This window comes from Rhodospirillaceae bacterium (assembly GCA_002728255.1).
Classification (GTDB): domain Bacteria; phylum Pseudomonadota; class Alphaproteobacteria; order UBA7887; family UBA7887.
The window spans coordinates 1-57,671 of the sequence record PBWV01000028.1 but is presented as its reverse complement, the minus strand read 5'-3'; the positions used below and the strand labels follow the sequence as shown (position 1 = coordinate 57,671).

The following is a 57,671-nucleotide window of genomic DNA, read 5'->3' as shown; positions in this document are numbered from 1 at the left end:
TGAAAAGCGTCTTCATGCTCATACACGCCTATACAGTTGTGCCAACTATTAGGATCAAAAATCCCTGGGCATTNGGAANGACCNGCTGCATTCGCTGGCATAATAAGAGCAAGGATACATGAAAAATAGAATATAACTGCGACGTTTTGCACGTTAGAACCCATGCTGTTCATAAGTTCCAGTGGGCTTCGGGTGTGCCCAGAACTGTATACTCACTTTAATGGCATGGTCTACCACTTCTCTTTCCAGGGACGGAGTGCAATTTCAAAAGCCCAGGTTGANCTATGCTGTCTATGTAAGTGGAGATATGTCTCCGCAATTTGATCTGGATCAGCCAGACTATCATCTACATCCGCACCGACCCTACGATGAGCTCGACTACCATCTTTCTGACGCCAACCAATGGCCGCATCGATTGGGACTTGGGCTATATGAATTCCCTGCGGCATTAGTTCACGAGCCAAGCTTTGGGCAAGACCTGTTTTGGCGTGGCACGTCATGGCGAAAGCACCACTCCGGGGATACCCTTTCATCCCTGCACTCGCGTTTGTAAAAATAATGGTTCCAAGAGCCCCCTCCTCATTGGGCTCGCTTTCCAACATACCCATGGCAGCTTTTTGAGCTACCAGAAAGGCGCTAAGTGCACCATTGGCCACGGTTTGCACAACTATATTGGGGTCCGCTTCGGTCACTCCTTTGCCAAAAATCTCTGGAACACGCCCATCAATGTTATGCACCACAAGACGAGGATGGCCGTGATCCTTTCCAACAGATTCAAATAAATTAGCTACAGAATCAGGCTGCGAAGCATCACACTGATATCGACTAATTCCAATTTCATTTTCCAGCTCTTTTAACACGGTTTTGTCTGGCGTTCGGGCTGCTACGGCCACAGTCATTCCCTCACGACGAAATAATCGTGCACAGCTCGCACTAATACCGGGACCACCCCCCACTATTANTGCAACTTCACTCTTTTTCGCTCCACCCCCCGAACTCGCCATTTTTAACTCCANTTTTAAATCAGTCAGAAAAACCAAGATTGTCACTAAGTTAAGTACCGGAACAAGAACCAACCATCAAGTTAAGCAGCATACGGAAAAAATTATACCCAGAACATCCGGTATTGCAGGTTCTCCTCTATTCTGTTCCACTTGTACTACTAGATNTTTGAACAAGAAATTGCGCTCATGACAAAGATCAGAGGATTATCAAGGCGAAGGTTCAATCAAACGGCGGCTGGCGCTGCTGCTCTAATGGGCTTCCCATACATAAAGAGTGCATCATCTGCGGGAAAACTTTCTATCGGAACAATTGATCATTGGATTCCCGGAAACAACGCTGTTCTGAGGGAAATTTGTGAGCAGTGGGGCGCAGATAACGGTGTAGAGGTAACTGTCGACTTCATCACCGTCATTGGCGGAAAATTAGTGCTAACTGCACAGGCTGAGTCCCGTGCACAAATTGGCCACGATATACTCCTGATGGGAGGCTGGAGCCTTTCTATGTTTTTAAATAAACTAGAACCTATTAATGACGTCGTGGAAGATATCGTTGCCGAATATGGCCCCTTTGCTGACTATGCTCATGCCGCAGGATACCTAGATGGAAAATGGCTTGGATCTCCCTCTCCCACCAGTTCGGTAAGTTGGCCCCTATTATCTCGACTGGATTATTTCCAGGACTACGCGGGTATTGATTTACAAAAAATTTTTCCAGGACACAGCGAACGAGAAGCATCTCTAGTGGAGTCCTGGGATTACGAACTTTTTCTTACCGCGGCTCAAAAACTTCACGCGGCAGGACATTCCTTTGGCGCCGCTTTATCAGGCGGGGGAAATGATTCGAACCAATTTCTGGCCGCCCTATTTGCCGCCTACGGAGCTTCCATGATCAATGAGTCCGGTGACATTTCTGTAGACTCCGATGCAACCCGTGAAGTACTCGAATATATGTCACGTTTAGCGCAATATATGCCGGACGNGGTCTACGCGTGGGACGATGGTTCTAATAATCGGCACATGATTTCTGGCGTGGGCTCAACTACATGCAATCCTCCTAGTCCGTGGGCAGTCGCAAAGCGCGATGCCCCGCACGTCGCTGAGAAAATGTGGGCTCATGATAACCCCAGAGGGCCCGCAGGTAGGTTTCGAACTGTAAGTCCAGCCTTCTGGGCCTTATGGAATTTTTCAAACAACATTCCCGCCGCTAAGGCTTTACTGAGATACGTATCGACAAAGGACGTGTCTGACAAAATGGTCCTAGCTTCACAAGGATATGATATCCCTACGGTAATCTCCCACTATCAAAACAACGATTATTGGACAAATGCCGCCCCCCCCACAGGGGTTCTTTATAATTATCCAGGTCGTGGTGATGAGAAACAAATAATTGCGGGTTACCCGGCTCCACCTCAAGCGGCTGCTCTAGTTTATGCCCAAACCCTTCTCCCAAACTTGGTCGCCCGGGTCACTCAAGGGGGAGAGTCCTTTGATGATGCCATTAATTGGGCGGCAAATGAAGCAGAGGTTGTTTTGCGGGGATAGATTGCCCTCAAGACACCCATTCCAGGTACAAGCGCAACTTTGATAAGTAAAACTTCTAAGACTTCTTTTAATAACTATCACAATTACTACGTACAGGTACGCACAAATATTTGAACCAACACTGGGGAATAAATCAATGGGAAAATCTGCGGCTATCGCGGCAATTGGTGTTTTAGCGGGGCTCATACTTGGTGTTTTTGTACTTTCACCTGGCGCAGTTTCAAACAAGTCTTCTGAAATAGCTACGGTACAAGATGGTTCAGAAGTNGCGAAACCGATACGCTGGAAAATGGCCAGCAGCTATTCTGGAAACCTAATTGTGCTTGGCACTCAAGGACATGCCGTCGAAGACCGGATTCGAACCCTATCGAATGGGACCATGGAACTCAAATATTTTGACGCTGGCGCACTTGTTCCAGCTCTGGAAGTTTTCGATGCCGTATCAACAGGAGCAGTGAACGCCGGCTGGACTGGGTCCGGTTATTGGGCCGGAAAAATTCCCGCACTACAATTTTTTACGGCGGTTCCATTCGGTCCTAGCGCGGGCGAGGTTATGGCCTGGATGTACTATGGCGGGGGCCTAGAATTAATGCAGGAATTATATGCCCGACACAATATTTTCTCACAACCTTGCACTCTTCTTTCCCCAGAGGGATCTGGGTGGTTTACCAAGGAAATTAAAACCGTTGAAGATCTTAAAGGGCTTAAGATGCGCTTCTTTGGCCTCGGTGCCAAAGTGCTTGAAAAATTAGGTGTCTCAACCCAATTGCTAGCCGCTGGAGATATATTTCCAGCTCTTGAGCTTGGCACAATTGATGCGGCAGAATTTTCTATGCCGGCTATCGACCTTGACCTAGGATTTTATCAAGTTGCAAAACATTACTATTTTCCTGGATGGCACCAGCCCACCAGCATGATTGAATTAATGATTAATTTAGATGATTGGAATAGTTTAAATTCTACCCAACAGCAAATAATTACCTCGGTATGCAAAGAAAGCATCCTCCAGACTTTCGCACAAGGTGAGGCTATTCAATTTCCCGCCCTCCAGGCACTTGAATCTAAAGGTGTGACCGTTCATCGTTGGAGTCCAGATATCCTAGACGCGCTGGAAAGTGCTTGGATGGAAGTTGTAGAGGAGGAATCCGAAAAAGACGCTGATTTTGCCCGCGTATGGGCGGCACTCAGTGACTTTCGGGCTAATTACAAGATTTGGGGTGACTTGGGATATCTTGACTAGAAGGGCATTGTGAAGATCAATAATTTGACAACATTATGAATAAATCATACGAAGCAAAACACCGTAAGATGAAAGGACCTGCGTATGCCCAGTTTTGATATTGTTTCCCGCACTGATCTTGTTGAGGTCGGCAATGCAGTTCAAAGTGCGACCCGAGAGATTGGAACACGGTATGACTTTAAAGGGAGTAAGTGTTCCATTGACCATTCTGATACAATTTTGACGCTTAATGCAGACGATGACTTTAAACTGAAACAAGTCTCGGAATTACTAAAAGGGCATATGGGAAAACGTAAGGTAAATATTTCTGCCTTTGACTTTGGAGAACCCGAAAAAGCCTCAGGAAATAGTGTAAGGCAGTCTGTCACTATTAAACAGGGAATTGACAGAGACCTAGCTCAACAGATCGTCAAGGCTGTAAAGGGCTCTAAGCTAAAGGTTCAAACCGCTATACAAGGGGATGAACTTCGCGTTACCGGGAAAAAACGGGATGATCTTCAAGATGTGATAACTCTTATCAAAGAGCTTAAAATCAGGCATCCCCTGCAGTATATCAATTTCCGAGACTAGCCCTCACAAAATTGTTGGGTTGAAATTTCGGGTAAGATCAATGTCAATTACCTCTCACCTCACCTCTTCAAACCGAAACCCAGAGGGTCGACATCTGGGGAGCGCCCAGCCACTAAGTTAGCAATCATGTGGCCCGACGCACAGGACAAACTCCATCCGAGGCTCCCATGACCTGTGTTTACAAAAAGGTTGCTGTACTTCGTACCACTTATTATCGGTGCACCGTCTGGGGTCATCGGTCGCAAGCCCGCCCACGGCTCTGCCGAATCTAAATGGCCAGCATTTGGAAACACTTTTCTAGTATGGTTTAGTAAGGCCCTGATACGAGCTGGACTGGTTACATTATCTCTCGCACCTATTTCAGCTGTTCCGGCAACACGCAATCGTTCACCGAGCCGTGTAAAACCGAGTTTTCTCTCGTGATCATGCACGCTAAGGCTTGGCGCACCGTTATACCCGCCAGTTGGCACAGTTATGGAATAACCTTTTACCGGATAAACTGGAATATTTAGCGAGGCGGTTTTCAACAACCGAACACTATCATTTGCAGCACTTACAACTATTACATCCGCTTTCTGGACTCCAGAGCTTGTCATCACGCCAAGCACCTTGTCGCCATTAATTAACAAATTTTTTACAGAAACCCCATAGAGAAATTCTACGCCTTCCTGCTCCAAGAACTTGGAAAGAGCCAGAGTAAATTTATGGGCATCCCCTGTGTGCTCATGATTATGAATAATACCACCAGCATATTTTACCCGACTCTGCGTTAAGGCAGGCTCTGCCACAAGGCAATCCGAATAATTAAGGATTTCTCCCTGTTGTTTTTCATCTGGTATTTTCTGTTCTGCTTTCACAGCCTCTGCAAAAGATTTTTCACCGCCATATAGATGGAGAATCCCCTTGCTTTCAAAGTCAAATTTTATGTTCGTGCTCTTAACCACATCTTTCATGAGCCTAGTACTATGCTTTGCCAGCTCGAGTAGAGCAGCCTTAGTTGCCGAATATCTTTTTGGACTGCAATTAAGCAAAAACTGGATCAGCCACGACCACATTGTGGGATCCGCACGAAGGTGAAGCAGATAAGGAGCTGTCGATTTTCCAAATTCGCGGATAATCATAGATGGGACACCAGGGGCAGCCCATGGTTTTGCCGTTAAATGACATAATTGGCCCGCATTAGCGAAGCTTGTTTCACTACCTGCAACAGCATTTTGTTCGATAACAGTTACTTCGTGACCATCGGCTTTTAAGTAAAAAGCGGTGGTAACGCCAACAACTCCAGCTCCAACTACTATAACTTTCATAAACAAACACTACCTGGGATATAGTGCGCTTCGGTAGACAGGACGCGCACCGATTAGATTGGCTCTTGCACAATTCTCACCATATAATTTTTTCTGGATCACCGATATACAAGGAACGAATAAAAGCCACCAGTTCCCAAATTTGCCTTGGAGTTAGATCCTTGGACCACCCGACCATATTTGTACCGGATCGACCTCTCGCTATGGCGTTGTATACCATTTTATCCGTCGGCTTATAGATCCAAATATCATCACTCAAACTAGGCCCTACTCCGCCTTCGGCTTTACGACCGTGACACGCATAACAACCAATATTCTTCCAGTGCGCCTTTCCTGCAGCTATGGCGGCCACATCCCCGTTTAGTTTATTTTTCTCCCAATTTTCCGGGAGTTCCTCTTCCTCGGCGAGAGACAGACCTTGGGCCATGCTCACTGCTAACACAATGGCTACACCGTACCTCAACAGGCGCCCCCAAGCTGATATTAATGTTTTAACCAACATATACCTCTTACGCTCCATTAACGAAAACCAAGTGCGAAAAGGCCCCGAGAGATACAATCTCTCCGGGCCCGTTCGCCACTAATCAGTTTTGGTCGACTTTTGGCCGACCTCTAGTGCAAAGCAAAGCCGATAATTACTCCGCCCTTACGGCTATCTTTAAGCCAAGGAGCACCGCCTTCACCAAAATGTGCCCATCCCGTCCAGCCACCAAAGCCAGATGGAACGGCTATGAATTGCTCGCCATCAATTGTATATGTTGACGGGCTTCCAAAGATTCCGGAACCAGTCTGGAACGACCAAAGCTCTTCACCAGTTTCCTGATTATAAGCCCGGAATTCCCCCTCCGGGGTACCTGCAAATAACAGTCCACCACGCGTCGAGAGTAAACCACTGGTAAATGGAGAACGATCCTTAACTACCCATTTTTTCTCCCCGGTCTTCCCGTCAAAAGCTACCAGTTGCCCGTATCCGGTATTCCAACCAATGGTCCCAATCCCCCAATACGGTGCACCAACGGTGACCTCATCAGGATTAAGGCCTTCTCCAAGCGGAGCACTCTTTATATCCACACAGATTTCGCGACTAGGAACAAATACCCAACCCGTTTCAGGGTTTACGGTCATAGGGTTCCACCATTTTCCACCCTCCGACGCCGGGCAAATATCTTTAGCCTCGTAGTCATACCTAGGAACCTTTTCCTCGTTCCAGATAGGCCTTCCAGAAGGGGTGAATCCAGTAGTCCAATTCACTTTCGAAATTGGAACACCATACCGAAACTTACCATTAGTCCGATCGATTTTATACAAAAAGCCGTTGCGATCCCCATGCAACCAGACCTTCTCCCGGCCATAATCAACGAGGACAGGTTCATTATTCCCGTCGTAATCCCAAACATCAGCCGGTGTGTATTGGAAATAATAAAGTATTTTCCCTGTATCAGGATTGAGGGCTAATGTTGAGTTAGAATAGAGATTATCTCCCGGCCTATTTGTGCCGTCCCAATCCGGGTTAGGATTTCCAACACCCCAATATAAAACGTCCAACTCAGGATCATAAGATCCGGTTATCCAAGCTGAGGCCCCACCATACTTGGCGGCGTCCGCATTCCCCCACGAGTCATGCCCTGGTTCACCAGGTCCGGGAATCGTATAGGTTCGCCACACCTGCTCCCCCGTATCAACATCCAGAGCATCAATATGCAATCGAGTAGGATACTCGGCTCCAGACATACCAACTATTACTTTTCCCTTAACAACTAAGGGAGCAACAGTCATGGTGTAAGCATCTTCCCAATTTCCAAGAGTTTTATCCCAAACAACTTCGCCAGTTGTCTTATTCAGCGCAACAACATGCGCATCTGGTGTGGCAACAAACACTTTATCTCCATGAAGGGCCACGCCCCTATTGCCGATATCACAACACATTTTCCCCGCAACACCCTCAGGAAGTTGGTGGGCATACCGCCAAATTTCTGTACCATTAGAGGCATCCAGAGCATATGTCCGTCCGTGGGAAGCCGTTGCATACATTACCCCATCTTGGATTACTGGGGTCGTGTTCTGGGCATCCAGTGTACCAAGCGAAAAAATCCACTTAGGAACCAAGTTTCGCACATTATTAATGTTGATCTGCCCCAATTTACTGAATCGGTTCCCGGTATAGTTTCCCGTGACCATCAACCAATTGTTCGGGTCCTCCTGAGCCGTTCTCAGCATTTCATCTGTGACGTGTTGCTGGGCGCTTGCTGTCTGGACGGCAATAAGCCCCAAAGCTCCCAGCAGGCCACTCACAAAAGTGCCATATTTCATCATTAAAACTCCCTCTTTAAGAAATAACCACAGTTAGTGTTCCTTTGGTGATCTATTTTGCACAAATAAAATTAAAAATCACTCCTAAATTGTTCTATGGTACGTTAAACAAAATTCCTTAGAAGATTAACTATTCTATATAACTATATGATATAGGTAGAATTTATATGAATACTGAATTGGAAATAAAGGCCCCTCTTCTTATACATACCGAAATTGTTCGACCACAATGGATCGATCATAACGGCCACATGAACTCCGCCTACTACGTACTGGCATTTGACGAAGCTGGCGGCTCCCTCTTTAGATATTTTGGTCTTTCCGATGAGTATCGCCAAAGAGAACACAAAGGCATTTTTGTTGGTGACTACCATATCCACTACTCACGTGAAGTCGTGGCTGGCGATCCTCTCAAGTTTACCCATCTCATTATCGACTACGACGATAAAAAGGTGCACTACTGGCAGGAAATGTTTCATGCCAAAGAAGGATACCTGGCAGCTCAATGCGAAGCGATAATGCTACATGTAGATTTGAATACTCGAAAAGTAGCTCCGTTTCCTGAAAACATTTTAGACAAAATTAGGAAAACCCATGAAGTCCACTCAGTGCTGCCAAATCCTGATAACCTAGGGCGCACCATAAAAATTAAACGCCCAACAAGGCGATAACCTACTCTTGCACAAAAAGGCCTGTGAGACTTTATCTCATTACTTAAATCATCCCGACGAATTCTTTACCTTCTCCCAAAGATACATCTTAATTAATGTGGGATTCTCTAAAAAGCAAAGACCGCGGAAAAATCCTTTCTTTCCACCATTTACGGTATGCTTCAAAATACTTATCTCCATGGCATGAAGGTATGTTCCGGATTGCCACCGAATTATGTTTGAATCTGCGAAGTCATAAGGGAGCTCATTATTCCCAGTGACCGGATCAATATAATCTCCACCAAAATCGTGTCTTTCAAAAGCTAAGGTCTTAACCTTCCCATCGTCAAAAATTATACCGTAAAACAAGTCTTCACCTGAACCCTGTACCCCTACACAGAGAAAACCTTTTCCCTCCATATCACTGGCAGCTAGAGATAGGTCTATAAAAAAGAGAAAGAACAAAGCTGTTAACCATGCCGTGTTGAAGCACTCTCCCATAGGAACACTCCTAATTAAGCGGGCAATGGGAGAATAGAGTTTAAAACTTTTTAAACTCGTGCGATTTGCCATTTATAATTCCGTCACAGAAAGAGGTCCCAGTACATTTAAGTCCAATGTAACATCAAGAGTTACTAACCTCGTTTTGGGCATTCTGTATAGAAACATCCCTCTTTGCAGCCCAAATCTTTTTTATAATTTATCCTGCTGACGCTTACTCTGATCGCCCTATTCGAACACTACAGCAGCTGTTTCCCACGCATTAATCTTATCCCAATCGTAAGTTACCCCAAGACCGGGGCCAGTCGGCACTGGCACACAGCCATCACCACCAACGTCGCCCACACTATCTCCATAATCATCCGCATATATCGGAGGCTGTAGGCCATTCCAGACCCGATCTGGATTAACCAAGCCTAGTTCATAAAAATGTGTATTAGGGATTGCGGACATGCAATGACGGTGCATCGGTCCAGCTGTATGAAGCTGTACTTCCATTCCTACAGCATCACAAAAATGCGCCAACTTCATTGTCCCGGTAATTCCTCCATCGAGCTCTGGATCAATGTGCAAAATATCGGTTCCTCCCATTAGCACAAAATCGGCTTTTTGTTCGAAGCCTCGAATATGCTCAGCAATTAGCATGGGAGTTCTGATGAAATCCCGCAAGCGTTTATGGGCGCTGGCACTAGAGGAGGCATCTCGATAGGGATCTTCGTACCAGAAAAATCCCAAATCATCACAGGCTCGACCCACCTCTACGGCCGCCATAAAGGAAGGTAAGGATGACGCTGGATCAGTCATTAGTTTCATTTTATCGCCAACCCTGTCTCGAACTGCTGTCATTATCCCGATCTCATTTCTGGGATCACCGTCAAAAAAGCTATGTATTTTGAACGCAGAAATTCCTTTGGCATTACACCCTTCGGCAAAATCCGCATACCTTTCTATACTGTCCAATCCTCCGGGGGTTTTCTGTCCAGGGGTTGTGCTGGCGTACACAGGAAGACGCTCACGATACCCACCCAAGAGAGCGGAAATTGGCGCATTATATTTCTTGCCGGCCAGATCCCAGAGNGCCACATCCAATGCCGCAATACCAGTCTTATCAAAGTGTCGTAGGACAGATTTCAAACGTTCAAAAATCAGTTCCCGCTTCTCGGCATCTTGCCCTATCAGTGAGGGAGCCACCTGGTTAACCTGTGCCAGGGCATGCTGTGTAGCACCAAAATGTGGTGCGTAACTTCCCCGCAAGCCATCGTCTGTCTCGATTGTGACAACAAATTTAGGGATTTCAATACTAACACCTTGAGTATAAGTACTAATATTCGGTCCAAAATCATCTAATGTGTACGTATAGGACTGCACACTAATACGCTTGATTATACTCATAACTTAATCCCCTTGGTTGTCGTTAAGCTTTACCTAGCTNTCCTTAGACATCTGAACAAACGGTATTGGCCGTACTCGCGATACCTACCAATCAAACGATTATCCGTTACATCATTCAACTCAGTTGCAAAAAANTGCATACCTCATTGCACATTGTCTTTAGGGTAAGTGAAACTTCGTTCAGCATCCAATGTCCCATCTTGCGTGTAAACCCGCCAAGGGCCGTTTTTCTTTCCGTCTTTGTACTCCCCTTGGGCACTCATTGTTCCATTCTCGTAATAAGATGTCCAAAGACCATTTTTCTTTCCATTGTCGAAATTACCCTTGCTCCGTTCCTGACCATTATAATGATAAGATATCCAAAAACCCTCTTCTTCTCCCTTGTTGTAGTCCCCCTTTACTCTAAGTTGGCGAAAGTAATGGTAAGCCTCCCAGGAACCTTCCTTCTCGCCGTCCTTGTATGCCCCTTTTTCTAATAACTCACCATCATACGTATAGAACTGCCACAATCCCTCTTTACGGTCATTTTTGTAGGCCCCTTTATATTTTAGCAAACCGTTATCATGATAAAATTCCCATGGACCTTGCCTCTGGCCATTAATATATTCCCCCTTCAGACCTAGCTCCCCGTTAGCGTGGTGAAAGACCCAATGCCCATCGAATATTCCGTTTTTAAATCGCCCCTCCATCTGCCCATCCACGTATCCAGTAAAAGGTTCTTCCACCCCCTTTTTATAGTAGATCCCATCCCGCTGAACCAATTCGCGCCAGTCAAGCACCGTTTCAGAAAAACCAATCGTACTTAGACTGCCAATAAGAAATACCGCCGAAAAACCTTTCACATAATACTTAAAGAGCACCTATATCCCCTCCAGATTCCGCAACAATGAATGGGATGACCCAAATCAATATATAACGGCATATTATTTAGTTGAGTGGTAGTCATATGGTATTCAACAAAATCACCAACTTCACCTATATTCTGTCCGTAATTACTACTCTGCCTATTTGCATATAAAATTGTTGTCGTTTTAAGTCAGTTTTGTAACATCTCCATAATGTTAACAGGATTAGACTCCTATTAGGATAAGCCTGTATACTTTAAAATCTGGCTCGCACTCGATATTTTACAAGGCTAATAAGAAATATCATGAAACTTTTAGCGATATTTTATCTGCTAGCCATTTTGCTAAGCTGCCACGTCATAGCTTTTGATGATTCCGAGAAGAGCCTATCGCAAATGCGGTCTTATACTGCCTGCCTCAACTGCGATCTTAGTGGAGCTGATCTGAGTCGAAGTTTTCTTCACCATAGTAGCTTACGTGGATCAAAATTAATTGGAGCAGATCTAAGGTGGTCTTATTTTGATGGAGTGAATCTCCGCCGAGCAAATTTAAACGGAGCAGATTTACGGCACACTGTACTGAACAAGGTAGATATGAGGGATGCAAATCTTAGCAATGCGGATTTAGACAACGCCCAATTTATTGAAGTAGATCTGGCAGGATCCACCATGCGAAATGCATATGCATCTAACGCGGACTTAAGCAATTCAATCTTCGACAATACCAATCTAAGCGACACTGACTTCAGCGATAGCAAACTTTCTGGAGTGAAAATGCGTTCTGTCTATATGAACGGAGCAATATTCGCTAGATCCGACTTAAGCAATGCAGTTTTGGCCAGCGCTAAAATGCGTGATGTGGATCTGAGTGGAGCAAATCTAAAAGGGGCTATTTTACGTAACGCTGACCTAACCAGCGCAGATCTAACAGACGCCGATCTTTCAACTTCGGACCTATCTCGCACTACCAAATTGGAAGGTGCGATTTTTTGCAGAACCCTCACCCCTTGGGGTGAAGATAATACTAACTGCTAAGATGGCGGGCAAGGAACACCAAGCGTAAATCTTCAGCACCTATCACTTAACCGCCTACTTGCAACGAAACCTTTCCCAAGCTCTCAGTTTCTACGGAAAATGTATCAAGCTTCTTAAGCCAAATACTTTCGGTTACACACCCAGTCAGTATGAGTGTCCCGGCCAAAAGGTTATAACCCCGTTTAGACAAGTTATTAATAAGCCAAACAGCAGCATTAATTGGATTTCCCATCACCTGTTTGCCAACCCCGCATCCTATATTTGTTCCATTCAAAAACACTCTTAACACCTCTTTTCTCAAGTCAATCCTCGACCAGTCCTGGATGGGGCTGCCAATCACACAGCCTACATTGTGAACAAAATTAGCTACATTCAGTCCTCCCCCTTTATAAACAGCGTTGCCTGAATCTCTGTCATCAGCGATTTCTATAGCCACCATTGCTGATTCAATTCTGGAAGCGATAGTTTTGGTATTCCATGGCTCTCTCCTAGGTTCTATCTCACGCCCTACAACAAAACCAATCTCTGCCTCCACGCAAAGAGTCAAATAATCATTTGCGGAAATATTTACCTCATTCTCCCCAATCAGAGATTTTAGTATTGGTCCTTCGATCGGATGGGAAATACCAACAAGCTCTTGCATTGTGGTGCTGGTTAGCCCGACCTTCCAACCACCAACCTCATAGCCTTCACCAACATAAGTCTTTATTAACTCATCTTGAACTAGATAACCCTCAGCTATGCTAACCGGTGTTAAGCACGCTGGAAAGGCGTCGAATCTGACATTATCCTCCCTATCCTTGAAAAGCCGGCCCGCCGCCTTTCTTACCTTAGTAGACACAGGTCAATGCACCATCATTAAATGATTATTCAGAGAACTATATAGGGGAACACTAAAATTTAATCCACAAGATGTAACTAACCAGCACATAAACCCACACCAACTAGTAGCCCATTAGCAGTAGTGTTAACCGACTATTAAAGGTGCCCCCTTATAATATATCTCCAAGGTGAAAAAAAAATTACTTGATTATTTCCCAAGTACCATCTTCGCGACGGCACGCTGTCCCATAAGCACTTTGTTTCTCCCCACCGACAATTACGTCAGTCTGATATTCTCGACAGTACTGATTCTCGGCAACTTCATAGGTATTTAATGGAGTCACACTCCCTGAATTTCCGCTATCAGGGTTGCTCCAGGAAGTCGTGGTCCCAGTTTTAGAGTATTCAAGTGACTCATGGGTTGTATCTAGTAAATATTGTTGGTCAATTTTATCCAACGTTGCTCCGACTTCATTTCCAATGAGAGCCCCCAGAAGAACGCCCACACCAGTAGCTATTAATTGGCCGTTTCCTTTGCCAACCTGAGATCCGGCAACCCCACCCGCAACTGCACCAATTACCGTTCCAACACCCTGCTTCTCTCCTGTAGTCGCAATACAACCACCAAGTACTAATATTAATCCGCATCCACAAATTAGTATAATTTTCCTCATTGGTTACCCCATTCGTGTGTGATCATAATTACCGGTCCGGCAGAGCTACAGACACCAGAATACCAAAATTGCAGCCAACATCTACCCTGAAATTACCGCTTAATTATGGCAACAAAATGCCTGGACAGGGATCTACGATCTATAACTTTTCTGCTCGCAACCACCAAGCGAGAAACAACGCAACCAAAGCTGCCCTCCAGCCTGAAATGGCGCCCCTCTATTGAGTATTATTCGTACCCCGTACTGCAGATTATTCCGGCGACACAGGTCATGAAAGCGTTCTTCCAAAGAATTTTAGCAGGCCTTCGATAATTGCATATGTCTAAATATTATAAAAACTTATATTTTGTCATTTCTTATATTATTTCCTATTAGTTATCCTCCTTTAAGTTTTGGCTAGCTATACTTTCCTCACAACGATATACCTCGTTCTCCCCACCAATCCTGGCAGACCGCCACCCAATGATGAAAAGGATAAGTTTATGAAACGCGTCCAAGACGAAGTAGCTGTAATAACAGGTGCAGCGAATGGCCTAGGGCAGGCAATTGCCTTCCGCTTAGCACAAGATGGAGCCAACGTCGTCCTGGGAGATATCGACGGAAGTGGATTATCCACTACTGCATCGGAGATCCGGAAGACTGGCTCCCAGGTTGTCACTGTTGTGGGCGACATTACGGAAGAGGAACAATCTCAAGAGCTAATTGATGCGGCCCTAAATCATTTTGGAAAGCTCGATATACTAGTAAACAATGTCGGTGGTAGCCGGAATTCAAAAATTTGGGAAATGGAAGTTGAGGACTGGGATTTCACGATACGGCTCAATTTGCGAGGAACATTTCTCTGCACTAAAGCCGCTGTCCGTCACATGATAAAGCAGAAAAAAGGATCAATTATATGTCTTTCCTCCGGAGCCCGCGAAGGGACTCCATGGACAGCGTACTATCAGGGTGGTTCCGCCTATTCAACATGCAAAGCGGGCGTCCATGGTTTTATGCGTGATGTTGCTATGGAGTTAGCAGAATTTAACATTCGCGTTAACTGCGTTGCACCCGGCCCCATCGAAACAGACCGAGAGGGGGAGAATCTGAGGAAATTAAACGACACCGTTGATCTGAGTCCTCAACGGATGACACCGCTTGGCCGCCTTGGGCAACCATTCGAAGTGGCAAACGCAGTTTTATTCTTAGCTTCTGGTGAAGCATCTTATGTTACAGGTCATACTTTGGCTGTAGCTGGAGGGCGGTGAGTACAATAGCTTGCAAGTGACCATTAAAAGAACCGATCAAAGCCTCAATTAACTTGATCAACCCCGGCAATTGCCGTCCTGTGCATCACTCTCCTTTGGGAACCGGAATCGTAGGGCATAACCATATGCATAGTCCATGTATTATCCCACATAAGGACATCATGCTGCTCCCACGAGTGTTCATAAACATAACATTCCTGCGTCGCCCATTTCGTTAACTCATCTATGAAATCCCTCGTAGATTCCTCACTCCAACCAATAATTCGTTGCATATAGATTGGGCTTATATACAAGGATTCACTTCCATCTGAGTGTTTCCGTATCAATTCGTGCTGAACGGGGGGCACCTTGGCTGCCTCTTCAAGATTCATTTCTGGCAAATCACGATGCGAACGCATCCACGCCCAGCTATGTTGAGCCGAAAGACCTTCCACTCGATCTCGAAGTGCATCCGGCATTTCCTCAAGAGCTCTCCGTAAATTGGCAAACCTTGTCTCGCCCCCCCTCCTTGAACGACCTCAATCCCATGCAAAATAGCCCCCTTGCTAGGCACCATTCGATAACAGCTATCTGTATGCCATGCCCAGGTTAGGCTATTAAATACGACGGCATCATTCGTCTCAGGTAGAATTTCTCCGGTTGATCCTACATTACTCAAAATAAAAATTTCTGGTAAGGAGCTATCTGTTCGCTCAGTCTCTGGCAAAACCTCCAGTTCCCCGAAACAACGACTAAATCTGACGTGTTCCACATCAGTTATGTCTTGATTGCGAAAAACCAAAACTCCATGCTGTCTCCAAGCTGCATCAATTTCTTGTTTTACGCCTGGAACAAGAGGCATTGAGAGGTCCACCCCACCAACCTCTGCTCCTAGCGAACTGTGTAACTGCTTAATTGATATCATCATAGGGCCTCCTTTTTACATAGTCATCCACAAGTTTGTCCGGTGAAGAACATTGGGAAATTTGTTTAACAAAAAAGTCCCTAGACAGGCTTATAAAATCAGGAATATCAATTAAAAACTCATCCAATAAATCTAGAGTTACTAGAGTAACCTCACAACCATAATCTCTCCTACTTCCATTTGGATTATCCAACTTCCATTGCTGGTAATCTTGTTCTTCAAAATAGGCTCCCATTCCTACTCCCGCAAATGGCATCATGACTATAACTCTTCTTAATCTTGCCTTTGCTAATACCTTAGAAATCTCCTTACGATGTTTAACCCCATTCATCGCTAGCTGGGTAGTCAAAGCAGCAACATTTGCAGTGAGTTGGATAGACCACAATGTTAAACCGATTGAGAGGGATGCTAACACTCCACAAAGCCAACCCCAAAAAATTATATTCTTAGATAGAGAGGGCATATTTTCTGCTTGATGGAAAGTCCAACAGGGAGATACCTGTAAGTATATCTATTCACATAATTCAACGCCCCATAACAACACGATATTTCAATAATAAAATGTCTGAAGATTGTCTAAATCAAGGCTAAGGGCATTTTGGGGAGACTTGACTTCTGAATACCAAAAACCTACAGAGCGTTTATCCGACAACTGAAATCAAAAGTCATAAGAAATGCCATTAAATGACAAAACGCTAACGGATTTAGCTATTAAAATGTTAGCCGATTATGATGCCCACAATCCGGGAACCCAGTTTGGCGACGGACTAAGGCTTTCAGTTCCGGACGCATGGCTCCTGCAAACTGCGGTATCAAAACTACGAGAACAACGGGGAGAGAAGATCGTTGGGTTCAAAATTGGAGCTGTTTTTGAAGGCAATCAAAAACTTATCGGACTTGATCATCCCGCTTGGGGGCGCTTGTGGAACAATGAGCAACACAAAGATAAAGCGACATTATTTAAGAAGGATTTTGCCAACCCATCCATGGAAGCTGAATTCGGGATAATTTTGAATCGCGATATAGAAACAGATAAGACCTCACTAGACGACATTTTGAGATCGATAAAATCCGTCCACCCCGTAATTGAGATTCACAACTTTGTATTCAGAGGAGAAAGCCCAAATGGGGCGGAATTGCTTGCCAATAACGCCATCCACGCCGGAGTTGTACGGGGACTAGGGAAAATGGATCCGAAAAAGACTATAACTACTGATCTAGAGCTTATATACGATGGTGAAATTGTAGACTCTTGGTATGGAACGAAATGGCCTGATGACTATCTCTCGGCTATCGACTGGCTTGTCCAAGAACAAGCTAAGCTAGGGAACAAATTACGTAAAAACCATTTAATTTTAACTGGTGCACTTGGACCTCCAATCCCAATTAAAAACAGGCAACTTGTAGAAGCAAATTCCCCTCAAATTGGCCGTGTGAGCGCTCGTTTTGTATAATCCCCTATTGGAGAAATATAACGAAAACATGTAACTTTCGGCTACTCTATCACCCCAAAAATAGCCCATTGTTGAGGGTTATTTTCCCCAACGTAAAGCTACCAAGTCCAGTTTTAAGGCATGCCGCAATAACTCTAATCTTGTCTCGGGGTCCACTTCCTCCAAAGGGTGGCGGACTGTTTCATGTTTAATCACACCGCCTTCCACCATCGCAATTTTCGCGGCTCGCAAACCACACTGCCTATTTTCAAAGTTAATAAGCGGCAGTATGGCATTATAGAGATTGGTAGCTCCCTCCTCATCCCCATCGAGATACCTCATAACCACTGGCCTAATTAAATCCGGTAATAAGGCACTGGGCATTGTTCCTGTTGCTCCAGCATTCAGATCCGCCATCAGCGTAATCGATTCCTCACCATCAAACGGACCTTGAATCGATTCCCCTCCAGCAGCAATAAGATCTCGTAATTTTTTAGCTGCACCTGACGTTTCAATCTTAAAGTAGCAAATTTGGGGAAAAAGATTGGCTAATTTAGCTAGGAAATTGACGGATAAAGAAACCCCGCTTAACGGCGCATCTTGGACCATTATTGGAATAGAAATTCCCTTTGCCAAAGATTCAAAATAAGTAAAATTACCTGCTTTGGACGCTTTTAGCCCTACCCCATGGTAGGGCGGCATAACCATAATCATCTCCGCGCCAATAGCCTCAGCCTTTTTGGCTCTTTCGACCGAAACTCGTGTGCTAAAATGACTACAAGTAACAATCACAGGAACTCTTCCGGCTATGTGCTCGATACAAGTTACAGCTAATTGATCGCGTTCCTCATCGGTTAACAAAAACTGCTCTGAATAGTTGGCCAAAATGCAAATGCCATCGACCTTCTGATCAATCATGCAATCCAATACTCTTTTCTGGCCCTCTAGGTCTATCGTTTCATCCTCATGGAACGGGGTTGGGGCTATGGGATAGACCCCAGTGTATGGCTGGACTCGTTTAGGCAAGGTCATAGTTTCTCCAGGTGGCCGCATGACAAATTGTAAGAAGTTTATATTTAATAGCTTAATACTGAAATGCTATGCTTGAAAATCTCGGTTTTCAATAGCGGTGATATTAAGAGCTATTGCAAGGGGGTGACCCCATTCTCCCAATGAGGTAATACTGAGGCTTATTGATTTTCTCTTATGGCTAACCGGTCCTGTTACAAGCCATTTTTTGCCCTGCATAATACTAAGGATATGCCCATGACCCCACCCGACCGTCTTCGATTACTATTGTCCAAACCTGAATTCATTGTCATGCCAGCAGTTTGGGACGGGCTAACCGCCAAGTTAGCGGCCAATGCTGGCTTTCAGACGGCATTCTTGTCTGGCTCCTGCGTATCAGCTGGACGTTTAGGGGGGCCAGACCTTGATCTTTTCTCCTTCGGCGAAGTATTCAATTCCTTCAATATGGTGCGTGAGGTGGCACCCGAAACACTCGTATTAGCCGACGGAGACCATGGCCATGGCAACGCCATGAACGTACAGCGAACTGTAAGAAACTATGGCCGAGCAGGAGCTGCTGCAATTCTCATAGAGGACAAAATCACACCCCGCCCCCTGACAGCCGCTGGCAAGCCCTGCTTACCCCGAGAAGAAGCGCGCATGAAAATCCGAGCTGCAGTGGAAGCTGCCAAAGATAGTAGAATTCTTATCTTGGCACGAACGGATTGCCGGCCCACTCAGGGAATTGATGAAGCCGCAACCCGCATCGAGATGTTTGTAGAAGAAGGCGCTGATATACTACTTCTCGACTCTCCGGCGGATGACAAAGAAGTGGGTCGCGCCATAGAAGCCGCCGGAGGCCGCCCTTCTCTTGTTGTTCTAAATCCAGGAATGCCGCGCGCGACCCCTACTCAGGTAGAAGCAGCAAAACTGGGATTCAAAATTGGAGCTTACCCAACAGCTCTACTTTCACCTGCCATTGCTGGAATAAAAGCCGGCCTGGAAGCTTTAGTCAATGGCGATCTACAGTCCAAAGACGCGCTTGACCCAACTGATTTGCGGCAAGTACTTGGTTACTCTGACTACGAATCTGAAGCAAAAAGGTTTAGGCAAAGTACTGAATAATTATATTGTTTTCTATAAGGAACTATGCCCAGAACAAGAGTTGACAGCCGCCTGTGGAATGGCTTTGATTTAACTTATTACTTGGATACCCTATGAGTGCCGTTCATTGAAAATTGCTACCGAAAGCTCAAAATATGATGCCTGAAGCCGTTGAAGCCAAATGGATTGATTGTTTTCGCAAAAGCTTTGAAATGAGCGGGGTTTCGGCGACTAACATAGTAGCCATTCTATCAGAATCTCAATCTCGACAAGTTTTGGTTGATCTTTCGGAACTGGCTCTACTGGCACTGGGTGCCCGGCCTGTACACATCCGAGTTCCTTCTCCAAAAATAAAGGACCCCGTACCGGTACGATCTACTGGATCAAGTTATGCGATGCAGGGATACGACACTATAATACCAGCCCTTAGCGCCTGTGATTTAATTATCGACTGTACAGTAGAAGGAATGCTCCACTCCAGAGAGTTACAAACAATTTTAGCCTCTGGAGGACGGGTTTATATGATATCGAATGAACACCCAGAAATACTCGAACGATGCATGCCAAATGTTGACCTAAGGTGGAAAGTTGAGGAGAGCTTGAAACTTCTAGATAGATCAAAGAGAATGGAGGTTTCCTCCAAACAAGGCACTCACCTTCTTGTAGAAATTAATGACGCTCCCTGTAGAGCTGGCGCCGGATATTTACTACCGGAGGAAAAAGTGGCCTACTGGCCTGCCGGTTTGGCACTATTCTTCCCTCTCCCCAATTCCGTCAATGGACAGGTTGTTTTAGCGCCGGGGGATGTAAACCTCACCTTCAAACGATATTTTGAAAACGCAGTAACTCTTATTTTCGAGAATGATTTCATCACTGATATCAAAGGAGATGGGTTAGATGCCGATCTAATGAGATCGTATTACGAAGCCTGGGGTGATCAAAACGCTTATGCTATTTCACATGTTGGATGGGGGTTGAACAAGGATGCTCGCTGGGATTCTCTCGTCATGTACGACAAACAACAGATTAATGGTACTGAATTAAGGGCATTCGCTGGAAACTTTTTGATTTCAACCGGAGCAAATGAATATGCAAAGCGCCACACAAGCTGCCACTTTGATTTACCTATGCGGGGATGTTCCATCCGATTGGATGGTGAAGCGATCGTAAAAGACGGAAAACTTTGTGGACCTCTTTCCTGATGGAAAATGCAGCCTTCACTGATCATCTGGTAGATGGTAACCCACGAATCCACTTTTCAAAACTGGGGAATGGGCCGCCTATAGTTTTTCTTCATGGAATAGGTGGAAATCGAACAAATTGGACCGCACAACAACTACGAATGTCCTCTACATATACCACGATCGCCTGGGATGCTCGGGGTTATGGAAAATCTGATGATTACGAGGGCCCACTCTGTTTCCATGATTTTGCGGAAGACCTCGAACGCCTCTTAGATTTCAACAAAATTGAAAAGGCTCATATGGTTGGCCTTTCCATGGGTGCTCGCATTTTAATGGATTTTTATCCAACGAATAAGGAGCGCGTCGCGACATTGACGCTATGTGACTGTTTTTTTAGTTACAAGAAGGCCCTATCCCCAGAGAAACAGAAGGAATTTATAGAGCTTAGACAACGACCCTTGCTTGCTGGTAAACCACTATCGGAACTAGCCCCTACGCTAATCCAATCGTTGGTTGGGCCAAACTGTTCGGACCAAGCCCAGAAACAACTATACCAAAGTATTCTAGACATCCATGTATCCTCATACCTAAAAACTATTGAAGCAACCACCAAGTTCAATGCCACGGGGAGCCTTTCCGATATTTCTGTGCCTGTGCAGCTTATTTTTGGGGAACACGATAAGCTAACCCCACCCTCGGTAGGTGCGTTTATGCACTCCCAGTTACCCAATTCAAATCTTAACATCATCTCGGACTCAGGGCATCTCAGCAATATTGAACAGCCAGGCGATTTTAACTTGGTTATGGAAAAATTTATTGAATCCCATCGTGTACAAGCGACGTTCAAGTAGATTGTGAGCAGACCAGCCATTGCAACTCCTTCCCTATATTCAAGATTCCTATACTTTGCTAACTTTAGTTTCTTACAAGTTCTCACTATGCCTACTCAATTAGCTAAACCCTCCCATCCAACAAAAACCGATCCCGGTGCATAATGCGTGATATACCAGTTCTCATATCGGGAGGTGGCTCTGTCGGACTTTCCCTAGCCGCTGAACTTGGTTGGCGAGGTGTTCGCTGTATAGCAGTAGAACAAGAAGAGAATCTGAATCCCCACCCAAGAGCGAACGCCGTCGCAAACCGAACAATGGAATATTATCGGCGATGGAAGATAGACGAAGCGATAAGTAATGCAGGGATACCACCCGAACATCCTGCTAATTATTATTGGGTCTCTACCCTACATGGTCGAAAAATACATGGCATATCACTTCCTCCCTTTAAGAAAATTCGTGAGATACAAAACCCCGGGGGATACGCCAAAGAAGAACATATGTGGTCTCCTTATTTAAAAACTATCACGGGTCAGAATGAAGTCGAAACCACCATTCTGAATTTTATTCGGGACCTTAAATGTGTAGATTTTAGGTTCCACTCACAATTAATTGACTTTCAGCAGGATCATTATGGCGTCACCTGCCTGATAAAAGATACAAAAACCGGAAAGGAAGATAAGATAAGAACCCAGTATCTTCTCGCCTGCGATGGCGGCCGCTCCATGATTCGAGAAAAACTTGGCATAAATCTTTCTGGTCAAGCTAACATGGCGGACTTTATATCAATTTACTTTAAGGCGCCTGACTTTATGACTAGTCACAATTTTGGAAATGCTAATATTTATTTCCCACTACACCGGAAATATGCTGGTTATATCTTGAACTGGGATGGCGGCACAACATTCACCTATCATCTAAAGCTTAAGGCAGGACAACATTGGAAGGATATTAATCCAATTGAAGCCATAAGTTCCGTTTTAGGGAAATCTCTCACTATAAAAGTTTTATCAACACAGCCCTGGAGCGCCCACGCCCTAACCGCTGAAATTTATGACAAAGGGCGGACTTTTCTCGTGGGTGATGCGGCCCATTTGTTTACTCCCACTGGGGGTTTTGGAATGAACACTGGCGTATCTGATGCCATAGACATCGCGTGGAAAATTCAAGCAATGTTGCAGGGTTGGGGTGGACCAAATTTACTAAGCAGCTATAGTACTGAACGACAACCCATTGGGGTACGAAACACACTAGAGGCTGCAGACTGCTTTAATCAACTCAATGAAGTGATGAAGTACGGTGATGAATTAGATTTGGAAAACGACGAAGGTGAGAAACTTCGAAACGTTTTAGCCGCAAGGCTGCGGGAACAAGAAAAATTGATTTCTTCCTCCGGAACTCTCTTAGGTTACCGCTACAATGACTCCCCCATTATAATAAAAGACGGGTCCCTTGAACCAAAGGATGATCCAAGAATATATACTCCTACCGCTAGACCAGGCCATCGGGCCCCCCACATCTGGCTTGAAGAAGGAATATCAATTTTAGACTTACTAGGACCTAATTTCAGCCTCCTTTGCTTTAACAAATTAAATAAACGTGTCTCTAATTTTAAAAAGATCGCAAAGGAACTAGGATTACCAGTTAAAATACTCTTTCTAGACGATGGAGAAGCCGCCAAGCTATACGGGTCCAATTTTGTATTAGTCCGACCAGACTTAATGGTTGCTTGGCGGGCAAATGAGATCCCGGAAAGGCCCAAAAACATCTTAGACGTCGTCAGGGGAGCAACCCTCCATAGCTAAACTTAACTCAACTAGTTATAGGTAGCTAGGATAAGATTTTTGGACTCTAGCCAGCCAAATAACCACCCTACAAATGGTTAATCGCAAAAATTTGGTACACAAAAGTAGTGCAGTGAGTTTTCGGTTAGCCTTAGTTACTCATATTCATTAATGTCAGGTTGCCCGCGGCGCGCTCGTTGAAACAAAAATCTGATGACCCCAACAAACGCTACCGAGAGAACGGAAAACCAAATAATTATCTGCCTCCACGACTCAAAAAGAACCAAGTCCCCAAACCAAAGATTCTCCTGAGAAAGAAGGAGACCCGCCATCAAAATAGCTGCTAGACCAATTGGCAATAAGAAAAGAGCAGCTCCGATGGTAAAATCTACTATAACAAGAAGAATGCCCACTATGAGCCAAAACTCTGGTACAAGCATCCAGTAAATCAACGTGTTCATTTGCTTTTATCCCACGGCCCAGTCAACGGCTTTTCTCCGCCATCGCTCGGATTATTAATTGATTCCAAAAGAACTTCGAGAGAGCCTATCGCTTTAACGATATCGGTAGGCATGATGATGGTTTTCGAATTCCTGGACGCGGCCACCTCAGCCATCGCATCAACCTGACGTTTCATAACCTCAAAGTTAATCGCCGGTTGTCCATTATCTGCTATTGCTGCCGCAAGTAATCTAGTTTGTTCTGCATCCGCTTTAGCCTTTACCTGCACCGAATATGCTGTAGCGTCGGCATTAACTTTAATTGCCTCCGCTTCTTTCTCCGCCTCAAAAAGCTTTGCCTCTGCTGCCAACTCCACCGACCTTTTTTCCCCCTCTGCCCTGGCAATTACAGCCCGTCGCTCCCGTTCTGCATTTAATTGTTGGCGCTGCGCTTCTCTCGTAGCTTCGTCAATTATTACATCAGTTATCTCAGTACGAGTGATTTTAATACCCCAGTCGTCTGCAGGCTTCTGCAAATTGGTTTGAATTTCACTATTCATAGAGTCTCTTGAAGACTGCAACTCATCCAGCTCGAGCCTTCCCGCCGCCGACCTAACAACAGATGTAGCATTCGTGTTCAGACCCAAATCAACATCCCTTATCCTATAAACTGACTTAGCCGGATCCTCTATGCGATAAAAAACCGTCGCCTCTAGCTGAACCTCTACATTATCCCGAGTAATAACCGAAATCCTAAATTCAGGAAGTTGTCGTTCTAAGATACTAATTCTGTGAGCAACAGAATCCAAATAAGGAACGATAAAGTTCAGGCCTGCATTAAGAGTACCCTTGAATTTCCCAAATCGTTCTACTACGTATTGTTCACTTTGGGGCACTACTTTTGCACCCTTATAAATAGTTAACAAAGCAAAAATTAAGATAAGAATGGCTATAGTTTCATTCGGCCCTAACATTAAATTCTCCTGACCCATAAAATAATTTCTAAAGTAGTATACGGGCTGGCCTTTGGCCCGAAAAATCCCTCACAAAGCCCCGATAAAAGTTGACGCCATATTATAACAACACATTTTGGATAGAAATAATACGGGGAAGCTAAAACTTCACTGAAGAACAATAATATTCAAATTTATAGACACAACAAAGAGACCCGGAACTAGCGCTCTTTTTATCTGACCACAGTCAAAATCGTTTAATATCCGTAACAGCTTGCATAATCCCCAAAAAGTTCCCGTGATGCTAGGAGGGCCGAGAGCCCTCCCCATAAGCTGATTCCCCGCCCACCCAATTTTAGCGGGAAAATGTGCTGAATTAGTCATAAATTATCCATTAGCACCTTTTATAGAACAATAAATTATACTAGTTTCTTGGGCTACCCTGTTAGGGTGTTGTTTGTTGCCCAATGATCTGGGTGCTAAAATTAAAAGCTCGGGAGGAGCTAAAAAGAATGAAAACTATTTTAAGTATTTTATCTGCGGGAATCGCTCTTGCACTATTCACAAGTGCCTCATGGGCCGATGGTCCTTTGGCAAAATCTGGAACCATCAGCTACCATACCGGCTGGGCCTGTCCTAACAATTTTGTAGCCCAACCTGCCGATGGAGCCATGATCGGAACAGGAACCTGTCGTGGTACTACATATAACGATAATGGCAGCGGCCCACTACACATGGGAGCCGCCCAATGTCATTACAGTTTTCTGGTGAACGGTGGAGATACGCGCAATAAAGGGTATTGCTTTTGGTCAGACCCAGACGGCGACCGCATATTCACAGATTTTCATGGTGACCCATCAGCAAACAATGGTGGCGGAGAAGGCGTCAATGTCATCGCTGGAGGTACTGGGAAATATGAAGGTATCACCGGAAGTGGGCCATGGAAGTGTACATGGACTGGCACCGATGGAGAATTGCACTGCAACCAAAGCTTTAATTACGAGTTGCCGTAAATTGAAGTGCTGAAACAACAGGCCCCCAACTATTGATGGGGGCCTGTTGTTATTAGATTGATCTTGAATTAAAAGAATGCGTGGTGCTTTTAATTAATAATAGTGCCAATAGTAGATTCATTTGGCACCCTCTACCTCACTATACTTTTCAATTACTCCATATCGGCTAACTGTCTTGAAAGCTCTAATATAGCCCGTGCCTGTTTCAAATGAGGCATGTCCAACATTTTCCCATCCATTCCTAATGTTCCAACTCCAGGATTCGCTTCGAAAAGCTCTATGACCCGGACTGCATGGGAAACCTCGTCTTCGCTCGGAGTAAACGCCTTATTAATAATTGGTGGTTGGGAGGGGTGAATTGCAATTTTTCCAATAAAACCCGCCTTACGGTCACGCAAACAATCATTCTCTAAAGCTTTATCATCCCGAAAATTGGTCACCAAAGCACCAATGGGTTGCACACCAATCGCACGACAAGTCGCTAAACAGAGTCCCTTAACCTGTTTATATACTTCGTCATACTCCCCATCTGGATCACGGTTATTGCTTGCCCCAAGGGCGGCAGCTAAATCTTCTGCTCCCCAAGTCATCCCAATCAGACGCTCACTTACTCCATCCAAATAGGTATGAAAGGTTAGAACAGAAGCAGCTGTTTCAGTTGCAACGGGAAAAATCTTAGTAGACATCTGTTCAATATTTTCACTTGCTTCTAACGCCGACAAGTAATTACACAGGGTATTAATATCCTTAGCGGAATAAACCTTTGGTAAGCAAATTCCGTCTGGTCGACCTGGCATTACCGCAGCTAAATCTGGTAAAGCAAACCCCGTATCTAGTGGATTGCAGCGCACGTAAAGTTTTTGCCTAGATCGGTCCATATTTTTTTTTAAGAAATCACAAACCATAGAACGTGCTATTTCCTGACGATCATCAGAAACGGCGTCTTCCAAGTCTAAAATAAGTGCGTCAGCCTCATTCTCTCGCGCCCTTTTTAGTTTTTTCTCACTATCTCCGGGCACGAATAACCAAGATCTCATAATCATAATGTTACTTCATCATACATAAATTTGCTCAAACACCAGCCAATTCTTATTTTGGATTCTTTCTTCTCCACTCTTCTATTGTTTCCTGGGTGGGTGGATAGTACTTCCCAGGTATAGCCTTTTCTTCTTTTATCTTTTCTTTGACCAAATTTTCTGCCCCCTCATGCTCGACAGCCCACTCTAAAACCTTTCCCGCCAACCATGAGGGAACAACGAGAACTCCGTCATTATCCCCAACCATTACGTCACCCGGACGCACTAAGGCTCCTCCGCACTGAATTTGAACATTTTCTTCCGCCGGGAGACTACTTGGATTACCGTGAAAACTACGTGCCTTAGCATAAATTGTTAGTCCATAATTCTCATCCAGAAGCACATCTAGGTCTCGGATAGCGCCATCTATCACCGCCCCATCCGCATTATTTATCGCGAGCTGCAACAATTTTACGTCCCCAGCCACGACGTCCTGAACCCGTCCGCCTATGTCTGCAACCAGCACATCTCCCGCACCACAGCGTCCCATGGCACGATATTCTGGGGAATTAACATCTCCCGTATTCTCGCTCGCAATATCTGGCCGAAAGGGCATAAATTTCAAAGTACGTGCCCTCGCTGCAAATCGTTCTTTACCAGGCACAAATGGCGTCAGATTTTGAATACCCTCACACACACAAAACGAGGATCCAAAAGTCCTGAGTCCATTGTATACTGTTGCCGTGGGAATGCCCTTGAATCCATCAAGAACTTCCTGTGCAACCTCTACAGGACTCATGTCAATTTTTGAACCATTCGACATACCTAGCTCCTCCAAAACACTTATTTAATGGGCTACCCGGCACAACTTGCATATGGCTGGCGCCTATCTCCGACTTTATGTTAGTTATACGTAGCTCTTACTTAAAACAAGTTTATCTCTCATAAGATAAAAACAATAGAGAAATCTACAAATGGATAAAAATCCAAAGACCAAATCTATGACCAGTGGGGAAGTCGTCGTTGATGGTTTGATCCGTAATGGGATCGATACATTATTCTGTCTACCAGGCGTTCAAAACGATTTATTCTTTGACGCACTGCATGCACGTACAGACGAACTGCGTCCAATTCACACCCGACATGAGCAAGCTTCGGCCTATATGGCTCTCGGCTCCGCATTAGCAACCGGGAAACCATCCGCCTTTTGCGTGGTGCCGGGCCCTGGTTTCCTCAACGCTTCGGCAGCATTAGCAACGGCCTACAGCACAAACTCAAAAGTTTTAGCGTTGCTAGGCCAAATCAACTTAGCTTCAATTGACCGGGGTTACGGGCTCTTGCACGAAGTGCGTGACCAAATAGGTATTTTGCGCACCATGACAAAATGGGCGGAGCGCATTGAAAGCCCAAGCGATGCAGCACGTCTCACTCAGGAAGCCTTCCGCCAGTTAGGTGCAGGCCGTCCACGGCCTGTCGGGCTTGAATGCCCAATAGACGTCTGGGGTCGCAGAGCTCCCGTTGCAATCCCAAACCATCCGGCTGATATCGAGACTCCGCCTGTCGATATCGATAAAGTGGAAGATGCAGCAAAACTTTTAGGGGCCGCGAAGAATCCAATGATAATAGTTGGTGGCGGCGCACAAGACGCAAGCGCTGAAGTCCAGCATGTTGCGGAAATGTTGGAAGCACCAGTTTGTGCATATTTTATGGGCCGTGGAGTGCTGGATTCGCGCCACCACCTCTCCATCACTATGCCAACGGGTGAGGAGCTCTGGAAGAACACAGACGTGGTACTTGGCGTTGGAACCCGTATGCAACCGCATCAACAACGTTGGGGGGTAGATAAAGAACTCAAAATCATCCGCATTGACCTATCACAAGAGGAAATGAGCCGCATTAGCAGGCCTGAGATAGGAATAGTGGGCGATGCAGCATCGGTTCTTAGCGCCCTTGCAGTGGCCCTACCTAAACACAATTCTATCCGCAGTTCTCGCAGAGAAGAACTTGATGAAGCTCGTGCCAGAACAACCAAAAAGCTTGCCCCACTGGCCCCCCAGCTAGCCTACGTCAAAGCCATTAGAAACGGCCTACCTGAGAACGGCATCTTCATTGATGAGTTAACACAGGTCAGCTACATCAGCCGCTACGCCATGCCAGTTTATAGCCCAAGAAGTTTTATCGGCTCCGGTTATCAAGGGACTCTGGGCTGGGGATATGCTACGGGATTGGGCGTAAAAGTAGCCCGTCCAAACGTACCTGTACTTTCCATAAATGGTGATGGTGGCTTTATGTATAACGTGCAGGAGATGTCGACAGCTGTTCGTCATGGAATTAATTTAGTTGCCGTTGTTTTTAATGACGGCGCTTTTGGCAACGTCCAACGCATACAAAAATTACGTTACGGAAACCGGACCATTGCTAGTGATCTAACAAACCCAAACTTCACGAAACTTGCCGAGTCTTTTGGTGTGGTGGGGCTCCGTGCCACTTCTCCCCAAGCTTTGCAAGACCGTCTAGAGGAAGCCTTTAAAATGGAGGCTCCAGTACTTATCGACACTCCGATAGGCGAAATGCCCGATCCCTGGAGCTCTGTTCTTAAGCTCTCAAAAGTGCGCGGTTAACCATCTCAAAACCTGCAGGGATTTATTTCGCATATAGAATAATACTGTGAACAATTATGAAAACAGCCTCTATTTTTGTTGACGTTCAAAATATTTATTACACTACGAAACAAAGCTATGGTCAGAACTTTGATTATAATAAATTCTGGGCGCTAGTTACTCGAGAAAGAGAGGTAGTGACGGCTATAGCGTATGCCACCTTTCGCGGAGACAAAAAACAAACAGAATTCCAAAATATTCTTAGGGGTATAGGATTCAAGGTAAAACTAAAACCCTTCATCAAAAGAGGTGATGGCTCCACCAAAGGTGATTGGGATGTAGGGATAGCGATCGACGTAATGAAATATGCCCAAAACTCCGACGTCGTTATTCTGGCATCTGGCGACGGCGATTTTGATCTATTACTGAAGGAGATTAAAACTTCATACAACACGCAAAGTGAAGTTTTTGGTGTACCGGGCCTAACGGCCAATTCTCTAATCAACGCGGCCACAACCTTTATTCCTATTGAAAAGAGCCTGCTTCTTAAGTGACGAACATAAGGCCCAGCCAACCTCCCCCTCATATCAAAAAAGAAAGACTTTTACTGGCCTATATTCTCCTTTTCGAACACCAATAGCTCACTATTTCCAATAGTCCAGAGGCCAAGAGTAAATATAAGGATGAGAAATCGAAGCAACCAAATTAGTAAATTTGGTTGATCAGGATGAATAAAGTGAACGTTCCAGCCATCCTCGTTCATTTCTTTAACTTTAGCGTCAAGCTTACCCCTTGAGCTTGCAAAAATTAACCCCAAAAGCCCCCCACTGTAACTCAATCGCTCTACTTTATTAATTTTACTCATTGCACCCCCAGGTACAGACGTCATTTACACACTCGTTACCCAAAATTTATGTCACACATCCCGTCGTAAATTGTAATGACATTACCCTCTATAGAAATGTTTTTTCCTTCGACTCCCATTTCGCTACCCATCAGGTATACCTTTCCCCTATCTGTCTCACCCGCAAGGAAAGGTTCTTGCGTGTCTAGCTGTCCCAGCAATGAATTTTCAAGCGGCAATTCCAGACCATCCCCAAATATATCCATTAGCTTCATGAAATCTGTTTCTGTCTTTAACCACTCGCCATCTTTAGTAATTTGCGTCTCAGACATAAACATACAACTAACCGTCGCAGCTGTTGCACTACCCGCGTATATCATTCCCACTACAGTAATTCCTATTAACCTCACCAAGTTAGACATTTAAACACCTCCACAAAGATAATCGAAACGGAACTAAGGCATAATTTGACTACTAGTATCACCATATTCGCAGATGACAACCTCGTAATACCGGTAATATTCAGGATCACACTAAGAAAAATTACCCATATCATTAGGACGCATGAAATGCGTCTCTTATGGAGGGATTAAAAAGTTTTATTGGAAAATAATGCGCTCTACTACGACCATCCGTCGAGCACCTCAACACAAATATAAGAAAAAAACTAGTGGAAATATTGCGAAGAATCAAAAAAGAAAACCGTGGCGAAAGCACCGTATCGCCACGGTTCCTTTACATAGACCTACTGTTTAATCCTATATAAGTCATAAACTACTTGGCCAGGCCCTGCCTCTGATGGGCCTTTTAAAAACTTCCCATCGCCAACAATTATATAGTCGTTAACCCAAGAATATTTTTCGCTGGTGGTCCTCATTTTTTTTCTACTCACCCAATAACTAATTCCATTTCCAGGAGAGGCTCCTTCCCCAAAGAGTGCATCCCAGAAGGTAGGGGTTTGTACGATTACTCCACCATAACTCATGAGTAAAATAGCGCCATCATCCATGGTTACATGGCAACGCAAGTCAAACTCTATATTCCCTTTTTCGCTAACATAGCCATCTTCGATACACCCCTGTACGGTGCCCTGGCCACCCCCCAAAGTTATGGTGCCGCCCATAAAGGTTCCCGTAATCCTCTGGTTGTCAATGATTCCAGTGCTATGCATTTCAAGATTCACCGACCCAACAGGTTCCAGCTGAAGCCCCGCAGCGGTTGCCGACGCTGCCAGACATGCACTGGCCGCCATCGCTATCAAGGTGGTTTTTATCAAATCAAACATGTCATTCTCCCTCAAACAATAATGAAGAAGGAATTATATACATATTTTAAATATATTAGAACATCAAACGTGACTTATTTTATTTTGTCAACGTAAAATATTATAATATGTTATACTCTACCGATGTCGCGGACGCTTTGTACTATCGGATAGATACTCCAGTTTTCCACAATCGGGACCTGTTTCCCACCTGCCGTCTGGCCAGGCAAGATTAGAAAACCAGCCCATCCATTAACTTGTTTGCTGTCCGAAGCACCGCGGCACTTTCCACATCGTTTTTATTCATGCTGACAACGACAGTCATCATGCCGGTTGGATGCTCTATCCCGACGGTTTTATTATTCCCTCCAGATAGTACTGCCAGTTCACTGGCTGAAGAACCCTCTAGCAAGGCGGCAGTTCCGACTGTCACCCCTGCAAGTACCCCCACACTTGCATGGCACCGATGGGGAATAAAACTACGTGTACAAATAGCGCCCCCGCGCTTGGGCGAACTGACCATAATGACTTTGGGTACGGTTTTATCTTTTACATCCCCTAAATTCATTCTATGCCCACAATGGAGGCGAATTTTTTCCAAAATCTCCCTGAGTTCTAAGTTCCCTTCTAATTCCTCGCGCCCCTCATAACCACTCAACCCCACATCTTTGGCACGAAGAATAATACATGGCATACCGTTGTCTATCATGGTTACCTCCCTGCCTTCCACCACGTCCTTTGGTTGACCAGTTGGAAGCAAGGCACCACAGGTGGAACCTTGGGTATCCTTAAATTCCAGGAGTATTGGAGCGGAAGTACCCGGCACCCCATCTATACTTGCGTCACCCTCATAGGAAGGCTGTCCATTGGGAGTCTTTACCGTTGCCAAAGCTACCTGTCCTGTGTTCTCCATAAATATAGACACTCTAGTTACACCGGACTTGGCAGATTTTAAGCCACGCTCTATAGCGAAAGGACCTACGCCAGCTAAAATATTTCCACAATTTTGCGCAGTTGAAACGAGAGGGCGATCCACAGAAACCTGTAAAAATAAATAGTCTACGTCTATTCCAGGACGTTTAGACTTAGAGACCACCGCTACTTTAGATGTCAGGGGATCCGCCCCACCCATCCCATTAATTTGGCGATCGTCAGGGGAGCCCATAACTTTTAGAAGTAACTCATCTCGTTCCGAGGGATCTTTAGGAATATCGTCTGCCAAAAAATAGCCGCCCTTAGAGGTGCCACCTCTCATCCACATGCAGGGAATCCCATCTCTCATTTTCGTACCCCAACATTACTAGACTGTATGATTCCAAACCTACCCAAAGTTTGTTCTCGTTCACTAACTGGTACCACCAGCTCCCTTTATTACTAAAGTTGCTTTACACACCGTGGGTAGATGGCCTGGAATGCTTCGGCGTAATCAGCTGAACCACCTCCAGCTTGCCCACCCGCATTGCGTCGAAAATGGTTAGCTCTATTTTGGGCAAGGTTTGTATAATAATCCCAAAGATGCTTTTGTCCGTCCATACATTCTATCGCAGCTCTTTTCTTTTCCCAGACTTCAGTTATGTCAAGCAGCACATTAGGAACCCATCCCATTTGTTCCGTCTGATGAGGTTCAAATAGGTACAATTGGGGCGCACCCAATACCTTTTGGCCCGGATTATGTCCCCAGGCTTGTGCAATCATGCGCACCTCCATGGTAAACTTACTGGTGGACATGTGGTCAGTGTTATATGGGTCATACTGGGAATGGGTCAGCATAAACTCTGGTTGAACCTCTCGGACAATATCAACGAGTTTAAACTTGGCGTCCTGACTTAGGTCCAGTGGATAATCTCCGAGATCTAAAAATTGTATATCATGAGCGCCCAACGCCTGCGCTGCTTGCTCCGCCTCCCTGCGCCGTATATCTTTAACTTCATCCAAATGTGTATTTCCTGCCTTCCATAGCTTGGCACTCTCGCCACGCTCCCCATACGATAGGCACACAACGGTGACCTCGTAACCCTTATTCTGGTGCAAGGCGATAGCTCCGCTACAGCGCCACACAAAATCAGCTGCATGCGCACTAATCACTAAAGCCGTTTTTTTATCAGCACTAATTTTTGCTCTCCTTTGGAAGGAAATTAATGAAACATTTTATTAATAGTTCATAGCATTAATCACATAAAACAGTAAACATAGCCTCAAAAATCTATCTTCAGGATTAATTCGAGCCAGCCAGAGGGACTCTTTCCCAAATAGAATATTATCTTAAAATTCTAAAAAATTTCTGTGTGTTTAAAATTTTATATCAGTAGCGTACCATAGAAAAAATTTCGCATTTTTTAGAATGCTCTTCCCATGCCCTGCGGTATAATAACCTTGGATCCGACGCCTTTTAAGAAAGAAATATGCCCATGAAGGTCCAAGCCTATGCTGCCACAATGCAAGGTGTATGGTTTAGCCAAAATCAAGGGATCAATTGGTCGCGCCTCATCACTCCAACCCAAGGTCTCTACAATGAGGCACGTGTTTGGTCCCTCAATACCCACAACGAGCGGCCAGGTGAATTGCTGGCAGGGACTGACCAAGGCCTCTATCGTTACACTCAAGAAACTGGGAGATTTGATTATATACCATCACCCATGGATAACCTGCATATTTTGAAAATTGCCCGTGATCCACGTGATCCTAATACCATTTTATGTGGAACCCGACCCAGTGAAATTTTTGTTTCAACTAATGATGGTGAGAGCTGGGTACGTTCACATTTTGATTCTGCAACCGAATGTTGGTTTATCAATACTCCAAGAGTAACCTCTATTAACTTTGATCCCGACGAAAAAGACACTATTTGGGTGACAGTGGAAATTGATGGTGTTTTTAGGTCGGATGACAGAGGACAAACATGGAAGTTACTAACTACAGGACTACGCGATAACGACACCCATGACCTAGTTTTTTATAATAAGGGTTCCAAACGCACGATCCTGGTTTCCACCGAAGATGGGATCCATAAATCAATAAATAACGGTGATTCATGGCAGCACCTAGAAACTCCTGAGACTCCCTTTGTATATTTCCGTAGTCTAGTTCACCGGCCCGACGACTCTGGATTCGTGATTGCATCTGTTGGGGATAGGCCATCTGGGGAGACGGGAATGCTCTTATACAGCTCAAACTTTGGCCAAACTTGGTGGCGTGCAGATGTTCCAGAACCCGTAAACAGCACCATATGGTCAATTGCCACCAATCCGGCCAATCCGTTATTAATTTTTGCAGCAACTATCTTCGGCCAAATCTTTCGCAGTAACGACGGCGGCAAAAGCTGGAAGAAAATGCCACGAGAACTTGGCGAAATCCGGGAAATATCTTGGGCGCCAATACCATAACCAACTACAATGTACGGGGTGACAAATGAGCTTTTTCTTATACAAGCCTCATATTGAAGGATCAAAGGGCCAAATCACCACTCCAGATGTACTTATTGATCGGGTGTTAAATTACAAACAGCCTGAATTGATTCCTACATCTACAAACCTGCTTACGTCGAGCTATTTTCAACAATCGATGAAGGAAAATAAAATAGCGCCCCTTTATGCTCTCACTTCCCTCGGTGGCGGCCTTATCATTAGTCCCGGAGCCGCACTCAAAGATGGGCCTATCAACCTTGCACGCAAAGCCTGGCGCTTCAGTACCGTCAGCAAACACCAGGAAAAACTAACACTAAACGGGCTCCCCCTGCACAAGACAGAACTTCCCAAAGACGCTATAAGTCTAGTGCAAGGGGTTAAGAATAAAATGCCACGCGGGTTAACGGTTATCTGTCTAGGACCATGGACGCATCTAACAGAAACTTTTGTGGTAGAACTTAGCGATCCAATTTTAGGCCGCTCCCTTAAACATAATATTTCAATTGAAATGACTGACAAAGACCAATGGCCCTCACGGCCAATTGCCCGCTACTCTACTGGACCTACCCAACGAAAAGTGGAGGATTACATATGAAGTGATGCTTTAATGCGCCCCTTTTTGGCCAACACCATTGGTCCTCAACGCACCCAAAAATTAGTTATTCATAAGGGACGGAAGAAAAAGGGCTACTGAGGGAAACCACACCAACAGAGCAAAAAGCAAAACCCCACATAACAGGAACGGCAGTCCCGACAAGGCCACCTCCTTCATGGAAGTACCTTCTGGGGCCACGCCCAACAAAATAAAAAGATTAAGCCCAAACGGAGGAGTTATTCCACTCATTTCCAAAGCCAAGAGCATAACTATACCAAACCACACCAAATCGAAACCAAGCGCACTCGCAACTGGAAAGAATATAGGTATAGTTAGCATCATTATGGACACTTGCTCCATAAACATGCCCATGAACAATAAAATAATAAACATGAGCACCACCATAGTAAGTGGTGACCATTCAAGCCCGTTAACAAGACTGACCATACCGGACGTTACTCCAGAAAAAGCCAATAATTGAGAAAAGGTCGAGGATGCAATGACCACGAGCAACAACATGCCCGTCACCTCCAGGGTTCCCTTAAGAGCTTTTTGTATAGCCTGCCAAGTAAGGTCTCCCAATGCCACTGCAATTACCAAAATTCCTAATACACCAAATGCCGCTGACTCTGTCGGAGTAGCAATTCCAAAAAGGATCAAACCAATTACTACAAAAATCACACTAATCACGGGAATTAAATATGTGGCGACGGCCTTTACTTTAAGTGCAATGCTCCGGTCTTCACCCAGATCATTGGGAACTGAGTCAGGATTGAGACGCACCATTACGTACACGAGGACCAAATAACAAACGGCAAGAATCAAGCCCGGGACAACTCCCGCTATCAATAAGCGGCCTATATCAACATGAGCAAGACTGCCCAGCAAAACACCCAGACTCGACGGAGGAATGAGGATCGCCAAGCCACCAACGCCAAGTATAGGCCCGAGCGACATATATTTCTTATACCCACGCTTGGTCATTTCCGGTACTAACAAGGAACCCAGCATCGCAGTGTTCCCCATACTGGTTCCAGTTAAAGCCGCAAAACCAGTACCACCAAAAATAGTTAAATACGAAAGCCTTCCTCGCATTCGACCTATCAATATATCGACAGAATCGAAAACTTTATTAGCAACGCCAGAGTGGAAAAAAAGCTCACCCATAAGGAGAAAGAGCGGAATAGGTAAAAACGCAAAATGAGTCACAGAAACGCTAGCATTGGCAACCACCTGAACTACACCTGCCCAACCCGCTACAAGATACATGCCCAGAGCACTCACAAGCAGGAACGAAAATGCAACCGGAACGGATAAAAACATCAAGGTAATCGCGGAGAATAGCGCCAATGCCCCGGACAAGACCCAACCATCCATGCACTACACCCCTGCTTTTATTAACTTTGTAGGCATTATAATGGTTTACCTAACTCAACTTACGAATCAGTTTCTTTATGGCGCCCACTCTGCGGAATGATTTTCAAAAATTCCACTGCGCATAAGCCAAACCCCAATACTAAAGGGAAAAAAAGTAGCCAGCGCGGTATTACAACTGAACGGATATCTAATAGGCCCCGGTGCCAGCAATCGTATCCAAGTTGGGCGGCCAAGCACGCGGCTAGAACAGACAAAACACAGCAAACAAAAAGAACAATTCGTTCCAGGAACGAACTTAATTTCGTCGGCATATACAAAAGAAATGAGCCTATTTTTACGTGTCCACCTGTACGAACCAACCAAGGCGCCATAAACATAGTCATGTACAACAATAAATATTCGGACACTGCGCTTACAAATTCAAATGGCCGAAGCCCAAGCGTCCTAATAAATACATCTGAAATAATTAAAATGAATACACCGATCAACATGCAGCCAGCAGCGCCTGCCAAACCAAATATCAACTTATTGTAAGCATACGATAGCAAGTATAATTGCCCTAATTTGAAGTGTTCATTGCCTTGCGCAAGGCCTCATAATTCTCTGGAGCTAACTTTTTGACTTGCTCCCATTGCAAGTCTTGGGCCGAATCCACATAAAGTCTTTCGGCCTCACTGCTCATTCGAAAAGAATTAACTCCAGATGCTTCCACTTTGAGACGTTCTTCAGTTGCCAGATTTTTATAGTAATGATACGCAATCTCTTCGAAGGCAACGACACTCTCAGTTAATACTTTTCTCTGCTCTTCATTGAGCCCATTCCATTTATCATTGTTAATCCACAACAAGTTATCAAATTGCCAAACTGGGGGGTCTATCCGGTAGCCCAAAAATTTTTCGAATCCATAATCGGTAATTCCAAGTCCTGGCCACGCGGCGCCATCCACCATATGACGCTCCAACGATGTGTAAATATCTGGCGCTGGCACCATCACATTGGTGGCCCCATAACTCGCAAGCCATGATTTATAAAACCCAGAAGACCGCATTTTAAGACCATCCAGGTTAGGCAACCCTGCCTCATTAAGGCGTGGTTCTTCTCTTAGCCAGATGTGATATCCAACTCCAGCCGCAACCCAACCAAGCACATGGGCATTGGCCTTCTTAATATAAATACTATCAAGTAATTTTGTNGCGCCCGTTTGCCGAGCAGTCATNGGCGTTATCGAACTTCCATAAATAGCATAAGCTTCTGGAACGGTACCCACATAGTATCCTGCTGATCCGAATAAAAGATCAAACATCCCATTGGTGAGGGCCATTAGCTGCTGTGTAGCAGGAGTAACTTCTGGACCGCCCACAAATACTATTTCCAAGCCCACTTTTTGAGCAGCGATGCTCGAGTTGAAATTCTCAACAAAGTCTAGCGTACGGGAAACGGAATATGATGCAGTCCCCCAATTCGTCACTAACTTTAAGCTCTCTGCAAAAACAAAGGATCCTTGGAGAGTAATTCCAATAATCAGAGAAGTAAAAATTAGATATTTTTTTAGGCATTGCATGTTAATTNTACCCTGCCATCTACAGCGTGTGACGCCTAACAGAGCCCTATCATCCAGTGTTATTCAGCATAACTTCTCGTTATTCCCAATTTATCAAANTTTATACCCTGTGAACGCTGTTTTCGAAATAGGACAAGGGAAAACTGTAGCTTTAATTCCTATTTGAATGTGACGCTCAACGGTAGGTTTATTGGTCCCACCATCCGGTTCGCCCCACAATACCGAGACCTCGGTGCCGGGGTCGGTCCACTCCTGGTCAAGAATAGCTAAAGAAATCCAGCTGCGTTCATTTGCAGTATACACGGGATAGTGGGAAATACCGATCGCTTTACCATCCCGTTCTACAAGGTCATACGGAAGTGTCGCATAGTGGGAAGCAGGCAAATCTAAAAATTTATACCGATCACCTTCAGAGTAGAGGCTAGCGAACACTTTCATAACATCTTTCTCATGCCATTTCAGTGTCACCTTCTTCCGGTGATTGCCGCCACGCATATCTTTCAAAGATTTACGGCCTATAAAATCATGGTCAAAGTTCACAATATGCCCGTAGCCGAGTTCATAAGGGGTCAGGTAATAATCTTCGATATCGTCACTAACCATGCTCCCACCAAGAGATATGTTGGCCTCAAAACCATCTCCCGGCAACCACTCCCTATACGCTTTCATACTGTCACCAGAATATATTGCTGGCATGGGAGATGGGAACCACCCCGACTCATGAGCTACGGTAGAGTAAGTCTTGGATCCGGCCGCCAACAGGCCCATATCCCTCCCTGCCTCCATTATGGCTCCTCTAATCTCTTCTTTTTCTTCAAACGGACCAAAGAGCTCTAGACCCACTGCCCCGGCCATACCGTGGCGAAGGGCGCGAACGGATCTACCGGCTATTCGAATTTCCCCCATCCTAAAGAACTTCCAATCCGGAAGGGGTTGTCCATTCAACCTTTCAAGAATACTCCAGGCGTTAGGACCTTGAACCTCAAAACGGTAATTTAACCTGGATCCGAGGTTATCTAGAGCTCTGCTATCAGTCATAGTTTCTACATTGAANCCGCCGGTCTCAGCATGAAACTGTACCCAATTTCGATTTATGGGTTTGTTAACTATATTTACCTTTTCCTCTTCTAAAATAAACATAATCCCATCNCCAACAACNCGACCGTCATAGTTACAAAACACTAACTGTTTNGCNACGTCCCGAGACCAGTTCTNACACGAATTCACAGCAAGGGANTCGATAAAATTGCGTGTATCAGGCCCTTCAATGTAATGATCCGTCATNTGATATGACTGATCAAACAACACCGCAGTTTTCCGCCATGCCTCTTGCTCGTCCCGCCAATTTGTAAATTCAGATTGAATGGGAAACTGGTAAGGGCCCAGAGACGCGTTCCGCAACATATCCAAGGGACTGCCCACAGTTTCTATCTTTGCTTCAAGCGAAAAATCAGATAACTTTTTCATAATATGGGTGACGCCCATTGATCCGATATTAGATTTTGAGTGTTTTGTACCAAACCAGAGAGAAGTACATCTGTCGTCTAAATTTCGATAGGATGTTATCAGAAAAAGAGGAAATTAGGTTGGGAAAAATAGCACGCCGCCTACAANAACTAGGTATAAGGCTACCAGAACCGCTTATACTGCCAAGCCAAAACAGAACGAGTGCAGTTTTGTCAGGCAACACACTTTATCTGTCTGGGCATGGGGCAGCGCTACTCCATGATGATAGCGTTAAGCGTCGTGGCAAAGTTGCCGTAGACATCACGGAAGAAGAGGCTCAGGAAACCGCCAAGGCCCTAGCTATATTAATGCTCGCGACCATTCAACATCATTTGGGAGATCTGGACCGTGTCGCACAGGTTATAAAAATTGTGGGAATGATAAATGCACACCCCGATTTTGAACGGCAAAACATTGTCTTAAATGGAGCATCTGATCTNTTTTATGAAGTTTTTGGGCCTACAATTGGTCGGCATGCTCGTTCATCTATCGGGGTAAGTGGCCTAGTAGATCGGCAACCAATCGAAATAGAGGGAATTTTCCAAGTAACTAACCTTGGGTAATTCGTTGGCTATCTTGAGCATCCGATAATCATTTTAACATGGAAATGGTAGAGTCAGTGCTTCGAACATCACCAAAACTTTGATAGAAAGAGGTTAACCCCGCCAAATGGTCATCATCGTATCTAGCTGCATTGGCATCCTCCACCATAACTACCTTATAGTCCAACATCATTGCGTCGCGAGCAGTCGATTCAGAACACATATTTGTCGCAGTGCCCGAAACGATTAAGTTCTCAATATTCATTTCTTGTAATTGCTCATGCAAATTTGATGACCCCACTATAAACGGACTAAACCTCTTCTTTGAGACAATTTGATCCTGTGGTTGGACATCTAGCTCCTTGTATATTTCATGGCCCCAGTTTCCAGGAGATAACTTAGTTAAATGATTTTCTCCCTTGGCAGAGGTAAAGAAGTACTCGTGGTAAAGTGGCCATGAACTGGGAGCACCCTCCTTTTCTGCGACACTCATTATTACCCAAATGACCGGGACTTTTTTCTCGCGGCAAGCACCCGCTAGTTTATTAATATTTGGCACTATCGATTGGGCCGTATCGACCTCAGCCACATAAAAATTTTGCATGTCGATAATCAAAAAGGCAGTTTTACTGGGGTCAAAGCGCTCAAATACATTGAGCTTTCCCCGCTTAGCCATAATCCTCTCCATCACGTAATCAGGAATCTTCACGTTATGCGGCATTTTCTCACTCTTCTAAATTAATCGATATTTTGATCCAAACATCCTACTACAGCCAGCTTCATTCAGACAGCCGAATAAAATTTGCATACCTCGAAAAATCCTCTAGCCCACCGAGGCTTATGTCAATGAACGGTGAACTAGCCCAAAAAGTTATAAAGCTACAAATTGTTTACGATTTTACTTCAGTTCCCTCTGGCAAACTTCATCAAATCCTGCAAGAGCACCAAAAATGGTTTTTGTGCCCTCGGCAAGGCTCCTGATTCCCATTCGTAAACCTCAATGTTCTCTGCCTGCAATGCATAACCTGTCTCAGCAACCTCTGTGGTCATCAATTCTGTACTCATCTTTCCGATTACCCAAACGGGGCTCCATAGATCGTCGCTTGGCCACGGGGTGGTAGTGCGCACAAACACTAATTGATTTGGCGGTGGAGGCGGCACGTGTATGCAAGCACCAAGATATGGAACGAGAACAAACTCCGTTACCCCTGTCGCCTCAAGTTCAAGAGGAATAATAAAGCCTGGGATACGAATATATGCTCCGTCCAATTCCTCATTCAATTTAGTGGCGTTAGCATCGTAGACCGGATTGCGCCAATAATCGTTCTCGATGTCGAGGTCCCCTTCGCCGATGATCTCCGCATAGGGCACACCCGGCGGTATAAGATCATCCCACGAAATCTCCAATGGAGGGGCGGCCTGAAGTGCCTGCGGAATTACAAGACAAAACAATAACAGAGCTAGCCATTTTCTTTGTGTAAGATCGTTCATGTCCTCACCATCATACCATCGGCTAACGAAAGGCGATAGGCACGTAGGGCTGGAATTAAGCTAACAGCCGCGCCAGCTAAAATAACGGCAAATAAAACAAGCATCTCCCGCCCAGCCGGGGCCTGAATAGGAAGAAACAAACCAAACGCACTATCAATCATCGGTTGGGCAATAAATAGCCCAAGATACAAGAACCCCAATCCCAGTAACGAACCAGTTGCGGTTGTAAGAATTGCTTCCAAAACCAAAAGCCCGACGATAGCGACAGGACTGGCACCCATAGCACGAAAGATGGCCATTTCCCTGCGACGGGTATGTAAACTAGAAAAAACGGTGGCCATCATTCCAATCAGTGCCGTAATAACAACCATTACGGAAACTGCTAGCAGAGCACTCTCCGCGATGCCAACTATTCCCCACAACTCCTGCAATGCAACGCCTGGTAGGATTGCCAGCAATGGCTCCTCTGGATATTGGTTGATAGCACGCTGAAGACTAAATGTCTGCAACCGGCTCTCCACACCAACAAGTGCGGCTGTTATAGCACCCGGAGTTAGGTCCATCTGGCGAATTACCTCAACCGGGGTCGTCTGCCCAGGGATTTTAGCTCCGCCTTTCCAATCAACATGGATTGCCTCAATTGCCTCCATGGCAACAATCACGGTTCGGTCCACTGGGGTACCGGTCTTCTCCAAAATACCGGAAACGCGGAAAGGCTGATCCTTGTGTTCGGTAAAAGAGGCAAGACCATGTGCTACAACAATTGGATCATCGACAGCGTAACTCAGAACTTTGGCGACATCGTAGCCTATGACTGCATCGAAGAGATCTTCCATAACCATACCATCTTGGAATGTTAAAGCTCTTCCCTGGCGGTATTTGTAATGTTCAAAGAAAGCCACGTTGGTCCCCATGACCCGAAACTGGCGGTGACTATCGCCAAGGGAAATAGGCACTATCCATTCCACTTCAGGTCTAGCCTTCAAGTCCAGATAACTTTCCCAAGTTACGTTGTTGGTCGCATTGCCAATACGAAATACAGAATAAAGAAGCAGTTGAACCGACCCTGAACGGGCGCCAACGATAAGGTCGGTTCCCGAAATAGTATCTGAGAAACTGGCCTTCGCTCCGNTTTTTACCTTATCGACNCCAAGAAATAACGCAACGGACAATCCTATTGAGAGAACTGTCATAGCTACTGTAACACCCCGTGCNATNAGAGAACCAACAACAAGCCGAAAGATCATACTAGCGCCCTCTCGACATTCACGATCTCCGACATGTGAAGAACCCTATCAAACCCTTCAGCTAAACGCGGATTATGGCTGACCATTAACAGTGTGGAGTTGTAAGCGCGAACCTGCTCAAAAAGCACCTCTAGGAAATTATCTTGGCTCGCCTCATCCAACGAGGACGTGGGTTCGTCAGCAATAAGGATTGGCGGCTGGCCAATCAGGGCGCGAACCACCGCCACACGCTGTTGTTGCCCCACACTAAGGTTTCCGGCCCTTGCATTCTCAATATTATTCGGCAGCCCCAAATCTTGGCAAAGCTCCCCAACTTTCCTCGGAGCATCATGGCAATTCCTCCGACGTGTCGGAGCAAATCTTAGAGGCAAGAGAATGTTGTCCAACACTGAACCAAATGGCAATAGATTGAATTGCTGAAAAATCACGCCAATCTGTTCTGCTCGAAATCTATCACGAGCCCAACCTGACAGCGTCTTTATTTCTGTACCGCCAATCATTACCGATCCTCTATCAGCAAGAATAGTAGCACAGATAAGAGACAATAGCGTTGACTTACCAGAGCCACTCTCTCCTAAGAGGAGGACCTTTTCTCCTTTCTGCACCAACAACTCATCCACAGAAATGGAAAAAGGCGGCCACCCCGGCCAACGAAACCGAACATCATTTAACTTAATAATGGCGGCGTCAGACAAAATTAGAAAATTCCACGGAGATCAAGCGTGGGATTGGTGCGCTTCACTTCGAAGGCGTGCGCACCAGTGTCTGATAGGACTTGCACCTCCAATTCAAGCGCATTTTCAAACGTATCAAAATACTCAAATGTAAACTCTGTAAGAGCACTCAAATTATTACAGACTAGCGTATAGGTAGCGTGAAATTCACTATGCACAGGGCTTTCCCCATGATCGTCGTGGGCCCCATGATCGTCGTGGGCCCCATGATCGTCGTGGGCCCCATGATCGTCGTGGGCCCCCTCAGTTTCAAGATGAGCCTCAGCCTCTGTCACCCTGCACTCCGCGGAGTCGGGAAAGAGAAATAACTCAAGTGGATGAGAAAGACTTTTCAGAGCTTTTTTTACAGTAAGTCGATCGTCAAAACTCTTGGCGACGTATTCAAAACCTACGATATCAGCACCCGGCGCACGAAGTTCGATAGCAACGATGCTTCCATCTACTGCTAGGTTAAGCTCCCCAACACCATGTTCATGGCTATCCAACTGGCGTATTTCCTCAGCACGAGCCGCCGAACCCAAAACAGGAGCGTTAGCTAATACGCCCAACAACAAACCGTTCCAAAGGCAGAGCATTAACGAGAAGGGAAAAAATATCTTTGACATTCTAGACATAGTCCTCAAAAGTGTTATATTATAACATAACATATAGATAACATATTAATACGATAGATGCATGCCCAAATCAAAGACCTCTAAGAACGTTACTACAGCCACCACTCCAGTTGCTCTTAAGGAGCATGAGCATTCCCATTGCATCGACGACGCAATTAGCACAGCGGAGGAATATTGTAAAAATGCAAAATTGCAATTCACTCCCACTCGTCGGAAAGTATTGGAAATCCTAGTACAAGAACATCGTGCCATTGGCGCGTACACGATACTGGAGAGACTACGGGAAGATGGTTTTGGCTCGCAACCCCCCTTGGCATACAGAGCTCTGGAGTTTCTTACAATGAACGGCCTAGCCCATAAGATTGAAAGGCTGAACGCATTTATCTCCTGTACCCACCCGACACAAGAACACACGCCTGCTTTCCTAATTTGCCGTACTTGCAGTTCGGTGGCTGAAACAACCCTGGATGCTGCGAAAACTTCTTTAGGTGGAATCGCCCGCGCTGCCAAATTTCGGATGGAAGAGTTAGTGATGGAGTCGGAGGGCGTGTGTTCGTCGTGTGCGGCAGAGACGATATGAACTAGCAATCAGTTTATCACCGCACTTCTGCATACACTTTGGAACAAATTTTACTAAGAACTGGCCTTATTCAAACACAGTAAACTCGTTTTATTCCCAAGAGGTAGGGATGAGACTAAAACTTTACGGAAGGGAAAAATGTATACAAAACATCTGATTTTCGCCGCCGTTACAACGGCATTAACCTGGAATATTGCCTCGTCGAAGGCAGATAACCAAACGAACCCTGTCGAGACCAGGGCAATTTATGATAACCAATTCAATCCTTCAGTGGGCATCGTTCTCAACGGAAAGTTAACCGAGTTCTCGGCAGCAACATCAGAGTTTGCTGGATTCGGCGTTGGTGAGGAAGGTGAACGGAGCCGCGAGGGAATACAGGTAGATGAGTCCGAGATTAATTTTTCGGCCAGCGTAGATGATAAATTTTATGGGAGCATGACAGCTGCTATCGTCCGCGAGGATGGTTCAGACATAGTGGAACTGGAAGAAGCTTATGGAATGACCCTACCTGGTTCTGGTCTACCGACTGGTCTCGCTGTCAAAATGGGCAGGGCATTTTGGACGTTGGGATATCTGAACGAACACCACGCTCATTCAGATGATTTTGCGGATCGCCCACTACCTTACCGGGTATTTCTCAACAAATCCTTCAATGATGATGGCGTAGAAGCATCTTACATTTTACCAACCGACATATATGCAGAGGTTGGTGGCGGATCATTCCGGGGCGATGATTTTCCATTAGGTGGCGGAGATGGTGAAATATTGCGCCAGTGGTCTGCCTTTGCTCGTATTGGCGGCGATATTGGCCTAAACCAAAGCTGGCGTGTAGGGAGCTATATGCTTTCAGGAAATCCAACAGGGGGACGAACGAGCAACGAAGATGCGGTTACATTTATTGGGGATTCAGATCTCCTTGTTGCTGATTTCCGATACACATTGGCTCCAACCGGTAACCCCAATTCCCAAGAGGTGACCCTTCAGGGTGAATACTTTCGTCGCGATGAGTCTGGAACCTATCAAGATACAGGCTCATCCACAGGGGTAGTGGCTTTCTCTGATTCGTCTAAAGGCTGGTATGCTCAGGCAGTATATAAGTTTAATCAACAGTGGCGTATTGGCACCCGTTACTCCCGCCTAACCGCGCCAAGTGTCCCTGCTGGTCTGGCTGGCAGTACATTAGACGCAAGTGGACACGATCCCAAAGCGTATGCTGCAATGATAGATTGGACCAACAGCGAATTTAGCCGAATTCGTTTTCAGTATAATCACGAAAAACTTACTGCAGGACTAAGTGATAACCAAATCATCCTTCAGTACGTAATGAGCATTGGTGCGCACGGCTCCCACAAGTACTAGGCAAACCAATGTTAAGAGTATTTTTTGCAGCTCTGGTGGGGTCATTCCTCATGACCCCACTCACCTCTCAAGCCGAGGTCAATGTCTTTGCTTGTGAACCAGAATGGGCCGCTCTAACAAAGGAAATTGGGGGTAATAAAGTACAAACCTTTACCGCCACTCATGCCAAGCAGAATCCGCATTTTATTCGGGCACGCCCAAGCCTTATTGCTAAGGCACGAAGAGCTGATTTGATAATTTGCTCGGGCGCAGGTTTGGAAGTTGGATGGCTTCCAATTTTAGTGCAAAAAGCCGGAGCTGCCGTCCAACCGGGTTCTATTGGCCACTTGATGACGTCCGAATATGTACCAATCATAGAAAAGCCCACAGTAGTTGATCGAAGTTTGGGAGACCTGCACCCAGAAGGGAACCCTCATGTCCACCTCAACCCACACAATATACTGCTAATAGCAGATGAATTGGCCAAGCGCTTAGAAGCAATAAATCCTAAAAACTCAGCCATTTTTAAAGAACGTCTGCTTGACTTTAAAAGTCGATGGCGGAAAGCAATAGTTCAGTGGGAACAAAAATCAAATTTTCTTAGAGGATCTGCCGTTGTAGTACACCATAAGTCCTTCAGCTATTTAATCAAATGGTTAGGTCTCAACCGCGTTGGCTCATTGGAGCCCAAACCAGGTATCCCCCCCACGAGTTTACACTTGGAAAAGCTGTTGCAGAAACTCGATAGCGAACCTGCTGACCTAATTATTCGAACCCCGTACGATCCCGGAGATGCAAGTGAGTGGTTATCGAAAAAAAGCGGCACAACAGTCTTGATCTTACCTTACACTATTGGTGGAGATAGCAATGCTATTGATTTATTTAGCCTGTTCGACCGCTCTCTTGCTCTCCTAGTAGGCGCGGTAGTTGATCAGTAACGAAATGATAAGCATTGTAGGACCGGCTTTTTCTGTCGGTCTCATGGTGTCTTTGGTGCACGCGCCTTTAGGGATAGAAGTTCTCAGACGCGGCATCATTTTCATTGATCTGGCCGTGGCACAAATTGCTGGGCTTGGCCTTGTGATTGCCTCAATCTTCCTTACCGAAGCATCTTTCTTTGTGACCCAAGCAATAGCTCTAAGCTGCGCTCTCTTAGCGGGCTTACTATTTTCCAAGACTGAAGTGCTCGCACCTGCTCAGCAAGAGGCCCTGATTGGAGCTTCCTTTGTTTTAGCAGCATCACTAGCCATTTTATTTCTGTATGATCGTCCCAGTGGTGGCCAAGAAATTCAACATCTTCTTTCCGGTCAAATGCTATTTGTTACCTGGAGAGAAATAGGATTACACGCCCCTCTATATGCACTTATATTGCTTATATGGTTCACAAAACCAGCGTTCCGAAATGGAATTAAGTTTTATCTTATTTTTGCGATAGCGATCACCTCTTCAGTACAAATGGTTGGAGTCTATGTAGTATTTGCTAGCCTCATACTTCCCGCCTTGGCCGCACTGAACACACAACATCCCCATGCAATCGCTTGGGCATGCGGGTTACTGTCCGTAATCACTGGAAGTATTACCTCCATTGTTTTAGACGCACCATCAGGGCCCGTAACTGTGGTGTCATATGTAACAATTACCCTTTTAGCTGTGACTATGAGAAACATGAAAACTGAAACCAAAACACATTAGTTTTTAGTCATATATAGGATGGCTTTTTAGAAACTATTGAAATTTTAATAAAACCTCTCAGAAATAAAGTATAAAAACATGATATCACCTGCACGTCACATTCCTTTGCTAGATAAATTAGCTGTATCAACCTCGACCTTATGCGCAATCCATTGCCTTTTCCTTCCAATTTTACTTGGTTTCTTCCCTGCATTAGGCACAACATTATTTGGAGATGAGTTCTTTCATGTATTGTTACTGTGGCTAGTCATACCACTAAGTTTAGTAGCTCTGTCATTAGGTTGCCGAAAGCATCGGGACGTTATGGTCGCGATGATAGGGCTCTCTGGTTTAACTTCTCTACTCCTTGCCGCAACCCTTGGTCATTCTGCCCTTGGGCAAAGCGGGGAACAAGCCCTAACACTCACAGGTGCAGCTATGATCGCGCTTGGGCACTTGCGTAACTATAAACTTTGTCGAAGCAGCGAGTGCGATACTTAACTGCACGCCTACTTAGACAACCAAAAAGATGTGGTCAGGCGTTCATCTCTTGATTCAATATCAATTGCACCAGTACAGATTCTCCAAAACTGAGCCACAATAGATACATCTGGAGGAACCCACACTACGGCCCACTCCACAAAAGACATACAAGTTAATTTATTAACAACTGCATTACAAAATGGTCAAACCTTTCTGTCCCCTGTATAGCTCTAATAAGAGGACAACCAGGAAGGTTAATATTTGGGCAACTCTTTCACAGGTTAAATGGAAAAGGGGATTCTAGCTTTCCAACATGGGAAGAAAAATCTCTAATATCGATACTATTATCCAATAAGATGAGTATTATTCCGTAATCATATTGGACAAGTCGCTATATACCTCGGAGTGGCCTTGGTAATAAAGGCAAACCATATAAGCATTATTGAGGAAAAGGGTAGAGGAGATTATTTATGAAACGGAGAACTTTTGTCTCAGGTGCCATAGCAGGTGGAGTTATCGCGGGAACAGCTAGCCTTATTGCCGGGAGAAGAAATCCAAAAACCCACCCCCAGGAGACCACACAAAATAATCAGGCACCCTCTGTGNTTGTNCAAGATANATTTGANTGGAAAATGGTTACTAGTTGGCCAAAAAANTTTCCTGGTGGGGGGACNACNGCCCAANATATNGCTGATNTAATTGAGTCCATGTCTGGAGGNAGACTNAANATAAAATTATATGGNGCNGGNGAANTAGTNCCCGCTTTNGANGTTTTTGACNCNGTGAGNGANGGNACTGCCGAATGTGGCCANTCNGCNTCCTANTACTGGGTAGCNAANCATAANAGCTTCCCNTTTTTNTGNTCGGTTCCNGGNGGCCTTACNGTTNCCGAACATAATGCNTGGTTACAATATGNTGGCGGNCAAGNACTATGGGATGAAGCATATGGAGAATTTGGNNTAAAAGCNTTTGCNNCAGGAAATACNGGNGTNCANATGGGAGGTTGGTTCNGNAAACCAATANANTCACTCCAAGACTTCAAGGGTATAAAAATGCGNATNCCNGGATTGGCNGCNGAAGTCATTAANNGAATGGGTGCNACNGCNGTTAATATGCCGGGTGGAGAAATAATGCCATCACTAGAATCAGGGGTGATAGACGCGGCTGAATGGGTGGGTCCTTGGAACGACCTAACTTTTGGTTTCCATAAAGTTGCCAAAAACTACTATGGACCAGGGTTCCATGAAGGCAGCACATGCAATGAATTCATGATGAATCGTGACGCCTGGGATATGCTGCCTCAGGATCTGAAAGATATAGTTTACGCTGCCTGCATTACGGCCAATAATCACGGGCCAGCGGAGTATTTCGCAAGGAATGCTGAGTCGTTACCTATATTGCTCGACAAACACGATGTTGAAATTCGCAACTATCCTCAAGACATTATTACCCAAATGTATAAAATTTCACGCGATGTTATAGAAGAAACTGCACAGGAGGATACGTTAACCAATCGCGTATATTCTAGCTGGAGTAAATTTCAACAATTATCCATGAACTATCAACCGCTATCCAACTACGGCTTCATAAAGGATAGATTGGAAGCCTACAACTAACATTGGTCTCAATTTGAGATTTTATAGAAAGCATTAAAGTACAAGTACAAATAAGCGGCGGAAATTAGATCTACAACGCGTCGTGGCAGACCAATCATTGCGGCGCTTTGTTTTCCCACAGACCTAATTAAAATATACTATCTTCGTTTCACAAGGGTGCAATTATGACAAATAATGCGGTTCCAATACATCTTGATCCGGACCCTTTTAGGCAGTTTAACATAAGTGCTGGGTTTCAAGTCGGAGACCTCCTATTCCTTTCAGGACATGTTCCAATTGATAGCGAAGGAAATCCAGTCAGAGGTGACTTTGATGAGCAAGCAGAACTGACCTTCAAAAATCTGGAAAAGACTTTGCTACAGGCTGGCTCTTCTTTGGAACAGGTGATCAAACTTACTATCTATGTCACTAATATTAGAGTGCAAAGAACTAAAATAATGGAGCTACGTAGAAAATGGTTTAAGCCACCTTACCCGGCCGATACTTTAGTGGAAGTAAGCGCGTTGGGTGATCCCTCTCGTCTCTTAGAAATAGATGCTATTGCTTTGGTCTCAGGCCAGATAAAAAGGTAAATACTCTANATCCTGGAATCACTCAGCCTTGGAATCAAAAACAAAAATATTGGAGAGAGCGACATATTTCTCCATTGGAGATTTAAGATACTATACTCCATCCTCAAGGCACCCTCTATCTTCCTCCTTTTAAAGATTTTTGGAAATTCAATATTTTAGTTGAAGAGTTCGATCTGTTTAGATCGTGGAATAGAAAACTAGCCCTGGGAAATAACCCAACTACGGCTCCTCATAACACATTATGGCTCTACAAAAAGGGACNACAAAACCCTACNGCCAAACTTAATCTTCCAAATTATATTTAGTTTTGGGCNTTCTCTTTCAACACTTTGACCGTCCTCAGCAAAGATTGCTCAAATATCTCTCTCTTTCCCTTTTCCTGGGCTATCTTATGATCGCACTGATCACACCAAGTCTTAACCTCTGCTTCGTCTCTCCAGGGGATAAGGAAACAAATTTATTGCTAGAAACGGTACGAGGAATAACTCACTACCATATAGTCACCTTTATTTTTTTCGGTAAATGAAGGTATGTGCTATAATACAATCTTAGATGCCGCTGAATGGCACTAAACACTTTCCACTATGTATCGAGAGCCCAATGACACTGAGATCCGCCCAGCTAAAAATACGTCATAGAGTTGGAATAATTCCTTTTGAGCTGAGAAATAACCTTGTTGCAGTTATGTTAGTAACCTCTCAAACAAGAGGTCGCTGGATTTTACCTAAGGGGAAGCAAAGGCCAAGCGAATCCCATCGTGACACGTGTCTGCGTGAAGGCTTTGAGGAAGGGGGCGTTAAAGGTATAGTCTTAGACAACTTTCCAATCACAACGGTGATTAGCAAGCAAACCAAACTAGAAAAGATTAGAATGCCCGTCACCTATTACCCTTTTGCTGTAACTGACCAAGCCGATGACTGGCCTGAAGCACGAAAACGAGAACGCCATTGGGCTCTGGTTAGTGATGCCCCCAACATCGTGTATAAAGAAGATATGCTCTATCCGATTAAGCAATTCACGGAATTGCTCCCGTGGATCAAACAAGCAGCACAAGATTGTAAATCAGACCTGCCAGAATCCCGGACGCTGGAACAGTGATCACCCACGCTGCTGCAATTCCAAACAGAAACTTTCGCCTCACCAGGCGGCGTGTTTTCCGCGCTTTGGGCACTTGGAAAGCCTCATCAGCTGTTCTATTCAGCAAGTGACTTGACCTCATTTTTTTTCGGTTAGGGTTCTCTAAAAACTCTCTTAAAAAACCTACTCCAAAGACTGCCCCAACGGCTATATGAGTAGAGCTAACCGGTATCCCCATCGTAGTCGCAATCAAGACTGTTATTGCGGCAGAAAGAGCCACGCAGTAAGCCCTAGGGGAATTTAGACGGGTAATCTTGGCGCCAACAACGGTAATGAGTTTAGGACCAAATAAACCCAAACCCAATGCTATCCCAAANGCGCCCACCGCCATTACCCACAGAGGTATAGTCACCTTCGAGGCGATTAAGGCCCCATCCCCAATGGTTGACACAATTGCTGCCAAAGGGCCTACAGCATTGGCCACATCATTGGCGCCATGCGCGAATGATAATAAGGCTACCCCTCCAATTAAGGGAATATCAAATAGGCTATAAATATCCTTTTTCGTGTTCGTTAAGCGGTTGGTGCGTTTTTCTATATAGGGCTTTGACAAAAAGTAGGTGAGAACAAAGCATGCCACCGAAACAGCCAAAACTTCTATATTGGTTGGATGCCAAATCTTTTTTAGGCCTTTTAATGCCATATAAGCACAAAACACGGCTGCCATAGTTGAAATGAGAACCGGCACCCATTTGCGCGCGGCTTCAAGGCGATCCGGCACATTTAGAACACGAGTTGTTATGAACAGTAAAAAAAATCGCGGCAAACGCCGCTCCCATAACGGGTGATATGACCCAACTAGCAGCTATCTTTGCCATCGTTGTCCAATTTACTAAACTCATTCCTGCTGCTGCAATCCCACCTCCTAACACGCCTCCAACAATGGAATGTGTTGTTGAGACTGGTGCGCTAAAAATAGTAGCTAAGTTAATCCACACGGCTGCCGCCAGCAAAGCACTGAGCATCACATATCGAAATTCTATAACATTGAGTTGCTCGCCGGGCGAGATTATTCCTTTAGACACCGTCTTGACGACATCGCCGCCTGCCAGAAGGGCGCCCGCACTTTCACAAACTGCAGCAATCAATACAGCGCTAAGAACTGTAAGAACCTTACCGCCAACGGCAGGCCCCATGTTGTTCGCTACATCGTTAGCTCCAATATTCAGAGCCATATAACCGCCGAATACAGCCGCTATCGCAACAATAATCCAATCGGTTCCAAACCTACTTTGCGATCCGACAACCATTAGACACACGATGGAAAGAAACAATATTGAGAGGCCAATGGGAATGATGGCTCCCTTGGTCTTGAAATACTGTGATTGAATATAACCATAACGGCGCAAGTCGTTCACATAACGTCTAAGCCTATCAGGTTCGGTCATGAGCTCATTCCCCGAGCATGTACTCAAGTCAATTTATAATGTAGAGGCATTTATTTGCATCTACGAAANATTAGGCGCTAGACGTATTTCAACCCCCACTCCGTATTATAAATATAGTCTAAAATAATGCGTAGTGGTATGTCTCTTCCGGTCACTACTACGAGATATAATTCTCTTTTCCCTTTACATTTTGTCCACTAGTTTTCATACATTTTCNCCGACACAGCCTACCTTTTTTCACNGCTGCTAGTCTATTGAAAGCCTGATGCACGCTGCAGAAACCGACCCTGTGACCCGCTGATTAAAAGTCAGACTATATATGTTTCAATAATTGCCGCTATTTATAACACCCACAGTCAAACCTCATCGGGTTCACCAGCAGCAACCCATCTTTCATATTCTACACGTGCTTTATCCGACGGAGGATAGAGACCTGGCAGAGGAGCGCCCTTTGCTAATTTTTTATTAACCCAGCCTTCCACATGGTCCTGGGCCATACCAGTATCAGCAACCTCTCTTGCTAATTCAGCAGGAATAGCAACAGTTCCCTCATTATCGCCAACTATAATATCNCCGGGAAATANTGGAACTCCACCCACCGTTACTACACACTCACTATCGACAAGCATGAGCTTTGTGAAACTTGGAGGCGCTGCAAATGCGGTGCAGCACACGGGCATACCAAGTTGACGTATCTCGGGAATATCACGCATGCCGCCATCTGTCACCGCCGCCGCCANTCCNCGGACCTTGAGGCGCATTAAAAGGTTTCCCCCCAACATTCCTACATCATTCCGAGAATTGGNGTCCAACACCATTACGNTGCCGGCCGGAATTTCCTCTACAATGGGGGTCATTTTATTTAAGCGATGATCGAGGTATTGCTGCGGGTGCAGGTCCTCTCGCAACGGGACATAACGCAGTGTATACGCAGGGCCTGCAAATCTACTAAGGCGCAGGTCAATAGGTAGCACACCACGGAGCGATACATTATTGAGCCCATGACTGCTCATCAACTGGGTAGTAATTGTTGGGGTGGAAACTTTCTTTAGTTTTGCCAAAACAGACTTTGTAACCGCACGGGGTTTTCTGGNTTTCATTAATATTACTCCTACTGACTGAAGTTTGATTGTGATCAGCTGATAACAAGTCTCTTTCTTTTTCACAAATTCTGACTGTAAAGGAACGTTACCTAGCAGCCGCGCCCTCACCCACCACAGGGAAAGTTGATGGCAAGGCACTAGAGGGCCATTGCGAGATGATTAGGGCGCGCCCATCGCGCCCGCCAGCAGCTCGAAGGAGCGTACCCGCGCCTTGTGGTCCCAGATCGCCGCCGCGACCATCAGTTCATCAGCACCGGTGGCCTCGATCAGCGGGTCCAGTTTGGCCTTGATGGTCTCGGGCGAGCCGTAGAAGGAACAGGCCAGCATGGAGGAAGCCTGGNTCTTCTCCATGGGCGACCAAAANCTCTCGATATCATCGATCGGCGGTGGCAGCAGACCGCGCGCACCGCGCACCATGCGGGTGAATTGTTGCTGCGGCGTGGTGAACAAGCGCCGCGCCTCATCCTCGGTGTCTGCGACAATGGCGTTGCAACCAACCATCACATAAGGCTCGGCGAGCTGAGCCGAGGGTTTGAATTTCTCCCGGTAGATCAACACCGCCTGCATCAACGCTTGCGGAGCGAAGTGCGAGGCAAAGGCATAGGGCAGTCCCAGCATTGCAGCAAGCTGCGCGCCGAACAGGCTCGAACCGAGAATCCATAACGGCACATTGGTATTCTCGCCAGGAATCGCGTGAATTGCCTGGTTTTCCTGCGGCGGACCGAGCAGGGCCTGCAGTTCGAGCACATCCTGNGGAAAGNGTTCGGAGGAGTCTGGACCACGGCGTAACGCGCGCAGCGTGTGCTGGTCCGTCCCCGGCGCCCGCCCCAGACCCAAATCGATACGCCCGGGAAAGAAGGTCTCCAGAGTGCCAAACTGCTCGGCGATCACCANCGGGGAATGGTTCGGCAACATGATGCCACCCGCCCCGACGCGGATGGATTTTGTACCCCCGGCAACGTGGCCGATGCACACCGCCGTGGCAGCGCTGGCAATGCCCGCGAGATTATGGTGTTCGGCCAGCCAGAACCGCGTGAATCCGGCGGCNTCGACGTGCTGGGCCAGGTCGAGGGTGTTGGCCAGCGCATCGGCCGGAGTGAATCCTTCGCCGATATAGGCAAGATCGAGAACGGAGAGGTCTACCATGCTGCTATTCTAACACGCTGTGCCATGCGGCGATACTCGGTGGCCCTGACTTTTAGCAGTTTGGGGCCGTTAGGCGTCGACAACCGGATTGATCGGAAAGGGACCTGACCTCCGCGAAGTCAGACCACCCTACACACCAGTCACTCTGCCGCCGTTCCAATAGATTGCAATCCCTCTTGGTCTAGTGGAATGCTTGTGTAGGTTTTGGTTATAATCTGCCAACGCCCATCTAGTCGTAACAAAGTAAGGTAGTCAGTATAATAATACGGGGAAACAGCAATTTGTAGCTTAACAAAGGCAATCTCTGGTCCTGATTTATCAATAGTCACAATCTGGTCAAATCGTGGATCATTCCGATCTTTTGGGTTTTCACGAGCTGAAACCCTCTCATAAATGGTTTCTATATCCGCATCTGCCAAGGATCCCGTAGTGGCTGTATATAGGTGACAATTTGGGTGGAATATCTTTCTTAATTTACCCACATCCCCATCATAAAAACCATCAAAGTAGTTNNCAAGGGCCGATGCTATTTCCTGNTAAACTTGATTTNTAGCCGTAGGTTTTTCCATTTNNGCTNATCACTGTTATTGNAAAANAAAGGAGATTCTGCACTGCCCACCAGGCCACTTCATCAAAAATTTTACATTCCAGTTTTCACCAGCCTTTACTGAATTAAATTCATGAACCTTCGCNNNATTTCNACAGGATGACGTGGTNGCCGTACTGTCCAGCAAATTTCCATCATAATGACAACTCCAGNNGTNTTGGGGNTNCCAGNCNTCAAATGCAAACGTCCCATCAGCTCCCACCTTCGCAGTTCCCTTCATTCTCCAACCACATGGAGCCCTAANTTTTGTGGCCTCCCACTCGCGGGATTCACTTTCGACAACGACGGGCGCTTCAGCTACACTCTGACCTGCGGCGGGTTCCGCCTCAGCAACTGGGGCATCCTGTGCCCCTTCCGTATCAGGATTGCGCACATCCTCATAATCAGAAGCAAGTTTCTGAATTTCAAGCTTCTTACTCTTTACCTGAGCCTCTAAAAGCTGCAATTCAGTTTCCAAAANTTCCTTGGCTTCAAGATATTCTAACTTTCGTTTGAGGTCGCTGATCTCATCTGCCAACGATACCTGGTAAGACTGAAATCCTGTAACAATCGTCAACAGCAAAACATAAATGCCTAACCGTCTAACAAAATACATTGTNCCCCCCTCCAATATTAAAAAGCCACTGGCTATTTTCCAATTACTAACGCTAGAAAATCGCACTCGCATGTTTTCCTATCACAGATGTNACAACAAAAAACGGAACTGTAATGATGACCAATGGGGAAATAGTACAACTTTTCTTTACCATTACCAAGGCATTGAAAACATTGGTGCGCGCTGCAGGAATCGAACCTGCGACCCACTGATTAAAAGTCAGTGTATATGCTTTTCAATGCTTGCCATTAGTTCCCAATAGGCCCAGTTACCAACGGATTCCCCTTGCTTTTGTTGCCGTCAGTTTAGCCTAATTTAGGGTAGTTGCCAGTAGTTTTTGTGATCGTAATCACAAGAAGTTGTGATAAGCGAATCACAAGTCTCTTTTTTTTGATCACAAATTAAGTTGTGACCCACTGATTCTGATCACAAATCCTCACTCCGCAAAAACTTTAGATACTTAATGCCCTGCTCCAAATCAGCAAATGGAGTGATGGGCATGGACCTCTAACACTGGAATTTAGGTGACCAACGGTCATATTTCTCCAGCCCATTTTCTGGAAAAACTGAAGCGACAAGAGGATTTTTTATAGATCATGGGGCACAGATCCAACCAGATTTAAGAAATTTGATTAGATGAAATGGAAAGTTTGAACTATTGTACAACCCAAGAGAGGGACGGATTAGGATCGATCCGGTGTTTCGCCGGAGTTGCAAAAGGTCTTCTGAGTTCTTCGCGAACCCAGAAGCACCGCGTCTGACCAGCGATTACTACGGCTGGCTTCATACTCGCTCGCCATAAGCGGTGCTTCTGCGCCGCGTGCGTGGCAAAGCAAATTCGAGTAA

62 protein-coding genes, 1 tRNA gene and 1 pseudogene (1 of these 64 running past the window's edge) are annotated in these 57,671 nt (G+C 45.4%); 25 read left to right on the top strand and 39 right to left on the bottom strand.

From position 1 onward, the window contains the following. Positions 1–164, bottom strand: partial view of a hypothetical protein gene (locus CMM32_07810; GenBank protein MBT06804.1) — the start only. Its footprint begins 238 nt before the window's first position; the window shows 164 of its 402 coding nt (coding positions 1–164); the start codon lies at positions 162–164; its stop codon lies off the left edge, out of view. A gap of 66 nt (positions 165–230) precedes the next feature. Further along, complete coding sequence (locus CMM32_07805) at positions 231–1,004, bottom strand: oxidoreductase (protein MBT06803.1); 774 nt, start codon at positions 1,002–1,004, stop codon at positions 231–233. 186 nt (positions 1,005–1,190) lie between these two features. Between CMM32_07805 and CMM32_07800 the strand changes: the two genes are divergently transcribed. The 3 genes from CMM32_07800 (at position 1,191) to CMM32_07790 (ending at position 4,356) form a co-directional block, all read left to right on the top strand. After that, positions 1,191–2,546 (top strand): ABC transporter substrate-binding protein, encoded by a 1,356-nt coding sequence (locus tag CMM32_07800; GenBank protein MBT06802.1) that lies wholly within the window; start codon positions 1,191–1,193, stop codon positions 2,544–2,546. A gap of 136 nt (positions 2,547–2,682) precedes the next feature. Continuing rightward, entirely contained in the window at positions 2,683–3,786 is a 1,104-nt protein-coding gene (locus CMM32_07795; protein ID MBT06801.1) for a C4-dicarboxylate ABC transporter, read from the top strand. Positions 3,787–3,870: 84 nt separating this feature from the next. Further along, positions 3,871–4,356 (top strand): YajQ family cyclic di-GMP-binding protein, encoded by a 486-nt coding sequence (locus tag CMM32_07790; GenBank protein ID MBT06800.1) that lies wholly within the window; start codon positions 3,871–3,873, stop codon positions 4,354–4,356. 59 nt (positions 4,357–4,415) lie between these two features. Here CMM32_07790 and CMM32_07785 read toward each other — a convergent pair whose 3' ends face one another. The 3 genes from CMM32_07785 to CMM32_07775 all read right to left on the bottom strand — a co-directional run bounded on the left by CMM32_07785 (position 4,416) and on the right by CMM32_07775 (position 7,976). Further along, positions 4,416–5,663 carry an amino acid dehydrogenase gene (locus tag CMM32_07785; GenBank protein ID MBT06799.1) on the bottom strand — a complete coding sequence of 416 codons (1,248 nt, stop codon included), beginning with the start codon at positions 5,661–5,663 and terminating at the stop codon, positions 4,416–4,418. 76 nt (positions 5,664–5,739) lie between these two features. Continuing rightward, positions 5,740–6,183 (bottom strand): hypothetical protein, encoded by a 444-nt coding sequence (locus CMM32_07780; GenBank protein ID MBT06798.1) that lies wholly within the window; start codon positions 6,181–6,183, stop codon positions 5,740–5,742. Positions 6,184–6,275: 92 nt separating this feature from the next. Further along, complete coding sequence (locus CMM32_07775; protein MBT06797.1) at positions 6,276–7,976, bottom strand: quinonprotein alcohol dehydrogenase; 1,701 nt, start codon at positions 7,974–7,976, stop codon at positions 6,276–6,278. Positions 7,977–8,140: 164 nt separating this feature from the next. Here CMM32_07775 and CMM32_07770 point away from each other — a divergent pair, with 164 nt between their 5' ends. Next, positions 8,141–8,644, top strand: coding sequence for a thioesterase-like protein (locus CMM32_07770; GenBank protein ID MBT06796.1), 504 nt, complete (start codon positions 8,141–8,143; stop codon positions 8,642–8,644). Positions 8,645–8,692: 48 nt separating this feature from the next. Here CMM32_07770 and CMM32_07765 read toward each other — a convergent pair whose 3' ends face one another. The 3 genes from CMM32_07765 to CMM32_07755 form a co-directional block, all read right to left on the bottom strand. Beyond that, positions 8,693–9,196, bottom strand: a complete 504-nt coding sequence (locus CMM32_07765; protein MBT06795.1) for a hypothetical protein — start codon at positions 9,194–9,196, stop codon at positions 8,693–8,695. A gap of 156 nt (positions 9,197–9,352) precedes the next feature. Continuing rightward, entirely contained in the window at positions 9,353–10,516 is a 1,164-nt protein-coding gene (locus CMM32_07760; protein ID MBT06794.1) for a mandelate racemase, read from the bottom strand. 143 nt (positions 10,517–10,659) lie between these two features. Then, positions 10,660–11,376 (bottom strand): hypothetical protein, encoded by a 717-nt coding sequence (locus CMM32_07755; GenBank protein ID MBT06793.1) that lies wholly within the window; start codon positions 11,374–11,376, stop codon positions 10,660–10,662. Positions 11,377–11,666: 290 nt separating this feature from the next. Here CMM32_07755 and CMM32_07750 point away from each other — a divergent pair, with 290 nt between their 5' ends. After that, positions 11,667–12,395, top strand: a complete 729-nt coding sequence (locus tag CMM32_07750) for a hypothetical protein (protein MBT06792.1) — start codon at positions 11,667–11,669, stop codon at positions 12,393–12,395. A gap of 46 nt (positions 12,396–12,441) precedes the next feature. Here CMM32_07750 and CMM32_07745 read toward each other — a convergent pair whose 3' ends face one another. Beyond that, positions 12,442–13,236 carry a hypothetical protein gene (locus tag CMM32_07745; protein ID MBT06791.1) on the bottom strand — a complete coding sequence of 265 codons (795 nt, stop codon included), beginning with the start codon at positions 13,234–13,236 and terminating at the stop codon, positions 12,442–12,444. A 181-nt stretch (positions 13,237–13,417) separates the two neighbouring features. Beyond that, complete coding sequence (locus tag CMM32_07740) at positions 13,418–13,891, bottom strand: hypothetical protein (protein MBT06790.1); 474 nt, start codon at positions 13,889–13,891, stop codon at positions 13,418–13,420. A gap of 482 nt (positions 13,892–14,373) precedes the next feature. On the opposite strand from CMM32_07740, the gene CMM32_07735 reads away from it, so the two are divergent. Next, complete coding sequence (locus tag CMM32_07735; GenBank protein ID MBT06789.1) at positions 14,374–15,138, top strand: SDR family oxidoreductase; 765 nt, start codon at positions 14,374–14,376, stop codon at positions 15,136–15,138. 44 nt (positions 15,139–15,182) lie between these two features. Here the strand turns inward: CMM32_07735 and CMM32_07730 are convergent, their stop codons facing one another. Genes CMM32_07730 through CMM32_07720 form a run of 3 tightly spaced genes read right to left on the bottom strand, consistent with a single transcriptional unit; the run spans position 15,183 to position 16,505 of the window. Next, positions 15,183–15,596 carry a hypothetical protein gene (locus CMM32_07730; GenBank protein MBT06788.1) on the bottom strand — a complete coding sequence of 138 codons (414 nt, stop codon included), beginning with the start codon at positions 15,594–15,596 and terminating at the stop codon, positions 15,183–15,185. Beyond that, entirely contained in the window at positions 15,506–16,045 is a 540-nt protein-coding gene (locus CMM32_07725) for a hypothetical protein (GenBank protein MBT06787.1), read from the bottom strand. The genes CMM32_07730 and CMM32_07725 overlap by 91 nt, the downstream gene beginning before the upstream one ends. Further along, on the bottom strand, positions 16,029–16,505 hold the full coding sequence (locus CMM32_07720) for a hypothetical protein (GenBank protein ID MBT06786.1): 477 nt from the start codon (positions 16,503–16,505) through the stop codon (positions 16,029–16,031). The genes CMM32_07725 and CMM32_07720 overlap by 17 nt, the downstream gene beginning before the upstream one ends. 211 nt (positions 16,506–16,716) lie before the next feature. Between CMM32_07720 and CMM32_07715 the strand changes: the two genes are divergently transcribed. Further along, a complete protein-coding gene (locus tag CMM32_07715; protein MBT06785.1) occupies positions 16,717–17,496 on the top strand; it encodes a hypothetical protein in 780 nt (259 codons plus the stop codon). 78 nt (positions 17,497–17,574) lie between these two features. On the opposite strand, the gene CMM32_07710 is transcribed toward CMM32_07715, so the two are convergent. Beyond that, positions 17,575–18,507: a dihydrodipicolinate synthase family protein gene (locus CMM32_07710; GenBank protein MBT06784.1), complete on the bottom strand. Its 933-nt coding sequence runs from the start codon at positions 18,505–18,507 to the stop codon at positions 17,575–17,577. 234 nt (positions 18,508–18,741) lie between these two features. On the opposite strand from CMM32_07710, the gene CMM32_07705 reads away from it, so the two are divergent. From CMM32_07705 to CMM32_07690, 4 genes are all read left to right on the top strand, one after another. Beyond that, positions 18,742–19,608 (top strand): branched-chain alpha-keto acid dehydrogenase subunit E2, encoded by an 867-nt coding sequence (locus tag CMM32_07705; protein MBT06783.1) that lies wholly within the window; start codon positions 18,742–18,744, stop codon positions 19,606–19,608. 134 nt (positions 19,609–19,742) lie between these two features. Continuing rightward, positions 19,743–20,789, top strand: a complete 1,047-nt coding sequence (locus CMM32_07700) for a peptidase M29 (GenBank protein MBT06782.1) — start codon at positions 19,743–19,745, stop codon at positions 20,787–20,789. Continuing rightward, the gene (locus tag CMM32_07695; protein ID MBT06781.1) at positions 20,789–21,622 is read left to right on the top strand and encodes an alpha/beta hydrolase; all 834 of its coding nucleotides are present in this window, start codon (positions 20,789–20,791) and stop codon (positions 21,620–21,622) included. Before CMM32_07700 ends, CMM32_07695 begins: the two co-directional genes overlap by 1 nt. 143 nt (positions 21,623–21,765) lie before the next feature. Then, a complete protein-coding gene (locus CMM32_07690; protein MBT06780.1) occupies positions 21,766–23,409 on the top strand; it encodes a hypothetical protein in 1,644 nt (547 codons plus the stop codon). 134 nt (positions 23,410–23,543) lie between these two features. Here CMM32_07690 and CMM32_07685 read toward each other — a convergent pair whose 3' ends face one another. The 3 genes from CMM32_07685 to CMM32_07675 all read right to left on the bottom strand — a co-directional run bounded on the left by CMM32_07685 (position 23,544) and on the right by CMM32_07675 (position 25,165). Further along, a complete protein-coding gene (locus CMM32_07685; GenBank protein ID MBT06779.1) occupies positions 23,544–23,849 on the bottom strand; it encodes a hypothetical protein in 306 nt (101 codons plus the stop codon). After that, complete coding sequence (locus tag CMM32_07680) at positions 23,846–24,802, bottom strand: paraslipin (GenBank protein MBT06778.1); 957 nt, start codon at positions 24,800–24,802, stop codon at positions 23,846–23,848. Before CMM32_07680 ends, CMM32_07685 begins: the two co-directional genes overlap by 4 nt. A gap of 147 nt (positions 24,803–24,949) precedes the next feature. Next, positions 24,950–25,165, bottom strand: a complete 216-nt coding sequence (locus CMM32_07675) for a hypothetical protein (protein ID MBT06777.1) — start codon at positions 25,163–25,165, stop codon at positions 24,950–24,952. A gap of 83 nt (positions 25,166–25,248) precedes the next feature. Between CMM32_07675 and CMM32_07670 the strand changes: the two genes are divergently transcribed. Further along, on the top strand, positions 25,249–25,794 hold the full coding sequence (locus tag CMM32_07670) for a hypothetical protein (protein ID MBT06776.1): 546 nt from the start codon (positions 25,249–25,251) through the stop codon (positions 25,792–25,794). 152 nt (positions 25,795–25,946) lie between these two features. Here CMM32_07670 and CMM32_07665 read toward each other — a convergent pair whose 3' ends face one another. Both CMM32_07665 and CMM32_07660 read right to left on the bottom strand, forming a co-directional pair. After that, the gene (locus CMM32_07665; protein MBT06775.1) at positions 25,947–26,837 is read right to left on the bottom strand and encodes a CoA ester lyase; all 891 of its coding nucleotides are present in this window, start codon (positions 26,835–26,837) and stop codon (positions 25,947–25,949) included. A gap of 46 nt (positions 26,838–26,883) precedes the next feature. Further along, positions 26,884–27,633, bottom strand: a complete 750-nt coding sequence (locus CMM32_07660; GenBank protein MBT06774.1) for a hypothetical protein — start codon at positions 27,631–27,633, stop codon at positions 26,884–26,886. Positions 27,634–27,784: 151 nt separating this feature from the next. On the opposite strand from CMM32_07660, the gene CMM32_07655 reads away from it, so the two are divergent. After that, positions 27,785–29,431, top strand: a complete 1,647-nt coding sequence (locus CMM32_07655) for a TPP-binding protein (GenBank protein ID MBT06773.1) — start codon at positions 27,785–27,787, stop codon at positions 29,429–29,431. Positions 29,432–29,487: 56 nt separating this feature from the next. Further along, positions 29,488–29,964, top strand: coding sequence for a nuclease (locus CMM32_07650; GenBank protein ID MBT06772.1), 477 nt, complete (start codon positions 29,488–29,490; stop codon positions 29,962–29,964). A 50-nt stretch (positions 29,965–30,014) separates the two neighbouring features. Here the strand turns inward: CMM32_07650 and CMM32_07645 are convergent, their stop codons facing one another. The 5 genes from CMM32_07645 to CMM32_07625 all read right to left on the bottom strand — a co-directional run bounded on the left by CMM32_07645 (position 30,015) and on the right by CMM32_07625 (position 33,630). After that, complete coding sequence (locus CMM32_07645; GenBank protein MBT06771.1) at positions 30,015–30,275, bottom strand: hypothetical protein; 261 nt, start codon at positions 30,273–30,275, stop codon at positions 30,015–30,017. Between the two features lie 35 nt (positions 30,276–30,310). Further along, a complete protein-coding gene (locus tag CMM32_07640) occupies positions 30,311–30,676 on the bottom strand; it encodes a hypothetical protein (GenBank protein MBT06770.1) in 366 nt (121 codons plus the stop codon). A gap of 323 nt (positions 30,677–30,999) precedes the next feature. After that, positions 31,000–31,539, bottom strand: a complete 540-nt coding sequence (locus CMM32_07635) for a hypothetical protein (protein MBT06769.1) — start codon at positions 31,537–31,539, stop codon at positions 31,000–31,002. Positions 31,540–31,750: 211 nt separating this feature from the next. Beyond that, on the bottom strand, positions 31,751–32,800 hold the full coding sequence (locus CMM32_07630) for a 4-oxalomesaconate tautomerase (protein ID MBT06768.1): 1,050 nt from the start codon (positions 32,798–32,800) through the stop codon (positions 31,751–31,753). A 92-nt stretch (positions 32,801–32,892) separates the two neighbouring features. Then, the gene (locus tag CMM32_07625; GenBank protein MBT06767.1) at positions 32,893–33,630 is read right to left on the bottom strand and encodes a PIG-L domain-containing protein; all 738 of its coding nucleotides are present in this window, start codon (positions 33,628–33,630) and stop codon (positions 32,893–32,895) included. 290 nt (positions 33,631–33,920) lie between these two features. Between CMM32_07625 and CMM32_07620 the strand changes: the two genes are divergently transcribed. Together CMM32_07620 and CMM32_07615 are read left to right on the top strand one after the other, a co-directional pair. Beyond that, positions 33,921–34,901: a hypothetical protein gene (locus CMM32_07620; GenBank protein ID MBT06766.1), complete on the top strand. Its 981-nt coding sequence runs from the start codon at positions 33,921–33,923 to the stop codon at positions 34,899–34,901. Positions 34,902–34,926: 25 nt separating this feature from the next. Next, positions 34,927–35,517: a hypothetical protein gene (locus CMM32_07615; protein MBT06765.1), complete on the top strand. Its 591-nt coding sequence runs from the start codon at positions 34,927–34,929 to the stop codon at positions 35,515–35,517. Positions 35,518–35,577: 60 nt separating this feature from the next. Here CMM32_07615 and CMM32_07610 read toward each other — a convergent pair whose 3' ends face one another. The 4 genes from CMM32_07610 to CMM32_07595 form a co-directional block, all read right to left on the bottom strand. Beyond that, complete coding sequence (locus tag CMM32_07610; GenBank protein MBT06764.1) at positions 35,578–36,894, bottom strand: C4-dicarboxylate ABC transporter permease; 1,317 nt, start codon at positions 36,892–36,894, stop codon at positions 35,578–35,580. A 59-nt stretch (positions 36,895–36,953) separates the two neighbouring features. Beyond that, complete coding sequence (locus CMM32_07605) at positions 36,954–37,442, bottom strand: C4-dicarboxylate ABC transporter permease (GenBank protein MBT06763.1); 489 nt, start codon at positions 37,440–37,442, stop codon at positions 36,954–36,956. 11 nt (positions 37,443–37,453) lie between these two features. Further along, positions 37,454–38,455: a hypothetical protein gene (locus CMM32_07600; GenBank protein ID MBT06762.1), complete on the bottom strand. Its 1,002-nt coding sequence runs from the start codon at positions 38,453–38,455 to the stop codon at positions 37,454–37,456. Positions 38,456–38,548: 93 nt separating this feature from the next. Beyond that, entirely contained in the window at positions 38,549–39,859 is a 1,311-nt protein-coding gene (locus tag CMM32_07595) for a glycine cleavage system protein T (protein ID MBT06761.1), read from the bottom strand. A 155-nt stretch (positions 39,860–40,014) separates the two neighbouring features. On the opposite strand from CMM32_07595, the gene CMM32_07590 reads away from it, so the two are divergent. Further along, complete coding sequence (locus CMM32_07590; protein ID MBT06760.1) at positions 40,015–40,524, top strand: hypothetical protein; 510 nt, start codon at positions 40,015–40,017, stop codon at positions 40,522–40,524. 28 nt (positions 40,525–40,552) lie between these two features. Here the strand turns inward: CMM32_07590 and CMM32_07585 are convergent, their stop codons facing one another. The 5 genes from CMM32_07585 to CMM32_07565 form a co-directional block, all read right to left on the bottom strand. Continuing rightward, positions 40,553–41,224, bottom strand: coding sequence for an isochorismatase (locus CMM32_07585; GenBank protein MBT06759.1), 672 nt, complete (start codon positions 41,222–41,224; stop codon positions 40,553–40,555). Between the two features lie 182 nt (positions 41,225–41,406). After that, the gene (locus CMM32_07580) at positions 41,407–41,994 is read right to left on the bottom strand and encodes a hypothetical protein (protein ID MBT06758.1); all 588 of its coding nucleotides are present in this window, start codon (positions 41,992–41,994) and stop codon (positions 41,407–41,409) included. Beyond that, positions 41,991–43,241, bottom strand: a complete 1,251-nt coding sequence (locus CMM32_07575; GenBank protein MBT06757.1) for a peptide ABC transporter permease — start codon at positions 43,239–43,241, stop codon at positions 41,991–41,993. The genes CMM32_07580 and CMM32_07575 overlap by 4 nt, the downstream gene beginning before the upstream one ends. Beyond that, entirely contained in the window at positions 43,238–43,936 is a 699-nt protein-coding gene (locus tag CMM32_07570) for a methionine ABC transporter ATP-binding protein (GenBank protein ID MBT06756.1), read from the bottom strand. Before CMM32_07570 ends, CMM32_07575 begins: the two co-directional genes overlap by 4 nt. A 2-nt stretch (positions 43,937–43,938) precedes the next feature. Further along, a complete protein-coding gene (locus CMM32_07565; GenBank protein MBT06755.1) occupies positions 43,939–44,550 on the bottom strand; it encodes a hypothetical protein in 612 nt (203 codons plus the stop codon). 100 nt (positions 44,551–44,650) lie between these two features. Between CMM32_07565 and CMM32_07560 the strand changes: the two genes are divergently transcribed. The 8 genes from CMM32_07560 to CMM32_07525 all read left to right on the top strand — a co-directional run bounded on the left by CMM32_07560 (position 44,651) and on the right by CMM32_07525 (position 51,947). Continuing rightward, positions 44,651–45,169, top strand: coding sequence for a Fur family transcriptional regulator (locus CMM32_07560; protein MBT06754.1), 519 nt, complete (start codon positions 44,651–44,653; stop codon positions 45,167–45,169). A gap of 138 nt (positions 45,170–45,307) precedes the next feature. After that, positions 45,308–46,528, top strand: a complete 1,221-nt coding sequence (locus tag CMM32_07555) for a hypothetical protein (GenBank protein ID MBT06753.1) — start codon at positions 45,308–45,310, stop codon at positions 46,526–46,528. An 8-nt stretch (positions 46,529–46,536) separates the two neighbouring features. Beyond that, positions 46,537–47,445: a zinc ABC transporter substrate-binding protein gene (locus tag CMM32_07550; GenBank protein MBT06752.1), complete on the top strand. Its 909-nt coding sequence runs from the start codon at positions 46,537–46,539 to the stop codon at positions 47,443–47,445. A gap of 4 nt (positions 47,446–47,449) precedes the next feature. After that, the gene (locus tag CMM32_07545) at positions 47,450–48,199 is read left to right on the top strand and encodes a zinc/manganese transporter permease (protein ID MBT06751.1); all 750 of its coding nucleotides are present in this window, start codon (positions 47,450–47,452) and stop codon (positions 48,197–48,199) included. Between the two features lie 78 nt (positions 48,200–48,277). Next, positions 48,278–48,679, top strand: coding sequence for a hypothetical protein (locus CMM32_07540; GenBank protein MBT06750.1), 402 nt, complete (start codon positions 48,278–48,280; stop codon positions 48,677–48,679). Positions 48,680–49,131: 452 nt separating this feature from the next. After that, complete coding sequence (locus CMM32_07535; GenBank protein MBT06749.1) at positions 49,132–50,277, top strand: ABC transporter substrate-binding protein; 1,146 nt, start codon at positions 49,132–49,134, stop codon at positions 50,275–50,277. Between the two features lie 164 nt (positions 50,278–50,441). Beyond that, on the top strand, positions 50,442–50,849 hold the full coding sequence (locus CMM32_07530; protein ID MBT06748.1) for an enamine deaminase RidA: 408 nt from the start codon (positions 50,442–50,444) through the stop codon (positions 50,847–50,849). A gap of 600 nt (positions 50,850–51,449) precedes the next feature. Continuing rightward, entirely contained in the window at positions 51,450–51,947 is a 498-nt protein-coding gene (locus tag CMM32_07525) for an NUDIX hydrolase (protein ID MBT06747.1), read from the top strand. On the opposite strand, the pseudogene CMM32_07520 reads toward CMM32_07525, so the two are convergent. The 6 genes and pseudogenes from CMM32_07520 to CMM32_07495 form a co-directional block, all read right to left on the bottom strand. Further along, positions 51,886–53,374: pseudogene (locus tag CMM32_07520) on the bottom strand (anion permease). The gene CMM32_07525 and the pseudogene CMM32_07520 sit on opposite strands and share 62 nt — an antisense overlap. 356 nt (positions 53,375–53,730) lie before the next feature. Next, positions 53,731–54,474, bottom strand: a complete 744-nt coding sequence (locus CMM32_07515) for a ribonuclease activity regulator RraA (protein ID MBT06746.1) — start codon at positions 54,472–54,474, stop codon at positions 53,731–53,733. A gap of 162 nt (positions 54,475–54,636) precedes the next feature. Then, positions 54,637–55,623 carry an LLM class flavin-dependent oxidoreductase gene (locus CMM32_07510; protein ID MBT06745.1) on the bottom strand — a complete coding sequence of 329 codons (987 nt, stop codon included), beginning with the start codon at positions 55,621–55,623 and terminating at the stop codon, positions 54,637–54,639. Positions 55,624–55,763: 140 nt separating this feature from the next. Further along, positions 55,764–56,192 carry a hypothetical protein gene (locus CMM32_07505; protein MBT06744.1) on the bottom strand — a complete coding sequence of 143 codons (429 nt, stop codon included), beginning with the start codon at positions 56,190–56,192 and terminating at the stop codon, positions 55,764–55,766. A gap of 15 nt (positions 56,193–56,207) precedes the next feature. Continuing rightward, a complete protein-coding gene (locus CMM32_07500) occupies positions 56,208–56,897 on the bottom strand; it encodes a hypothetical protein (protein ID MBT06743.1) in 690 nt (229 codons plus the stop codon). Between the two features lie 102 nt (positions 56,898–56,999). After that, positions 57,000–57,071, bottom strand: a tRNA-Lys gene (locus CMM32_07495). Positions 57,072–57,671 lie beyond the last annotated feature (600 nt).

Excerpts from the sequence above, each read along its gene's own strand:
- CMM32_07790 (MBT06800.1), top strand. The coding sequence starts at position 3,871 with ATGCCCAGTTTTGATATTGTTTCCCGCACTGATCTTGTTGAGGTCGGC.
- CMM32_07785 (MBT06799.1), bottom strand. The coding sequence starts at position 5,663 with ATGAAAGTTATAGTAGTTGGAGCTGGAGTTGTTGGCGTTACCACCGCT.
- CMM32_07780 (MBT06798.1), bottom strand. The coding sequence starts at position 6,183 with ATGGAGCGTAAGAGGTATATGTTGGTTAAAACATTAATATCAGCTTGG.
- CMM32_07775 (MBT06797.1), bottom strand. The coding sequence starts at position 7,976 with ATGATGAAATATGGCACTTTTGTGAGTGGCCTGCTGGGAGCTTTGGGG.
- CMM32_07770 (MBT06796.1), top strand. The coding sequence starts at position 8,141 with ATGAATACTGAATTGGAAATAAAGGCCCCTCTTCTTATACATACCGAA.
- CMM32_07765 (MBT06795.1), bottom strand. The coding sequence starts at position 9,196 with ATGGCAAATCGCACGAGTTTAAAAAGTTTTAAACTCTATTCTCCCATT.
- CMM32_07750 (MBT06792.1), top strand. The coding sequence starts at position 11,667 with ATGAAACTTTTAGCGATATTTTATCTGCTAGCCATTTTGCTAAGCTGC.
- CMM32_07740 (MBT06790.1), bottom strand. The coding sequence starts at position 13,891 with ATGAGGAAAATTATACTAATTTGTGGATGCGGATTAATATTAGTACTT.
- CMM32_07735 (MBT06789.1), top strand. The coding sequence starts at position 14,374 with ATGAAACGCGTCCAAGACGAAGTAGCTGTAATAACAGGTGCAGCGAAT.
- CMM32_07730 (MBT06788.1), bottom strand. The coding sequence starts at position 15,596 with ATGCCGGATGCACTTCGAGATCGAGTGGAAGGTCTTTCGGCTCAACAT.
- CMM32_07725 (MBT06787.1), bottom strand. The coding sequence starts at position 16,045 with ATGATGATATCAATTAAGCAGTTACACAGTTCGCTAGGAGCAGAGGTT.
- CMM32_07720 (MBT06786.1), bottom strand. The coding sequence starts at position 16,505 with ATGCCCTCTCTATCTAAGAATATAATTTTTTGGGGTTGGCTTTGTGGA.
- CMM32_07715 (MBT06785.1), top strand. The coding sequence starts at position 16,717 with ATGCCATTAAATGACAAAACGCTAACGGATTTAGCTATTAAAATGTTA.
- CMM32_07710 (MBT06784.1), bottom strand. The coding sequence starts at position 18,507 with ATGACCTTGCCTAAACGAGTCCAGCCATACACTGGGGTCTATCCCATA.
- CMM32_07705 (MBT06783.1), top strand. The coding sequence starts at position 18,742 with ATGACCCCACCCGACCGTCTTCGATTACTATTGTCCAAACCTGAATTC.
- CMM32_07700 (MBT06782.1), top strand. The coding sequence starts at position 19,743 with ATGATGCCTGAAGCCGTTGAAGCCAAATGGATTGATTGTTTTCGCAAA.
- CMM32_07695 (MBT06781.1), top strand. The coding sequence starts at position 20,789 with ATGGAAAATGCAGCCTTCACTGATCATCTGGTAGATGGTAACCCACGA.
- CMM32_07690 (MBT06780.1), top strand. The coding sequence starts at position 21,766 with ATGCGTGATATACCAGTTCTCATATCGGGAGGTGGCTCTGTCGGACTT.
- CMM32_07685 (MBT06779.1), bottom strand. The coding sequence starts at position 23,849 with ATGAACACGTTGATTTACTGGATGCTTGTACCAGAGTTTTGGCTCATA.
- CMM32_07680 (MBT06778.1), bottom strand. The coding sequence starts at position 24,802 with ATGTTAGGGCCGAATGAAACTATAGCCATTCTTATCTTAATTTTTGCT.
- CMM32_07675 (MBT06777.1), bottom strand. The coding sequence starts at position 25,165 with ATGACTAATTCAGCACATTTTCCCGCTAAAATTGGGTGGGCGGGGAAT.
- CMM32_07670 (MBT06776.1), top strand. The coding sequence starts at position 25,249 with ATGATCTGGGTGCTAAAATTAAAAGCTCGGGAGGAGCTAAAAAGAATG.
- CMM32_07665 (MBT06775.1), bottom strand. The coding sequence starts at position 26,837 with ATGATTATGAGATCTTGGTTATTCGTGCCCGGAGATAGTGAGAAAAAA.
- CMM32_07660 (MBT06774.1), bottom strand. The coding sequence starts at position 27,633 with ATGTCGAATGGTTCAAAAATTGACATGAGTCCTGTAGAGGTTGCACAG.
- CMM32_07655 (MBT06773.1), top strand. The coding sequence starts at position 27,785 with ATGGATAAAAATCCAAAGACCAAATCTATGACCAGTGGGGAAGTCGTC.
- CMM32_07650 (MBT06772.1), top strand. The coding sequence starts at position 29,488 with ATGAAAACAGCCTCTATTTTTGTTGACGTTCAAAATATTTATTACACT.
- CMM32_07645 (MBT06771.1), bottom strand. The coding sequence starts at position 30,275 with ATGAGTAAAATTAATAAAGTAGAGCGATTGAGTTACAGTGGGGGGCTT.
- CMM32_07640 (MBT06770.1), bottom strand. The coding sequence starts at position 30,676 with ATGTCTAACTTGGTGAGGTTAATAGGAATTACTGTAGTGGGAATGATA.
- CMM32_07635 (MBT06769.1), bottom strand. The coding sequence starts at position 31,539 with ATGTTTGATTTGATAAAAACCACCTTGATAGCGATGGCGGCCAGTGCA.
- CMM32_07630 (MBT06768.1), bottom strand. The coding sequence starts at position 32,800 with ATGAGAGATGGGATTCCCTGCATGTGGATGAGAGGTGGCACCTCTAAG.
- CMM32_07620 (MBT06766.1), top strand. The coding sequence starts at position 33,921 with ATGCCCATGAAGGTCCAAGCCTATGCTGCCACAATGCAAGGTGTATGG.
- CMM32_07615 (MBT06765.1), top strand. The coding sequence starts at position 34,927 with ATGAGCTTTTTCTTATACAAGCCTCATATTGAAGGATCAAAGGGCCAA.
- CMM32_07610 (MBT06764.1), bottom strand. The coding sequence starts at position 36,894 with ATGGATGGTTGGGTCTTGTCCGGGGCATTGGCGCTATTCTCCGCGATT.
- CMM32_07585 (MBT06759.1), bottom strand. The coding sequence starts at position 41,224 with ATGCCGCATAACGTGAAGATTCCTGATTACGTGATGGAGAGGATTATG.
- CMM32_07580 (MBT06758.1), bottom strand. The coding sequence starts at position 41,994 with ATGAACGATCTTACACAAAGAAAATGGCTAGCTCTGTTATTGTTTTGT.
- CMM32_07565 (MBT06755.1), bottom strand. The coding sequence starts at position 44,550 with ATGCTCTGCCTTTGGAACGGTTTGTTGTTGGGCGTATTAGCTAACGCT.
- CMM32_07560 (MBT06754.1), top strand. The coding sequence starts at position 44,651 with ATGCCCAAATCAAAGACCTCTAAGAACGTTACTACAGCCACCACTCCA.
- CMM32_07555 (MBT06753.1), top strand. The coding sequence starts at position 45,308 with ATGTATACAAAACATCTGATTTTCGCCGCCGTTACAACGGCATTAACC.
- CMM32_07550 (MBT06752.1), top strand. The coding sequence starts at position 46,537 with ATGTTAAGAGTATTTTTTGCAGCTCTGGTGGGGTCATTCCTCATGACC.
- CMM32_07545 (MBT06751.1), top strand. The coding sequence starts at position 47,450 with ATGATAAGCATTGTAGGACCGGCTTTTTCTGTCGGTCTCATGGTGTCT.
- CMM32_07540 (MBT06750.1), top strand. The coding sequence starts at position 48,278 with ATGATATCACCTGCACGTCACATTCCTTTGCTAGATAAATTAGCTGTA.
- CMM32_07530 (MBT06748.1), top strand. The coding sequence starts at position 50,442 with ATGACAAATAATGCGGTTCCAATACATCTTGATCCGGACCCTTTTAGG.
- CMM32_07525 (MBT06747.1), top strand. The coding sequence starts at position 51,450 with ATGACACTGAGATCCGCCCAGCTAAAAATACGTCATAGAGTTGGAATA.